The sequence below is a fragment of the Vibrio sp. nBUS_14 genome (assembly GCF_051201655.1).
GTDB lineage: Bacteria > Pseudomonadota > Gammaproteobacteria > Enterobacterales > Vibrionaceae > Vibrio.
In genome coordinates, this window is record NZ_CP179209.1 from 1 (window position 1) to 57,671 (window position 57,671).

A 57,671-nucleotide genomic window follows, 5' to 3' on the forward strand; every position below is an offset into this window, starting at 1 on the left:
GATTATGACATGAAAAAGACAACCCCAACCCCACACGATGCGCTCTTTAAGCAGTTTATGACTCACCCAGAAACCGCTAAAGATTTACTGGATATTCATCTACCCGTTGAGCTGCGCGAAATCTGTGATTTAACGACACTCAAGCTCGAGTCTGGCAGTTTTATCGAAGAAAACTTACGTCCTTACTATTCGGATGTGCTCTATTCTCTCAAAACCTCTCAGGGGAAAGGGTACGTATTCGCGTTAATCGAACACCAAAGCCGACCAGATAAAAATATGGCCTTTCGCTTGATGAGATATGCTATCGCCGCTATGCAGCAGCATATCGATGCTGGCCACGAACATTTACCTTTGGTAATACCACTGCAGTTTTACCATGGCAAAGTCTCACCTTATCCCTATGAAATGAATTGGTTGAAAGGTTTTACTAACCCTGACCAGGCTAAAGCACTTTATACTCAGGATTTTCCTTTGGTCGATGTTACCGTTATGCCTGACGATGAGATAATGCAGCATCGTCGTATTGCCTTGCTTGAGCTCGTACAAAAGCACGCTCGGCATCGAGATATCATGGATTTCATTCAGCCTCTGGTCACATTGCTATTAACCGATTACACTACAGAGAAGCAAGTACAGTCATTGATGAGTTATCTACTTCAAGTAGGTGAAACAGACGATATAGAGGCGTTAATCACGTCACTGGCCTCATCAGTACCGAAACACGAGGACACACTTATGACGATTGCAGAGCAATTACGCCAACAGGGCGAACAAAGAGGCATTCAACGTGGACGCCAAGAAGGACGTCAAGAAGGCATCCAATTAGGCGAAAAAAAAGGACGTCAAGAAGCCCTAAAAGAGATGGCTCGAAAAATGATGCTCAATGGAATGGATCAACAATCCGTTGCAGAAGTCACAGGACTGAGTAAAGACGAAATAGCACAACTTTCTCACTAGACTGCCGAATAAACAAAGCAGCCTTGCCAGCTCGACGGCGAGGCTAACTTTCGCTTCGCTCTGCCCTCATTCTTTTAACTACACGAACAACCGTTCGTGGTGACACTCCCAGAAACTTAGCTGTCTCATGAATACTCATTTCTTTCAACACCCTAAGTTTATAAATTTGTTCGTGTAACTCTAAATTGGGCCTTCTACCTAGATACTTGCCCATCTCCTTAGCTTTCTCAATACCTTCCTTTTGACGTCGACGTCTATCTTCATAATCTTTGCGAGAAATCGCCGCTAGCATATCCATCATCATGTTATTGATGGCCTTAATCATCGAGCTCGTAAACTCATCCGATATTTCTGGGGCTAGTGCGATGTGACTGGTCGGAAGATCTAAACTAATGACTTTCAATTCTTTCTCGTACAGCATTTCTTTCAATTGAGACCAACTTGCTTCATTTAAACGAGAAAGCCTATCTATCTGCTCAATAAGGATCACATCACCTTTTCTAGCATCACTGAGTAATTGCAGTAATTTAGGTCTTTGCAATGATGCACCTGATTGCTGCTCAACGTACCACGCAGCAACTCGAAGCCCTCTTTGCCCTACAAAGTTTGATAAAGTTTTTTTTGCTCTTTCTGCATCCTGTTCGACAGTTGATGCTCTTAGGTAGCCAAATATGTACATAATGATGATTTAAGACTTTTAGGTTATGATCTAAGTAGGTGTGACATTAATATTATGCCATTACTAAGTTGATGGCAATTTAATGCCTATGCTTTTCACCTATACCTTTATGACACAGCTAATTATCATAACTAGAATCTTATTCATTGCAGCAATGGATAAAGATGGTATCCTCTAATCATTGCTACAATGATTAGAGGAAGAGTGATGGCGGAAGTCAGAATGAGCCAAATTCAGAAAGCTGTGTTGAGTTGTTTGGCCAAAGCGTTCACAAAAGGTGTGAAAGAAGGTAAATCAACGGTCATCAACCAGGCCGTGAATCATTTACTTCAAAAAGATATCCACCCGAACAATTTTCGAGTCTCATGCAAAACACTAGAGGAGCGCGGGCTAATCATGCGTAAGAAAGTGGATTTGGATTGGTATATCAACATAACGCCCGAGGGATTTGAGATGGCGCTGTCTTGGCTAGACTGAAAAAGGTAGAGCTTTACTGTGCTGATTACGGGTTTTTAGGGCTTGAAAAGTCGGAAAATTTGAATTGAATTTCATTGGAATTATCGTACAAATCAGATAAAGGGCTACTATTCCAAAAAAAACCGACATATAATCACACCGTTGCACATTAGTAGGTTATGTTTTGAAGCGGTTAGATGCAAGTTCCTTAGTGTATGTTTTCAATGAAAACCAGTTAGAAAAGATGTTGTCTTCAGAATCAACTTCTGTGACACACATATATTGCACCCTTAAACACGAAGACTTAAAGCCGTTATTAATCAATAAATTATTGTGCAGCACACTGACATCTATTAGCTTTAGCGATGCTTATACCCTCTATCCTAACAACGGGGTTTAATAACTGATTTCTATCGGTGCAAATCCCCTCCCTCACGCAAAACAATCGAAACATCACAAGTTAACTAACTTGCCGACTAAATAATTTTTGGTTTTCGAGCTAGAAAATGCCACGGGTAAAAATTCAACCTGTGAAGGTTTTGGACAAAAATCATTTTCGGAAAATCGAACATTAGCAATTCATGAATAACTTAAGGTATGGCAAATCTACTTGTGAAGAGCTAGTGCGATGAGTAGCATCGCACTAGCAAAAGTATTGTTTTAGGTACGTATTAAGTGTGATTACGTTAAATTCAAGCAAAAGCTACACACGTCTAAATCTCGGTACAGTTTATGTCTGCTTATGTTCAATAGTGCAATCCTGCCAATTCAGTGCAATCTATTGTATTTAAAGGTCTAATCTGCGAGGGTTGGGGTGAGGGAAATCCAACCCCGCCAGAGTGTAAAGGCTAATGCGAATGGCCACAGGTAGGGAATTAAGTAAGAATGAAGACTGGAAACAATTTAAAATGTTGTACTGCGGCTCTTTTTATTGGGGTACACCGCCTAAATAAATTGCGGTGCACCTCTTTTGCAAACTGTGGAATATCGTATTAACAAAGGTTAGCTACATCATTCTCATGAAGTAAGGAATAATCAGGGCGTTCGCTAAATCAATGAAGAAAGCGCATACCAATGGAACGATGATGAAGGCTTGTGTTGAATGTCCATATTTCTGGCTTACTGCCGACATGTTCGCCATGGCTGTCGGTGTGGAACCTAACGAAATCCCTCCAAACCCAGCACATACAACGGCTGCATCATAGGTCTTACCCATTGATGGGAACACGATGAAGATATTGATTATCACCGCCAGTAGCAGCTGCATTGCCAATACCGCGAAGATAGGACCTGCCAAATCAATGAGCGTCCAAAGCTGCATGCTCATTAGTGACATCGCCAAAAATGTACCTAGGGAGATTTCAGCAATTAAGTCGATAGCGGGCGAGCGTGTCGGCCATTTAGCGCCTGAAATTCTTGGGTAGGAGTCTGGCATTACGTTGGTGATCACGATACCCGCAAATAAACACGATACGAACAATGGAAGCTGTAATCCTGTCTGACTGAGCAATTCATTAAGCAACGCGCCAACAATGATGCAAATATGAATCGCTAACACGGCGTCTAAAAATTGAAATGATGTGAGGGCTTGTTGTTGCTTTTTGACATTTGAATCGATTGAGCCTGATTGTCCGTCGGCTGGTTTGAGGTTGTGACGCTTGATGAGAAACTTCGCAATAGGACCACCCATTAGGCTGGCTAAAATCAGCCCGAATGTTGCACTGGCAATACCAATTTCCATCGCGCTTTCTAGGCCGAACTCTTCTACAACCTTGGGGGCCCAAGCAATCGCGGTACCATGTCCGCCAATCAGCGAAATACTTCCACTGAGTAGACCAAAGACAGGTTCTAAACCGAACATTGATGCAACAGAAATACCGACAATGTTCTGCATGATCATGAAGAAGATAGTGATTGCTAGCAAAATGACCAAGGGCTTTCCGCCTTTGAACAGGTCTTTTAAACTTGAGTTAATACCAATTGTGGTAAAGAAGTAGACTAATAATACATCGCGAGCAAACAGATCGAACTGCACTTCAATTGAGGTCGTCGCGTAAAGAGCCGCAAACAGGAGCGATGCTAAAATCCCGCCAGAGACAGGTTCAGGAATACTGAACTCTTTCAAAAAACCGATGACCTGATTGAGCCTCCGACCGATAAATAGAACCACGATCCCCATGGTCACTGCAAAGAATGACCCGAGATGTAAGATGTTGTTTTCAAATTCCATAGTGATCCTTGTAAAGGTAAAATAATGACGTGATTTTTGATTGCCAGATTGCGCTTTAATAAGCAACTATATTGGTATTTTTTGTTATATTCAAATAAGCCATTGATACAATGTATTTCTAGCTCGAAAATGCCACGTGTAAAAATTCAACCTGTGAAGGTTTTGGACATTTATCTGCCAGCGCTTTTGCTAAATTAGCAAACTACGAATAACCACAAGTATGGCAAAGTATGTTTCCAGCAGTAAGTCTGAAACAAAGATCACACTGAAAGGAAGCTAGGGTAAAGTGCAGACCAAGAAGATTTACGTTAAACTCGGTTTACTCAACAACCAATGCTAATCTTGCCAGTGCCTAATCTAACAAATATGAATGACCACCTATCTCCTATCAATAAGAACCAAATCCAAAAGCTTATCCGAGAAGAATTAGCACCGACGTGGTTTGATAGTAAATCAGCGACACCAGATATGTCTTGGGTAACACCAACGGTACTTGATGTATTATTTTCTGAGTTGATAACGCACACACGCGGTAACCAATCAAAGGCGGCAAGAATTTTGGGTGTCAACAGAGGCAACTTCAGTAAAAAATTAAACCAGATTATAAGCCGAGAATTTGATAGTCATGAGGCAAAGTAAATATCACGCCTATTGGTACTCTGCGGATGGTGCCGAGCTTGAGAAGCCGCCACTTGCCTTGAAGAGGTCCATGACGGCCTCCTTAGTTCTCGCTTCGAGAATCACTGGCGGTAATATAATTAAATTGCAGAGGAGTCACCATTGGGCTCTTTTAGAAGTCGACGAATATACCCGACTATTAGTCGCTCGATAGGTTTTAATACTGATGCCTTTCGCTTCTGCATCTGCTTAGATTTGTACGACAGAATCGCTCGATCATCACAGTGCCAGAACTGGTTGGCCTGACACGATCTTGGACACAAAAGAGCTAGCATTGTCTCTGGACTAAGTGTTTAGGAGGAAAACTACAAACGTCTTAACAAGTCGTAAACATCACACTTCCATACTAGCACAGTAACAACCCTAGATTTACATTGAACAAAAGATTACATTGGCCACATTTATTACTTGATTAGGAGTGCGAAACTAATGCTAATGAAAATGCTGAGGTTACTAAAGCAATCTATTGTTCTATTTTGGGTTATGTTGATACTAAGTTTTGTAGTTGACCATTCAGGTATTCAAAACGAAATGGCATTTACAATTTTAGGCGTATCTATTTTCATTTCAGCTGTCACAGCTTGGTTTCTACCGCTCATAATCGTACTAGTTAACAAAGAAGTTCAGAGTAAAGGAATGATACTATTCCTCTCATTAGGCCTCCCAGTATTCGGTGGAGTAATTAGTTATATGATTTTAACTAAACAAATAAGAATGATGACAACGTAAAGTCGAATTTTAAGGCGATACTAAACAAACGTGCCACTTTTCATACTTAATAAACGATTTAGTTATATGGAAAAGTAAGTGTAGTGGGCAGCTAAATCAGCCAACATTTGACATTAGATTTTGTTGGGGAAACACGCGTCCTTTAAGTTTGAACATGTTTTTTCTAAATCATATTGGGGCAAAAACTTGCCAGCGCTTTTGCTAAATTAGAAAACCAACAATAACTACATGTATTGCAAGTTTACTTGTGAAGAGCTAGTGCGATGAGTAGCATCGCACTAGTAATAAAAAGTATTGGTTTGGTTCGCACTAAGTGACGTGACGTTACGTTAAATCCGGCATAGAAAACCTTATTTGATTAAGCTATCAATAAGCACGAGGTTTCCTCCAAGTTTTCTCCGTGCTAAAAAAACGGCTCCCAATTGGGAGCCGTTCTTGTGTCTAAATCTGGGTTCGCACTAAGTGACGTTATGGTAAAAAGAAAATACAAAGCAATAGCATTTTAGCTAGACCGTTTAAATTTAACATCATAAGCATGAATAGGAGCCTTCCCGTTTCTTATATTTCGGAAGATCTGCTTACCAACAAGCTCCTGCTCATGAGCTTGTAATAACATTGAACCAAAAGACAAGGATTTATCGGAAGAAGGTGTGAAAGTTAAAGATATAAAACCATCTCGAATCTCCCCCTCAAAGGACATCTTACTTGTGTGTTTTTGGTCATTTTCTCTTCGTGTGATTGCTTCATAATCTCCATTTAATACTCGTCCTTTTTGTATTATTGACAACGATAATTCCCATTGTCTATTACCTTTTAATGCCTCGCCTTGCCACTGACCTGAGATATAAATACCTCTGTAACTCCAAGCTTCAAAAGTTTGCCGAGCTTTTAAAAGAAGGGTTTTAGACATGTATAATAAAAAACTTACCATCAACCCCGTAAAGACACCAAAAACCATAGGTTGGAACTCATTCATAAATAACCGTATACAGTAAAAAAACATTATTGTAATGTTTAAAAATACAAAAATCAGGTGAGTGTTCTTCACCCGTAAAACTGAAGATCTGTCTAAGAGAAAAATGCTATCAAACCTCTAAAAAATCGGTGTTCATTATTCATATTATGTTCAATCGAGTGACTTCGTAACGAAGAACGGCTCCCAATCGGGAGCCGTTCTTGCGTCTAAGTCTAGGTTCGCACTAAGTGACGTTATGGTAAATCATATCAATTTTAAGGTAATAACCGAACTGTCTTCCCACCATTAGACACCTCAATATCGCTAACTCCAATCCTTTTGACTAGAGATAAGTACTTGTCTTCAGTCTTTTTACCATAATCTTTATCGTAACACTCTCCCTTCACTCTAGAAGGCCATTCAGGCTTCTCAACCTTATGATCATGCGCTTTAAGGATCTCATAATAGACCTCGGCATTCTCCATACAACCGGCACCTGTTTCCATCTCTGAGATGTACTCAATCTTAAAAGAGCTTTCATTTTTGATGTAAGAGATAATCATAACCAACTTCCTTCATAATTTTTCGAGCTAGTCTATATGCATAAGAAACAGAATCAACCGTTACATGGAAGCTGTTATTGTGTCTGAATCTGGGGTCGCACTAAGTGCTGTCACGTTAAGTTCAATCCCCCTGAATAACAGAGATATTTCCATATTGGTCGTAGGATATAGAGCTATTAGGACTTATTTCACTTAATTTCCCATTAAGCCAACCTGTCACTTTATTTCTAAGGTTTGGCAGCGATTCCTCAAGAAGAGTCAGTGGAAAACTAAAATCATAGTCTTGGCTAGAAAAGACGAAACGGGTTGGGTTATCTACCACCTTAAATTCACAACCAAAGGTCTCAGTAAGTAACTCAAGAATGCTATCTTCTACTAAGTTAATATCCATTAAAAATCCCACAATAAATTAAATACAAGTTGCATATTGTATCATGAGTAACAGCATACAAATGTAGCTTATCCTTACAGCTAAGAACGCCCCCCAATCGGGAGCCGTTCTTAGTCTAAATCTGAGTACGCACTAAGTGACGTTAAATTCAATTCCACACATTAAGCTACATGTTGCCGTCTAACATTCAAAAATCGGTTTAAGCCTTTGATTTTATATTGATCATGAAAGATAAAAAATGCATAAATCACCTTTAGAAAGCGTTATGATTACTATTGAGGTGTGTATGCATGAGACAAAATGGCGAGAGATAATATGTGATTGGATGAGATCGGCATGGTCCGAAGATATATACATTGAAGAAGCGTATACACCTTATGGCACTGATGTCATTCATAACAAGTTAGCCAGACCAGATATCCTCAGAATATCTCCTGAGGGCGGTATAAGCATAATAGAAGTCAAAAAGTGGGGAAGCTCTGAGTTCAATAAATGGGCTGTTTTGGGGCAACTTCAGTTATATACATTTTTGACCGAGACGCAGTATTTTCAAGACAATGAAAACTACTTTTGGATGCAAAACTTAATAAAGAAAGGTCTTTTAAACCAGTCAGTTATCGACAATATAGAGAGTAGATTTGAAGAATTGGACTACATCGTTGATGAATGGTGTGTAGTAATTGTTGGCGGTGATAAAGAAGAGATTGAGCAATCAGAAATTCTTTGGCACATGTATGATTTTGTAAATCTAAACCTGGAAAGTAACTCCAACTTTCGACCGTTAACTCTGTTACATGCCACAGAGCAAAACGGAGAATATCGTTGTGATAATCTAGAGTGTTGGTTTAGAAAAAATTGATCTGCACCAGTCAAACTGGACATCAACCAAAGAGAGAATTGCTCTCAAACCTCTCAAAAAAATCGGTGTTTATTATTCCTATTATGGTAAATCCGCGTGACTCTGTAACGAAGAACGGCTCCCAATCGGGAGCCGTTCTTACGTCTAAATCACAATGACCTAATAACTTGAAATTATTCTTTCCTGCGTTTTTTATCACCTTCTTTTTGAGATGGAGTCCTGTCATTCCCAGAATTCCCTCTATGATCAATACTTCCATCTTTTTTGTTCTTATCGCTGACCAACCCAGCATTTGTATTTTTACTTGAAGATCCACCAAAAAATTTTCCAAACATCTTATGCGTACCCTTTATTACTCATTCTGTAATGAATCGGAATCATACTATGATTAACTACGAAATCATTATAAAAGCCGGTGTTCATTATTCCTATTATGGTAAATGTGTGAGTTTGCTATCAGAAACAGCCCTCAGACCGCCTTAAACGCTCTTAGCGAAGATTTTACACTCTTGAACAAAGCGGTATGTTTCTATAACGCTTTGTAAGTTTATGACGTTTTAAGAGCGGTTTGAAGAGCAAAAGTCATCGAGTTTCTTTGAACTAAGAATTGCACTCCGATAACTATTTTTCGTACTTTATGAGTTTTGGGTTTCAGATTAGTTATGTTTGGTCAAAACCCATCCGACCGAGAGCGTGGATTTTTTGGCGAAACTAACAATGGGGCATTTTCGCAGCTAGAAAATGCCACGAGTAACAAAATGCCACGAGTAACATGGAGGTTAATGCGTTTTTGATTTAAGAGCGCTTCTACAATGGTGAACTTCAGTTCTGGTAGTAATTGTCTGAGATCGGGCGCGGCGTAATTTTTCTCTACAATTCCTGCCAATTCAAGCTCATGTTTAACACATTCAATCACCTCGCCTCGTGTGATCAAGATTGTCATATTGATTGTTTCTCTTAGCTTCTTCTTTGTTCGATGTATAGCCATGAGCGACTAAGCACCCTTTATTTGCTTTGTAAGGTAAGCCTGCGATACCAATATTGATTCTTTTACGCCAAACTAAAAGGTCTTCTAGTGAGCTTGCTCTACTTATTTGTCGTTGTATTTTTTCGAAGTATTCGTTAAAAGTCATAAAAAGCTGTTTGTATTGTATTAACTTAGCGATTCTAGGATTGCTCCCATATGATGGCCCCTATACTGCAAGTAACGAATCACCTTAGCTTTTTCTTTTTCATCTTTCGGCTTATTCGAGCCAAACTTTTTCACTCTAGCGGTTAGACAAAGCTCAAACCAATCAACATCGAGATCTTCAAGGGATTGTGCGATTAACAACGCATCAAGCCCTTTTTTTCTTAATTCGTGCTTAATACGCGTTTCGCCATGGAGCTTTGTGAGCTGCTTTTGAATCTCTCGCTCGATAAGCCGTGTGTCATCTACATAGTGGTGAGATAGCAACCTTTCCATAACCGCATCAACCTGGTGCTCATCGGATAAGCGCGATAGTTGGTATTTCAAATCTCCAGATGAGTAATCACGTTTTGATAGTAAAGTAACCGCATACTCGTAAAGCTCTTGCTCTGTCATATAGCCTCCTTGGTGAACAGAAAAAATTCATTATGAACTTAATTAAATCGAGCATAAATGCAATCCCGGTTGCTCTTTGTGTATGGTTGGATAAATCTTCATACTCGCAAGGACAGAGTGGGCTAAAAAGATAGCAACAAAACAGTGAAGATGAAGCGTGTGAAAATGCCACGGTAAAAATTCAATCTAAGAAGTTTTTGGACAGAATCCTGCTGTGACAACCCCCATTGTTTTACTTGAAATAATCGACCAAACCCTTGTTATATATAGTCTTAAGCATCACTGTGATAAAAGGTTGTTTTTATTCATCACCAGATAAAACACGTTTGATGTATGCATCAATCTTGTTCATCTTTTCAGAGCCAATGCGAGAAAATTCGAATTTCACCATGTTTCTATCAGCACTGCGACTTACTTTAGCGTAAGCATTTTTGTCGTCAAATTCAGCCAGTTTATCTGTCTCCCATGTGGCTTTTTTTGGCTTGCCGGTAGTATTCTCTGCAATGAACAATTCTAGTAAATCTAAGGTTTTTCTTTGGCTTTCAGAAACGTCATTGCTCAAACCAGTTAGGTTCTTTTTGAACTCTGCCATTGATTTGTCAATTTCTTTACCCGCTTTAACTAGCGCTCTCTGGTGTTTAGCAAGCTTGCTGTAGAAACTATTTGGTATACCCTCAAAATCCACAAATACTTTGCGTATTGAAGGCTCAACGTTATTCGCTTCGAGTCGCTTACGTAGTGACTCCCTACCGATTGAAAGTGCTGCTGCTAAGTCTTCGACCTTAGTGTTTTCAACATCGATGCCTTGACGTTCCGCTATGGTTAAAAGATACCTTGCATGTTCAGGATATGACCAACGCTTAACCTCTTGGCTATCATTGATGATTCCAAGTATTTGATCGTCTCTAACATCTCCCTGTATCTCCCACAGTGGTAAATCAACACCACCATTGATACACGAAAAACGACGGCGACTTGCATCTAAAAGCAATAGCTTGCTAGTAGTAGGGCACCTAACAGCAACACCCTCTTGGTTAACACCGTTTTCACAGATTGACGGGAAAATGTCTCTGACAGCGTCTAACGTAAGTGCTTCCTGGTTACGTGGGTTGAGTGGGTGAATATCTGTTTTAGACTCAACTTCAGATGCAGGGATGACAATACGCTTAGCCGTTACTAGTCCTTTTAAATATGTTCGAGTCTGAGCGCTGGTTAGGCTACTAGTGCGTGACTTGGCGCTGCCAGTCAACAAGCTCTTGCCTTTTTTCATAATAGATCTACCTACTTATTGTTTTTACTTGTTAACGCTTTCAAATCAGAGATAAACGTATTGTATACCTCGTTCACAGAATTGATTGCATCGTAGTATTGAATGTCAGTACATGTACTTTCAGAACGAATGATGTCATAGATAGTACGATTCTTGTCAGCTGCTTCATGGAAGAACGGACTATGCTTAATGGCTTTAGTGATCATATCGCTCCCCACCGTTCTTAGAAGTCGATCGTAAGTCTTACGCTCTTGCTTATTCGACTCGTTATAGTTTACTGGCAAGATTTTGAACCACTTCACGTTGTCACCTTGAGAAGGTAAATCCTCCAATTGCTCAGACATAGTTAGAAGGTAAGACATTGTACTAACATAGTCGTAAGTTCTAGGCGTTACTGGAGAAAGGATCATATCAGCAGCTTCTATAGCTGACCAAGTAATAGGGCTATTTTGAGGTGGCAGGTCTAAATAAATGATGTCGTATTGTGATTTCAGAATGGGTACAACTTTGTTGGCAAACGCTGTCAGCAATTCAACACGCTTTTCTTTGTCCAGTGACCAGTATAGCTTTGTAAATTGTTCGTCCGTTGGGAAAGCTGTCATAACATCGAGGTTTGGTAAATGAGTCGAGAATGGTGCCGCTAGAACCACATCTTCAAAACTATGTCCTGTTTCTTGGAATTCAGTGGCTTCATTTGCAAACTCATGAGAATCAAACTCTTTAAATAGTGAGCGAAGCAAGTCAGATAGTGTGATGAAAACTTCTTCACTCTCATCTTCTACGTTAATGATACCTCGTGCACTGCCTTGTGGATCGAGGTCAATAATAAGAACACGAGCGTTCAGGTTGAGGTCTAGCGCGGTTTTAACAGCAAGTGAAGTGTTCGTCGTGGTTTTACCCGTGCCGCCTTTATAGTTACTGACTAACACAACTGTTGAATCATGATTATCAGAGAACTTTTCAAAACCAAAGTGGTTCATTACGGCATGGACATGCTCTAGTGTAAACATGTGGCTTCTATTGTAGAGGTAGGGTTCATCAATAACACCTTCTTCGATCAATTGTGCGATTCGTTTGATATACGTGTTTTTCGATAGACCAAGAATGTCGACACCTAGTTTAGTTTTGTTGACAGCATGGTTGTGAACTAGGCGCGTTACACCATTTTCCAAAAGGTCATCTTTAAAACGAATCGCTGACTGTTCTAACAGCTCTTCCTTAAGCGATACGTTTTCATGAAACATCCTGGTTCCCAGGTCGGTAGCTTTTTCTTTGAAGTTCATTCGTTATAAGTCCTGTTGAATATATCCTTTAAGTTAAAAATAGATTACATGCAATTTGAACCATTAACAAGTTCATTTTATGTTTTTTGGTTCAGGTTGTGGGTCGAACTATATACAATAAGTTGTTTTGTTATTTGGCCGTTTGAGGCTCACCTAATCGTGCGTAATAACATTCGCTTTGGATAATGAGTGAGCCTTGCTCTGAGCGTTACCCTTCGGGCAAGGCTTTTCGCTCGTATCTTTCAGTTATGGCCTAAGAGTGGCATCACCCTGGTGAGTCACTGCGTGCCGCCCCAGGATGTGCCTCTCTACAGCCCCTATCTCAAAGGATATCGCTTCAATCCTGAACGCACTTCTCTCACTGCGTTCGTTGCGCCTCGTCATTCTTCCTCGTTACTGTTCGTCGTGCCTCCTCACTCTTTTCACTGACATTGGTTAAGTTCGAGTAAGGGCGTGTTGTCTTATGTGCCGATTTCCCTTTCGACTCGCATCATTTTATGGGGCTCGCAGGCTGTTAACCCTCCTCAATCAGAACCTTATCTGCAAGGGTAAATGAACGCTGCGCGCCCCTGCAGAGAAGAACCCTGTTTGAGGTAGGGACAGCCAAGCGGCTCCATAAAAGTGATACTCAAACAAAAAGGGAACTCCTCATGGCACAACGACACTCAAGCCCAACTCTCTCTAAACCCATACTCAGCGACCAGCGTTTCGCCGCTGGGCACGAAAGCTCACCAAAAAATGATGTCTCTAGTCCGATCGTTGAACGTGCTGTGCGCTCGACCGTTTCAGCGACTATTTCAAAAAGACTTATCTGGGTAAATTCCACTGACTTTAATTCGACGGTTCGAGCGGTCAAAGTGCATGAGATTTTACTTAAGGAGTTTGGCTATACCGACTCTTTGGTCTTGGAAGAAAGCCTAAAAGGAAAAGGGGTGAGCATTAGCGTATGTGACCGAGTGACGACGGTAAAACAGATGCGGGAAGATTACGCCTACGCGAAAAAAGAAGAGAAAAACGTTGAAACGACCGCTAAGCATCAAGCCATAGCGACAGATTTTTTAACTAGCTTGTATGGCTAATAACACCAACTGACGCCACCCATCACGACTTTAAAGGTAAGGAATCTCAATGTTTCCTGACCTGAACAATCGCGGCATAACTCACGTCAGAATGAGTCCCGGACAGACCTAACTTCTGCTCTACAATCTAAACACGGATGTTTGTTGAACACTTTCATGCTGTTTTCGCTATTTCAGATACACCCATCCTGTGAAACGCCTAAATTGACCTGATTTGGGCTTGAACCAGAGCATGGTGGACCAGCTCTGACAGCGGCTCCCCAGCCCTAAAGCGAAGAAACGTTAAACGGTGCCCACAAAGAATGCACTCAAACGGATCAACCTTCACATACCCTTTCAGCATAGCTGCGTAACCGGGCATTTCAGGTGCGTCTTTAGGAGCGACACCCAAGGCACCGTAGACCTTAGGGAGCATCTCACCACGACGTCGGTTTGATAGAAAACCGAAGTATCGAATCATTTTGAAGTGCTTATCTGGAATATGCTCAATCATGCGTTCTATCAGAGCTTCTGGACTCAAAATGAGGGATTCCGTTCGACCATTCCTATGGTTGAGGTAATCAAACGTCACCAAGCCTCCCTGGAAGTTATGTCGTAAACGCGACGCCGATATCGGTGGCCGTTTTAGGTATCGACCCAGGTAAGTCATGGTTGGCGTCACGTTGGCTGTTTTCTTTGCAAAGTGCAGCTTCCATCGACGGCAATATTGGCTGGTTAAAAATCGGGACCAATCTTGCTCATTACGAATGAAAGGGCAGTCCTCTCCACTCAAGTCTAACTCTGAGTAATTGGAGCTGAGAAGTTGAGTGATGGCACCGCGCCAACACTTCTCAGTGGTCTTAGCTTTAAAGAAAATCGGCTTCCATAGACCAGTCTTCTTACATAAACCCCCACGGGTGACAGACAAATGGATGTGCACATTCCAATTCAGCTTTCTGCCGTAGGTATGAAGTGCACAGAACACGCCAATATCGATATCGAGTTGCTTTGCCCATCCTAAGAAGATTTTGGCTGCGCAGCTAAAGAGATGATTGAGAAGAAAACGATTATCCCGAAAGATGGGCCACAGCGTGTGAGGTAGCGTCAACGTAACGTGTTGATACTCACACTCAGGAAAGACATGTTGTTGCTTTCGTATCCACCGCTCTGTGGCTTTTATGCCACAACTGCTGCAAAAGCGAGATTTACACGTCTGGTGAATGTATTTGTGATGGGTGCAGTCAGCATGAGTGCATCGATACTCTTTAGAGCCAAAAGCAGCGGTACTGCAAGCGAGCATCTTGGTGACGTTTTCAATGACGACGGTTCGGAGGGTTTCTCGGTACTTATTGAGGTAGTTCAGCCAAGTATCGTTGGCATTGAAGAGTTGTTTGATGGGCTTATTCGGATGCATGACCTATAGGATAAACGATCCATGTAAAGCACCCTAGTCGGTTGAGTCTCTTTGTTTTCGGCCGTAGGCCGCTCAGGCGACACCGTCGCCGGTTCAGGTAAGGAATCTCAATGTTTCCTGACCTGAACAATCGCGGCATAACTCACGTCAGAATGAGTCAAGGGCACGAATGTACTTTGTTAATTTGATGTAAACAAAACCGAAGCTCTGTAATCTTTGTCCCATACCGCTTTATTCATCTTCCTGGGTACTGACAAGTTCCCTTCGGATTTTCTAAACAAGTTCTGAACAAAACGTCTGCAACAAGCCATATTTAGTGCTGAATCTCCAGCATAAATACATTGTTCATCTTCTTTGAAAATAACGTCCAACGCCCAGTGCTGCTGGTTCTCGATGTGCCAGTGTTTTCTGGTCGCTTGTAAGGCTAACTCTAACGACAAGTGATCTGTGCAAATATAATACGATGTTTCATAACTTCCTTTCCCTTTGACACTTCTATCTCTCACCACTGCAACAACACTTTTAACGACAGACCACTTTTCTCTGAGTGCTTCACTGAAGGCTGCTGGGAGAACGTAAACCTCACGAACCTCTTTTCTGCCATGCCCTTTATCTTCGGTGATGTATGACTCTTGTTTATCTTCAGGCAAAGACCAATAGTCTTGGAATTGTGCATCCACTTCTGCAAGCAAACTGGGCTGATTCAGTTTGACTTGCACTAAGAAATCGCCACCTTTATCAACCACTTTATTCAGAGTTTCAACCTGACAATGCAGGGCATCAGCCGTTAATAGACATCCTTTTATATCTAAAGTATCTAACAGGTTTCTTATCGCTGTTAGCTCCGTCCCTTTGCCTTTACAGGGTTGATGTGTGAGGGTCAAACCTTCATCAACATCGAATGCCGAGACCATATAAAGGGGGTTATCTTGTTTGTTTGCTTTAGCACCTTTTAGTACCTTCCCGTCAACACTGATGATAGGTTGAGCATGCCTCTCTCTATGCAAATTAACCCAGCCCACCATAGCTTCTAAGAGTGTTTCAGGAACAATAGTCCTCATAATTGCTGCAATATTATGACGAGTAGGAAGGCCATTTTCGTAGGGGAAATACTCACGTAACCAGTCGATATTTCCTTCACCAAAATCCTTGATATCCGTCCACTTGTTTTGACCACAAAGCATGGCTGTTATGACAACAAAAGCGACTTCTATAACAGGGTAGACTTGGTTGATGTGCGAACGGGTATCTTTCACTTTTTTTAGCTGTTCAATGATAATCATGCGAGTTTCTCATATTTTTTATTTCATGATCTGATCGTGACTATCAGGAAAAGTTCCAATTGAAAATAAAGTTATTTATTTTCAATAACTAAAGTTCGATCCCGCCCTTAGAATGAGTCCCGGACAGACCTAACTTCTGCTCTACAATCTAAACACGGATGTTTGTTGAACACTTTCATGCTGTTTTCGCTATTTCAGATACACCCATCCTGTGAAACGCCTAAATTGACCTGATTTGGGCTTGAACCAGAGCATGGTGGACCAGCTCTGACAGCGGCTCCCCAGCCCTAAAGCGAAGAAACGTTAAACGGTGCCCACAAAGAATGCACTCAAACGGATCAACCTTCACATACCCTTTCAGCATAGCTGCGTAACCGGGCATTTCAGGTGCGTCTTTAGGTGCGACACCCAAGGCACCGTAGACCTTAGGGAGCATCTCACCACGACGTCGGTTTGATAGAAAACCGAAGTATCGAATCATTTTGAAGTGCTTATCTGGAATATGCTCAATCATGCGTTCTATCAGAGCTTCTGGACTCAAAATGAGGGATTCCGTTCGACCATTCCTATGGTTGAGGTAATCAAACGTCACCAAGCCTCCCTGGAAGTTATGTCGTAAACGCGACGCCGATATCGGTGGCCGTTTTAGGTATCGACCCAGGTAAGTCATGGTTGGCGTCACGTTGGCTGTTTTCTTTGCAAAGTGCAGCTTCCATCGACGGCAATATTGGCTGGTTAAAAATCGGGACCAATCTTGCTCATTACGAATGAAAGGGCAGTCCTCTCCACTCAAGTCTAACTCTGAGTAATTGGAGCTGAGAAGTTGAGTGATGGCACCGCGCCAACACTTCTCAGTGGTCTTAGCTTTAAAGAAAATCGGCTTCCATAGACCAGTCTTCTTACATAAACCCCCACGGGTGACAGACAAATGGATGTGCACATTCCAATTCAGCTTTCTGCCGTAGGTATGAAGTGCACAGAACACGCCAATATCGATATCGAGTTGCTTTGCCCATCCTAAGAAGATTTTGGCTGCGCAGCTAAAGAGATGATTGAGAAGAAAACGATTATCCCGAAAGATGGGCCACAACGTGTGTGGTAGCGTCAACGTAACGTGTTGATACTCACACTCAGGAAAGACATGTTGTTGCTTTCGTATCCACCGCTCTGTGGCTTTTATGCCACAACTGCTGCAAAAGCGAGATTTACACGTCTGGTGAATGTATTTGTGATGGGTGCAGTCAGCATGAGTGCATCGATACTCTTTAGAGCCAAAAGCAGCGGTACTGCAAGCGAGCATCTTGGTGACGTTTTCAATGACGACGGTTCGGAGGGTTTCTCGGTACTTATTGAGGTAGTTCAGCCAAGTATCGTTGGCATTGAAGAGTTGTTTGATGGGCTTATTCGGATGCATGACCTATAGGATAAACGATCCATGTAAAGCACCCTAGTCGGTTGAGTCTCTTTGTTTTCGGCCGTAGGCCGCTCAGGCGACACCGTCGCCGGTTCAATATTAAAAGGGATCTATTATGTCTGTACTTGCTAACTACTCGAATCACAGCCTCTTCTCAGTCGAAGAAAAAGATATCTTGAACCATGCCGCGAGCATTTTAAAATCTAAGTTGTTTGTGTCAGAGCAGACGCCCCTCAATTCCCCTGAATTGGTGAAGTCATTTTGTCAGACTTCACTCGCTTCCAATGAAAGCGAAGTGTTTGGGGTGATATTTCTTGATAGTCAGCATCGAGTTTTACGCACAAAAGAGATGTTTAACGGCACCATTGACGCCGCATCCGTTTACCCGCGTGAAGTGGTCAAAGAGTCACTGGCCACAAATGCAAGCGCGGTCATTTTTTATCATAACCATCCCAGCGGTGATGCCACACCCAGCCAAGCCGATCGACGTATTACTCGACGACTGACCGACGCGTTAGCCTTGGTTGATATTCGAGTACTCGATCACTTCGTGGTGTCTTTTGAAGATGTGGTGTCGTTTGCGGAGCGCGGTTGGATATAACTAAAAGTGAAATATCTCTTGTTCACGCCTATCCAGGCGTGAATGACTTCCACATCATAATGCTATAAACTGTAATCAATTAAATAAGGTTTCTACTATGTCTGAATCAAGCAAAGTCACATTAAGCGTTGAAGAGCTGATCAATCTTACCGCGCATGCTGCCACTCAAGAGCAGTTAAATGATACGCGTAAAGAACTCGATCACAAGATCGAAGCCGTTCGTCATGAGCTTTCAGATAAAATCGACACGGTTCGCAATGAACTTTCAGATAAAATCGATACGGTTCGTAATGAAGTGAGTTCCCTTAAAAACCTCATTATTGCAACAGCCTTCGCGATGATTGCGACTGTAGCCGGTGCCGCGTTTTGGGTTGGTAGTCATATCAACGTTTAATGTTCAAATATGTTTTCTGAAATGCCTCTTATCCTAGAGGCATTTTTTTTGTCCTCGTTATGTCCTTCGATCGCTTCAACGCTCGCGCTAAAAGACGTTGAGCCAAAGGCTCGACCGCAAGCGGTCGTCAAACTGGCTCTCAGGAGGACGATCGGCCCATTAAATTGATGTTTGATTGTATTACAGTGTATTGATGTCAATTTGTGGTTACGTAGTTGATAGAGCTTAATTGGCGAGTTTTTTATGAGGATCGTTTAAAGCAGATCTCAAGCACAGCGTCATGGTAAAGGGTTGGATTGGGCGTTACCCTTCGGGCAAGGCTTTTCGCTTGTATCTTTCATCTATGGCCTAAGAGTGGCATCACCCTGGTGAGTCACTGCGTGCCGCCCCAAAATGTGCCTCTCTACAGCCCCTATCTCAAAGGATATCGCTGCAATCCTGAACGCCTGCGCCTCGTCATTCTTCCTCGTTGCCGCTCGTCGTGCCTCCTCACTCCTTTCACTGACTGAACGAAAGGATCTGTAAGATGGATTTTGTTTTTCGCCTGTCTTTTTTCCTTTGATTTCTCATTACCGTGTCGCGGTCTTCCTGCTTAACGTCCCAAATCAGAACCCCAAAAACAAGGGTATATGAACGCTTCGCGCCCTTGTTTTGATGAACCGTGATTTTGGGTCGAGCAGTCAGGCGACAACGGGAATGAAAAATTAATCAAAGGAAAAACGTATGACAGACTCAATCCTCAATCCATCAACAGCTCCTAACGTTCAATCAGCGACAAACGTATCCCCGTTTGAGCCGTCAGGCTCATCCAAGAATGAATTTTTGAAAAGCTTTTCAGGTCATAAATTGCGTAAAAACGCGAAGGCTAAAATTGCGAAGCTGTTGGAATATGCCGACTCGTTGATCTTAAAAACTCAGTCAATGGGGATGGATGATTGCTTTAGAAGTAATGAGCCTGTCACGATGGATAAATCCGAGTTTTGGGATTGGTACGAAAAGAACTACAGCGACATGGTTATTTTATTGACCATCCGAGAAGGCGCTCTAGTGAAAGTGCAGGTCTGTGATTGTATCTATCATTTTTCTAATGATGTGGTGATGACGTTCTCTTTGGATGGAGAGGAGGCGCAAAGCACGATGATTGAGGGGGAATGCTCAGAAGTGGAGGGCACCGAAGAGGTGAAAGAGCCGGTAAAGCTTGCCCCGTTCGACCAGTACGAAAACCTGGAAAAGACCGCCGTTGTGAAGCAAGTGATTATTGATTGGAGTGAATCCAATTTATTCTCTGATGGCGATGCGTACACCCTTGATGATTACAATAAAAAAGCAAGCCAAGAAGCGATGGAAGTGGGCCGCAATAACGGTTACAGCAAGACGATGATGTATATCGAGTTTGATAATGGTGACTTGGAGCGATTTAGACATGATATCGATGCGAACTATCCCACGCTTTGCCACTACTACGCGGCGGTGACTGAGACAAAATTGTTGGGATTGTCTAAAGTGCGCTTTACGTTTGAGCAAGTGACAAAGGCATTGATTGACGGTTATCTTTCCCCGCTTAACAGTGACGAGAAGAAGCCAACCCCGCCACCACAAGATAAAGCTCGAAAAGTGGTAGCGCTGGGAGACTATCAAGAGCGACAAGAAGCGAAGCGTGAACGATTAGAAGAGCGCGCCGCTAAAGCGGCGGCGGTCTCTAATGAGCGATTCAATACCGCGAGTACATTAGGGAAAATGTTGCCTTTCGGTCAGCCAATCCTGGTTGGCCACCACTCAGAAGCGAAGCACCGTAAACACGCGGAGAGCATCAATACCAACATGCGAAAAAGCGTAGAGGCTCAGGATAAAGCGGACTATCTGAGCCGTCGCGCTGATAGTGTCGGCTCTGCCGGTATCGCGTCAGATGACCCAGAAGCGGTTGAGAAATTGAAGAAAAAGCTCGAGGGTTTGATTAAAAGTCATGAACTCATGAAAGCCGTTAATAAGATCGTTCGCTCTAGTCATATGACCGAGGAAGACAAGATCGAATACTTGGTTAATACACACGGGCAGACAGAAGAAAGAGCAAAGAAATTATTACGCCCGTGTGAGTTTTTTGGAAAGTTTGGCTTTGATGCATACGCACTACAGAATAGTAATGCCAATATCCGAACAACGAGAAAGCGTTTAGAGCACTTGGAAGCGTTGCATAATGAAGCGCCGCTACAGGGTAATGGCGAGGCCATGGGGACGGCTTGGGAGCTGTACGAAGAAGAGGGCCGCATTAAGTTTTCATTTGACGGTATTCCAGCCGAAGAGGTGCGCAAAAAATTAAAAAGTAACGGCTTTAAATGGTCCCGATACTCAAAAGCGTGGGTGCGTAAACTGACGCCCAACGCGGTCTTTGTGACAAAAAGACTCATGACTTTATTAGATTAAAACCGAATGAGATGCCTCTTATCCTGGAGGCATCATTTTCCTTTGTGATTTCCGTGAACGCTGTGGTCGCGCTAAAAGACGTTGAGCCAAAGGCTCGACCGCAAGCGGTCGCCAAGCTGGCTCTGAGGAGGACTGTAGACCCATTAAATTGATGTTTGATTGTATTGCAGTGTATGGATGTCAATTAGTGGTTGCGTGGCTGATAGAGCTTAATTGACGAGTTTTTTATGATGATCGTTTAAAGCGGATTTGATGCACAGTGTCATGGTAAGGGCTTCGATTGGGCGTTACCCTTCGGGCAAGGCTCTCCGCTTGTATCTTTCATCTATGGCCTAAGAGTGGCATCACCCTGGCGAGTCACTGCGTGCCGCTCCAGAATGTGCCTCTCTACAGCCCCTATCTAAAAGGATATCGCTGCAATCCTGAACGCACTTCTCTCACTGCGTTCGTTGCGCCTCGTCGTGCCTCCTCGTTGCTCTCCCTGGCTTTGAATAAGTTCGAGTAAGGCTTGTTTTCTTATGCGCCGATTTCCTTTCACTCGCATCATTTGCGGGCTCGCAGGCTGTTCACCGTCTCTCCCCACAACCTGATTTGCAAGGGTAAATGAACGCTGCGCGCCCTTGCAAAGCAGAACGATGGTGAGAGAGCGGACAGCCAAGCGGCTCCGAAAAGTGATACTCAAACAAAAGGAAAATCCTCATGGCGCAACAAAATTCAAACCTAACTCTCTCTAATTCAAATTCAGTGACCAGCGTTTCGCCGCTGGAGCACGAAAGCTCACCAAAAAATGATATCTCTAAGCGCGTGCAACCAGTCGAGCCAAGTCGTGATGTGGCCCTATCAGGATCAACATCTGTGGGAAATATTGTCGTGATGTGGCCCTATCAGGATCAACATCTGTGGGAAATATTGTCGTGATTGGCGCTCATGTAAAAGCAAGAGCCAGGCATTCCAGTGTTTGGCTAGAGCTGACGGTTTTATTCCCAGAAACAGAACTCAATAAGCCGTACTGGGGGCAAGGCATCGCGAGAGGTCATGTGATTACTGAAACAAATAAGGTAGGGCTGAATAGTCGTGCTGTCGTCATGGGATGGGTGACAGATAGCCATCAATACATCGAAGCATAAATGGAGACTTAAATAATGAAATATCTCTCACACTATATTCAAGACAAACAAACTCAGGCTTTTAATGATGCTGGGGCGTTCTTTGCTTTTTCTAATCAGCAGCTCGATGAGGCAAAAAAAGAGGGCGTGAAATACGCGTCACTAGGTATGGGGTTAATTTGCCCCGTTGATAATGCCAAGCAATTAATGACCCGTTTAGATTCCATCGCTCAAGAAGGGATCGCCGAAGATATCAAAGAGAACGGGAAAAAGGCGATCATTCGCCGTGAGCTATTTAATCACGAATGTTTCTATACCAATGATATTTGTGATTGTGTGGAAAAGCTCGAAGGGTATGGCATTTCATACGATGAGATTTATGAAGTGTTTAATCACATTCGTAAAACGGAAGACGTTTATTAAACCTGAAATTAAAGCGCCTTGATATTTGTTCCATCAAATATCAAGGCATGTTCAGTTCAACTACATTGGAGTTTCATTAAATGAACGTTTTAAATACTACACAAAACAGTGAAGAAACAAAAGCAAAATGTTACGTCTGTACGGCCGTGCCGTTTTTGTTGGGGAAGGTGGTCTATACACAAGGCGTCGATTATCTATTGAATAACCATATCGGTGTGAATTTGTCGATATATTTGCAGCGTCATCAAAGTGGCGATTGGGGAGATGTTTGTATTGAAGATAAAATCAGCAATGATGAGGCAACGAAAACCGGTGAGCGAGTGATATCGAGTTATACCATTTGTGATCAATCGGTTTGGGTAATAACGGAACGTGATCGCAGTGTCACTACAATTTTATTACCTTGTGAATATTGATATCTCTATAGGGTGGCATAAAATGAGAGTCCTATTATTAGGGCTCTTTTTTATGAGAAAACCATTACTTTATCTTTCGTTGTTATCGCCGTGTTTCAGTTGGGCTTTTTGCTTTGATGAGGCAGGGCGATATTATAATGTCGAACCACTGCTTTTAAAATCCATCGCCATGGTAGAAAGTAGCCTAAACCCGAACGCGTACAATGAAAATAAAAATAAATCCGGTCAAGTCGTCAGTCGTGATTTTGGCTTGATGCAAATTAATTCTCATTGGTTTGATAAGTTATCCGATTTTAATATCAACGAAACAAACATTTATGAACCCTGCTTTAATGTTCATTTGGGCGCGTGGGTATTAAGTTCAAACTTTGCCAGTCATGGCTATAATTGGAACAGTGTCGGTGCGTATAATGCGGGGTTTTCAAAGCGCACCAAGAACGCCAGAAAAATATACATCCAAAAAGTCCAATCGGTTTATTATCAGCGAAATCTTAAATAAAGGACATCGCACCATAACGGTGCAATGTCCTTTGTCGTTATGGCTTGTCCACTTTGTCCATTGCATCCTTTTTCATCTCACTATCTCTACCGATTCAATCGCCACCTGGTCGGCTTTTGCCTTTCGCTTTTCTCCAGATCCCACTGATTAGATTCTTTTGCTCGATAGAAAGCGTCCGAGAAGTCGGAGGCTTTTGAAAGTCACCACACCCTACGCTAAATCGAAATTCGATTTAAATAGTTGTCTGTAAAAATATAAAATCCATTAAAACAACAACTTATAGGTGTGACTATGGCGTAAAAGTCGCTTTGAAAAATTTTTAAAATTTCAACTAATTAGCCGTTAATTTTCCAATGAAAAAATATGTACATCCAATGAATATTCATTGAGCCTATATTTGTAAAGGGCTGGGAAGTGTTTCAATGACTTTTAAATGGAATTTAATTGAATGTCCATTGGTTCCTTTGTTTTATTGGCTTTGATAGGTTTTTTGATAAAGCTTCTCAATAGTATCTCAATGAAGTATCATTGATTTTCAATGAAGGAGAAAGGGGTTAATTTTGAAGAAAGGTTACTCGTTACAAAGCACAATTAGGGATCAGTTGGAGCTGGACTTTATCAAGTATAGGGATCGAGAAGGACTAAGCGACGCCGAAGCCACTCGACAACTTTTGGCTTTAGCATTGCGCATCAAGCTGAACGAGAGTGATGATGATAGACCATCCAATCGTGAGCTGATGGAAGAGATGTACCGTCGCATTCGACAGGTGCAAGGGACGGGGAATTTAAATTTTGCGCATAGCTTTGATGGTGAGCGATATTATAAAAATAAAGCCGATTCCATCGAGCAAAGAAGAGCCAATAGCGCGCTGGTTGATAAAGCCGTGGATGAGTTTCTGTCAGGCGAAAAAAAAGGGTAGCCATGGGCTACCCTTTTTATTACTGATTATCGCTCCAGTTCTTTTTCTATTTCTCGGTCTTCATGAGAGTTGTCTCTATCCTTTTCGAACGAGATGGATTCTTTTTGTTGGCTTAGGTTACTATTGTCGAAATAGTCCAATGCTTGACTGTCTTGCGCTTTTCTTTCCTTTAATTCATCGATTTCTAATCGCTGCGAGTGTTCGTCTTTGAGAATATCGGTCACCTCTTCTTCTTTGATGCTAGATACGTTATCGAGTTTATGTAGACACGATTGAATATCGCGATGCAAATCGTCTTCTGCTATAAAGGTAATGTCTCTCCCACTAAAGTTCTCCATAATTTTTTCAATGTTGTTGGGGTTCAAATCTTGATTACCTTGACTCAAGACAATCATCACATTTTGTCTTAATTCGTCAGTGGATAGATTTTGGATGTCATTTTTATGATTGACGTGAATAATGTCGATATTCCCTTGGGTTTCTTCCCGAATTAAAAAAGATTGCTCAATAGACGTGCTGATGATTGTCGCGTTTAAATGCTCACCCTGGTGAAACTGCGTAAATTGCTTCGATTTCGTTCCCAATATTCTCGGGTTAATGTCGAGGGTGTTGTCTTTATTTCCGCTTGAATCTAAATAGGTAATTTCAACAGCTCTCGTTTCTCCATGTTTATCGTGAATGTTCGTGAGCATCGCGGGGTGGAGGGCTTTATCTTCAGAAGAGTACACGGAGGGGTGGTATTTTACATGCTCATTCTCAATATTATTGACACCCAACTTATTCAGGTACGTTTGTACTAATGAATCGTTAATCGGTTGACTCTGCTTGATATACGCCTTGGCCCTCTCTTCAAATTGCGCAATTTTTCTTGGTGTGGTGTTCAGTAATTTATCGTGATTCGGGTTTTCAGACAGTTGATGTTTACCTGGAGCATTGATCATACTGTTCGCCATATTCATCGCCTCCTTATAGCCGATGTCTTTGTGACTCATCATGAGGTTAACAAGTGAGCCTTTTTCACCTGTGGTGTAGTCTTTGAAATAACCACGGTGGGAGCCGGTTAAACTCACTTTAATCGCGGATTGCCCAATCCCAAACGTCAAATAATCTCGATCGGATTTACTCCTGTTTGGCGCGCCTAATAATGCTTCTGCGAGGCTCTCTGTATATTTAGGGAGCGTCTCATTAATGTGTGTTTTGAATTTTTGATAATCAAAATCACCACTGGCATTTTGAAAACGCGTGTCCTCATGGGGCAGCGCATTGCGGTTAAAATACACGGTGTTGGTGGGCGGCGTCTGCTCGATGGTTTCCAACGCGCTCGATTTGTGGCTTTCTTTGGATAGCCAGGTTTTGACCAGGTGCTCGGTGTTATCGGTATAGAGACGTATGTGCTGACTGGCACGGGTGACATCGATACCGGCGCGTCGAAGATTGGTCAATGCGCCTTTGCTCTTAATCGCGGTGATGACGTGTGGGTAGGTTGCCCCTTGAGCCATATCCGCCGTGCGGCTATAGGCGTAATCCCAATGCCCATCTTGCAGGGTAGAGGGGTTGATGGTCAGTGATTGTCCCGTCGATGATTGCGCCAAGATGGCCTCGGGGGTCGCGTGAGTAATGCGGTATTCAACGTTCGCTTTGATGTCACGCGCTTTATCGGTAAAGCGCGTCACGATCTTATCACCGGTTGAGAGTGGCTTTTCAGACACCGAAAACAGGGTGGTGAACGTGTGGTCACGGTTTCGAGGCAAAAAAGTCGCCGTTTTACCCGTTCTCTCTCTTTGAAGTGTCACGATGCCATGCTCAGAGTCGACGCCGGTAATGGTCGCGTATTCCCCAGGCTTAGTACTTAATATTAAGCCTTTTTGATAAGGCATCATGGTGGAGAGCTCCTCGCCTGTTGCGCCCACGGAGCGAAGGCGTGTCGCCACGATGCTCTCTTTACCTAGCTCCCCGTTTTTGATGAGGCCACTGCGAATGTGCTCGGTAATGTCATCACGCTCGGCGTTGGTGTAGGCGATGATGAGAGTATGCTCTCGCGTCTCTGGTGTGCGCTCTAAGTAATCTTTGGCCACAACATAAGGAAGTTTAGCGGTGGCCTCCAATTGCGCCTGGCGTTTATTTTGGGTGTGCTCATTGAGCGTTGAGATAACATTCTGGGTTTTCCCTTGCGTGTCGGGGGCCTGTTTTTGGAGTTTATCGAGCGCACTGTCTGGTTGCTTATCAATGGTGTTTTGCGCTGCATTAAGTAGCGTGTCGTTTTGCTGACGGACGATGTCGGTCATATCCGCGCTATCGATGCGGCCTTGACTCATCGCCAGCTCAAACGGCTTACCGGCACTGAGTGACAACAACTGCTCTTTGTCCCCTAAAAGAACGGCTTTGGAGCCGCTGGCTAAAATGAGATCGGTAAATTCTTTGGCTTGTTTGTTGCTGACCATCGAGCTTTCATCCAAAAAGAAGAGGCTGTCCTGGTAATCGCTCGGTTGACGGTTTCCTTGGCGCAGTTCGGTTAATAAACTTTCTAAGGTCTGAGCATTGACGCCCTTACTTTCGAGCTCTGAGACGGCCGCGTGGGTAGGGGCTAGGCCAATGACGGTTTGCGCTTTCTCCTGGTTAACGGCTTTCACCGATTGAATGAGTTCAATATTGGATTCAAGCATGGTGGATTTACCCGTGCCGGCTAACCCCTGAATGGCTACAACACTGTCTTTGGTGGTTGAAATGAGCGTGACGCTGCCTTTTTGACCCTCTGTGAGTCTGGGTCTGTCGGCCAGATACTGCGCCACCTGTTTTGCTGAGGCAAACGACGGGTGCTGATTTTTCCCTTGATCAATGTTCCGTAAGATATGCTTTTCGGTGTCTAGCGCGGCCTGTGTGGTCCATCGCGTGCCGTCACTGTACTGCGCGGATAACGTGTCGCTGCGCTTGGCCAGCTCCGTCTCAATGTGCGACTTGGTGATCGAGGTGCCGGCTTCTTCAAACGCATAACGAACCGCTTCAATGACGAGCGATTTTTGACTAAAGGCGGCTTCTCGATCTGAGAGGTGGTTCAGTGCAAAGCTCACGGCTTTTTCTATGATAGGGGCGTTTTGCTCGCGAGAGAGGGCGGACAGGGCCGCGTTGACGTCTTGTTTTAGCTCATTCGACGTACGATCACTGAGGTAGCGGTCGTTGACTGGGGTCGGTGCCATGATGCGTTCGATGGCTGACGGGGTGGCTTGCGTTTTACCGAGGGCATGATGCGCTTTGTCCATATTGTCGGTAAAGACATCGATGCGCGCGCTTTTTTCTGTCAGCTCTGTGAGCAGTGGTTTAGACAAAGTAAACGCCTTGGCTGATAGCAGAGTATGCGATTTTGATTGGATATGACTGGCCGTATGGACGTAGTCATAGTTCAGGGGCGTATCTTTGAGTGCGTTAAGCGGCAGGCTCTTGGTTTGGCCTTGATTCTCTAGTGTGATGGTGTCTTTATCGAGCGCTGTGATGCGATAGCTTTGATGCGCGATTAAACCGGCGGCTTTATGGTGGCTGACGGCCTTAATGCGTTCACCGACAGCCACATTCAGGCTGTCAGGTTTGGTGAGCTGCATGCGTCTGTTTTTAAAGTCAGAGCTGGATGGGTCAAAGCGAACGCTCTGGCCATCTTGCTGGCGAAATGCGGTCATGGTATTGCTCTCTTTATCGATGCTGGCGATGACAAAGCGATGGGGCTGCTTGCTTTCCCACTGAGTGAGTATCATGCCGGGTTTGTAGTGTTGAACGAGGGGCTGTTGCGTTTTAGAGAGGAAGTGAGGAACTTGAGTAAATAGGGTGCTCTCGATGCGAGACAGGGCGTGGGTGTTTTTTAATTGTGTTCTTATCGCTTCGGTCAGTCGCCGTTGTTCAACGCCAGAGGTGGCCAACACTTGGGTTTGGTCTTTATCGGGCAGGTCGGCATAGACACGGGCGAGTCGTTGTGTGTCACTCTGATGAAGCGTCACTTGGCTGTCTTGGCTTTTCCCATTGACCCAAGTGTGGCTCTCAACATGGCCCTTACGGTAGAGCTCGATGGCATTGTGGGCTTTAAAGCCTTGACGGTTCGTGACGCGATTGAGCATCACCACTTTGCTGTTCGATTGCTTGGCCTTTTCAGTCAGCCCCAGCAATTCATTGGCACTCAGTGTATTGGCTTCATCGATGAGTAAGACGTCTTTGTTGGTCAGAGGTAAGTCACCGTTCAACAAACTGTGTGTGGTATGACGATGCTCTGAGCTGAACAGCTGGCTTGCCCAGGCGCTCAAAGTGTGGCTTTGTCGTTGAATGCTGTCCATGCTGTCTTGTTTCTCCCTGGCATTGGGTGAAACCAAGTGAACCCGTTTGTGGCTGTGGTGACCGACATTCAGTAGCTGCTGAGTCATCGGTTTTGAGTCGCCATGAACGTTCACGATGTGGAACTGTTTGGTTGACTGGTACACCTCCGTGAGAATTTGTTGCTGCTTGTGAGAGGCGTTGAGCTGATTAAGAACGCCTGGATTAACGTGGGTTCTCATGTGGTGCGCTCGGCCTTGAGTCACGTCCATGAGCGCGCGTTCGTTATCGAGGAGAGCTTTGGATGTATATTGTCCTTTTTCCTGAAGCGCAATCAACTGACCGCTTTTGATGAGTTCATCGGTGGCTTGCTTTAAATCTAGAGCATTTAATTGCGTTTTACCGAAAGTGAAATCAGCAGCCGCGATTTCGATGATTTTTTCAATGTGCAAGGTGGTTTTATATTGTCCCAAATGTTCAACGGCGCGATGGATGGCAGCCTTAGCTTCTTGTGGTGAGGGGGCGACGCGTTCAGTGGAAGTATGCTGTGCTTGGACTACGAGTTGAGTTGGCTCATGCCCGTGCTCTTGGATCTTGGCTTGCCATTGGTGATTGAGTGTTTCATGGCTGTGATAGGTTTTAGCTTTGCGTGTATCGAGGGCGGCCGTATCTCTGGCGGTTTGGGTATTACCGAAACCCAACGCTTGTTGGTCTATTTGTTTTTTTCTTGTGGAAAAAGCATCAATAAGAGATTCTGGTACGCCAGTCACTTCAAACTGGCCATTTCCGACCCCCCGCATACAAAAGCCAAGGTTTTCAGCGCTTTTGGCAAGGTGGCTTTGGTACAGTGAGGTGTAATATTTTTGAAAATAATAGATGCGTTCACCCGCTCCGTTAATCACCCCTCCTTTTTGCTTGAGGCACGTTGATAACGCGCGTAATTCTCCTGCTTGATCCCGCGTCATATTGGCGGCGAGGGCGTGAGAGTGGAGCTGCATGTCATTCTCACGACTGGTTTTATGGCGGATCACTGCAAACATCATGGCGTCGGTGTCTTCGTACTCCTGGACGCCTTTTTCATGCGTTACTTTGACTTGTGCGACGTCTTTCTCTAGCTCTGCGAGCGCAAACTTAACCGCACTGTTGTGAGCGTCGATTAACCGTGTCTCACCCCCCGCTAAAGCTAAGATACTGATGGACTTCGGGGCTGAGAACGTCAGGTCGAAGCCTGATTTATGATTGGCTCGCTTGCCTTTAATGGTTTCTTGGCCAAGATGGCCAGAAAGGACAGACTCTAAGGTCTCTTTCTCGACTGGCTTTCCCGTTAAATTGACGTCTTCTGCCAATTTCCCGTGCCAAAAAGTGGTTTCAGGTTGGTCGGCTTCTTTTAGGTAATAATTATCACCGTCTCCTTTCTCAAGGGTGATGTCGGGGAGGTCTTTCGGGTTTTCTTCACCAAGGTAGTATTTGGCCGCGCCAGAGGCGGATTTGAGGGGGCTAATCGAAAGCATGGCATTTTCCTTGTGCAATGCCAACGACCGCTGGCAGCAATGCTGAGCGGTCATTGGGGTAAATGGGGTTTTAAATACCTTGGATAGCAAGGTTTCAATGAGTCGTTAATGTACTTCTAGTGCACTATAACTAAATTGTTTGTTGTTAATGAGACGGAAACAACGCGCTTTTGGAGAGCAGTAAACCGCAATACAAGAAGAGCAATCCAATAAAGTGGAGTACCCCGAATAGTGAATGCTCCATCGTGTTGCACAGTAGTAATATTACCCCCACCGAAGTCAGCGCAAGGTAGTGAGGGGGAGTTGGGACGGCTTTTTAAACATACAGCCGCGATGCGCTTAAATCCATAAAGGGATAATGACCCTATGGCTGCGATGAAAAAGTGCGTCCATTGAAATGGGAGTTCGGTGATCTGCATTAAGCACAGTGCGGAAAATAAGAGCGAGACTACGAGGGCCTCAAAAATGAGCTGAGATAGGTGAGAGGTCATTTAATATCACCTTAATTTAGAATGTGCCATCCTAGTGATGACACATCGTTGGTGTGAGATAAGGACTCGGTTAGGGGGAGAAGCTTGAATGTGATGGAGTGTCTACGTTGACGTTATTCCACCATGCCTCCAGGCTCCATCTCAACGGGAGGTGAGATGGCTTGCTCTTCAATGATACGTTGCGCCTGCTCCTGGTACGCGTGATTCGTTTCGGGCTCTGACGTCACCATTTGTTGCACCGTATCGCTTTGCATGGCTTCTTTCATTTGTCTTGTTTCTGTCACCATTTCTTCTTTGCTTTCAAACTGACCGTGTTGACGGTTGAGAAGAGGTTGCTGATCTTCTTTTGAAAGGTGAAGGCCCGGCGCGACCGTTTCGTAGTAGACGGCTTGCGAATAGGCTTCTTGCATGCCTTGTGACAATGTCACTTCCCTTTTATGGAACGAAGGGCAGATGTCTTTCATGACATCGAACTCTAAGTCCAATTTCGTAATGAGATCGACACCTGGCGTGCGCAAGTAACATTGTAAATCGTCCAGAGCTTGTATTTCACTTGGAGAAACCACCGGTCTGGTCACCGTCTGATGCCCTAGAGATACGCCATCACGCAAGGTATTCGCGCCATACGACACGTTTTCCTTGGAAATGTCGACCTCTTGCTCCCCTAAATCCTTGGAGGAGATTTGCGCCATTTGGGCTGAGGGCGCTCGAAAGAAAAAGCGCGTGTTTAATAAATCAAACATCTCATCGGCGGCGTTCTTACCGTAGGTTTTCACCAACTGGGCGTAAGATTGAATACCAATGAGGTAGCAGCCCCCAAACTTTCTCACTTCGGCAATGATGGAGCCCAGCTCTGGCAGTTTATGTAAGCTCGGCATTTCGTCCATTAACACCCAAATACGTCGATCTTCATCGGGCTCCAACCCTAAAATGGCATTGGATGCTATTGCGAGCCACATCGAGATCAGTGGTCTCAGTGACGCATGTTGCTGCGCGTTGCTCGATAGGAACAAAAACCCACTTTGCTCATCGTCTTGTACCCAATCAGTGATGGAGAATTTCTTTTGCAGAGCGTCACTGCGTTTGCTGTCGTCCAACCCATCCAAGAAGCGCAAGCTTTTCATGTAGGTCGCCAGTACGGATTTTATGGAAATTGCCGTTTTTTTGATGTCTTTTGAGGCGAGAGACGCCGCTTCGGTGCCTTCTAGAAAGTTACCGAGCGCTTCGAGCTCACTCGTGAGGATCAGGCTGAGTAAGCGGGCGGTGGTCGCCGGTTTACTGTCTTGGCCCATACGGTACGCCGTCGATGAGAAAATGGTGCGGGCCGACTCAACCCAGAACGGATCGCCATCGCCGTGTTGCGGGATGAGGGCCGCCGCCATATTTTCAAAATCGGGCGCGTCTTTGGCATCGCACCAGACGTCCCAGTTGGCGCATCGGGCATCAAACGGGTTTAAGATGACATCCGTTTCGGGGCGATAGAACTTACTGGTGAACACACAACCTTTATCGTAAATGATGGCTTTATCGCCTCGCTCGCGTATCCAGCGCACCAACTTTCGGATCATGACCGATTTACCCGCGCCCGTGGTGCCATCAATGAGCAAGTGTTGGACCTCAAATGACTGCTTAAGCAGAGCATGACCATCAATCTTGAACGGTGAAATGGAGCCGTCGCCATAACCGCGTTTACGGTTCACTTTGGCGCGCTTGATTTGTGTCTTGGTCAGGACGTCAGGAGCCACCAAACGAAAACCACGCACATGGAAGTCTTCACTCTGTTTCTCCCCTTGCGCTTTGAAAAAGCGTTGCAAGAGATAGAAAATGAAAAAGCCGATGGCCATAGAGAGCAAATAGTAAACTTGAACGTTGTGCCACAGTTGATCGTGGATATCGAGCAGCACAGAGTTCTCAAGTTGAGTCGCGAGCGCAGACTGATAGCGCTCCCCCTCCCAAACGGTGGTCACCATGCTGTCGAGGGGTTTTCCTAATTTGGCGTAAATGATATTGCGCCAGTAGTAGAACTCGCCCCACAGCGCATTGGGTGGCGCTTGCCAAAATGTCAGCCCCAACGTTGAGATGAGCATCCCTATACCGATGAACTTGATGAGCGCGTTATTGACTTGAAAGAACATTCGTATGGAGTGAAAGGTGACTTGGCCACCACGAGTAAAGTGGTTACTTTTTTTACGGGTACGCATCTGCGCTCCTTATTCAGAGTGAACATAAAGATAAAATGAAGGTAGGCGGGCGAAAGCCGCGCTCAAAGTCCGCAGGGCCATGATTTTTAAGGAGACTTAGGTCTATAATGCGCGCAATATTTCACACACGGATACGAACATGAGTCACAACCTCAAACACTACCAAGCTCTGGATGAGCTGGTGACCCATTCGTTATTGACGCAATCTGAAATTGAAGAAGGATTTGATGAGGCCAACCGAAAAATCAAACCCTTGGCCATGACCGTGAAAACCACCCGACTTAAAACGCTGATTGAAGCGATGCAAGCCAAAGGCGTCTATCGTGTGGAAATCGACCATGTGGATGAGCAGGAAGTGATTCATCTGCTTTTACACCGAACGACTCCTTAAACATCATGGGTAACCTATGACTGAAATGATAAAAACATTGTTGAACATTCGCGCGCTTCGTACGTACTCACGCGAATTAACGTTAGAGCAACTGGAAGAAGTACTCGATAAACTCACGACCGTGTGTCTTGAGCGTGTTGAAATTGAAGAAGCAGCCGAACAAGCGCGCGCAGAGAAAGAAGAAAAGGTGGCTCAACTTGCCAAACAAATCGCACAAGAAGGCATTGAGGTTGAAGCGTTAATTGCCGCGCTGTCGGGACACTCGGCAAAGAAAACGAAAGGGAAGCGCACTAAAATACCTAACTAAATTTTAAAATGTGTATTTGCGTATGCCTGCTAGGCTTGGTGCAATTAAAATCGTTATAAAAGAACTGAGCCGCCAAAGGGGCGACTCATGAAACTGATGTGTTAGTAGTATCGGTACGGGGTCACTGCATCGACCTTGTAGAGAGTCTTTTCAACGTTGGTATCAGCAATTCGGTATTTCACCGCGGTTCCAAGCTCGATAGGATGTTTCAACAAAGTTTGATCTACATTGTGAAGTGTGCGGCGACGTTCTGAATCTGGGAATCGATTCAGACCAACAATAGTACTAATCGCTTGCGGAGGCACTTCAACATTTAAGTTAGTACGTGTTTCAATATCATTATCTACATACATTGAGACGGAATCGATTTTCAGATATTTTCCGGTTTTATTGTGAATCTTCAATCTACCATTTTCCGCTTTCACTACCACAACCTTATCAGTCATGCTTGGAAAATATGGTACATAAAACTCTTTCTTCGAAATTACCGTTAGACTAATTTGTTCCAACGACTTGTCGTTTAGGTCTGCTGTAAAGTCACAACCAGAAATAGAATAGTTCCAACCACTAAACAGGCTAATGTTACAGTATGTCTTAAATTTAACGTCAGATCTGATTTGAGCGTCTATTTTATCTAGCTCGATATATAGGTCTTCTACCTTATTGAAAGCTTTCGTTCTAACCGATTCGAATCTAGATTCGCTTGATTTAATGCCGATACTAACAATATCCTTTGGTAGCTCACCAAATAGCTTACTTTTATCAATAAAGTTGACCTTAATCGACTTATCTAAAAGTGCGCGTTTAGATTCTATCTCAGTGTTAAGTATTTTTTTTCGTTGAACTAGCTCTGCATCAAACTTATTCAAGGCAACAAGAACAGGTTGTATGTCGAAGTTAGCCTTGGCTTCCTTGAGAGCGTCAATGTATGCCTCTTCGTTAAATTCTACTGTGTAGTAACCTTTAACTGCTGTACCAAGCGTATACACTGTTGCAAAAGTATTTAATAAAGTATTTGCTAGAACGTCACCCGTAGTAATTGAGGAATCATAAAATAGGTTTTCTCGCGTTTTTATATCAGAACAGACTTGATCGTTTTGAGATTCGACACCGAACATCGTCTCAGTAGAGCAATCTGAACCTAAAGTAGAAAATATCGGATTTAGCTGATTGAGGTCTACCCACGCCGAAGTTGTCTTGGAGTTAGGTCGAGCAGTCGTAAAGCGTGTAAATTCATAATGACCCGATTCACCCTTAGACAACATTGCATATAGCTCTTGGCCTTTGAGTTGAGAACCATAGCCTTGTCCGTAAGGTTCGCTATCTATATTTGCAACACTGGAGCATGCAGTTATTAAGAGCGCGACTGATGTAGTAGACAGTTTTTTTATTGTTGATTTCATAAGTTTATCCCTCTGAGCAGTAAGTTCCCTTCTTTTAAGGGCTACAGTCTGAATAAAAACATAAATGCAATCAATTACACATGTAGGGCTTGTATATTTTATGATGAATATATGTGATACATGTGCGATTTTCGGAGCTTTATTGAATTAGTATTTTTTCTGGGCTTCATGAAGTAGTGCTAGAAAGCTTTCGACTCGGATCCGTAATCCAAAACTAGCAAAGCATATTGCTGATGCTTCATGGGGCGAGTTCGTCAATTGAAGTATAAAGCTGAATGGGCCATGCACACTATCTCTGAGATAGATCGCTTCTTTCCTAGCTCAAAGCGTTGTAATGGTTGTGGGTTCGTATATGAATCAATGCCGTTGAATATCAGTGACTGGACATGCCCTAGACTGCAAGACGTACCAAGACCGCGATATTAACGACATTTTCTCCAGGCGTAAAAAAGGCAAGCTAGGCTTACCTTTTTTCTATCATGCTTATCATTGCTCAGTCTAAAACCGATGTGTTCAGGGCTGCGCCTCTCGATACAAGAGGTAGCCGCGATGTGACGTTCGCTTTAACAATCGCAAGGCTTGAGCGTAAGTTGTGCGAATGTAGCGCCAGTCGTTTCCTTCCAGCATTTCTAAAATCATGCGATCGTTAGGGTTATATTTCATGCTGTTGTTTTTCCCTTGAAGGCTAGGTTTGCTTAGTAGTTAAAACCAACTAGACGGTGCGCCTGTGGCACTTGGTCGTAGCAAGGGTATTTAGTCTGTAGACCGTATTCAATAAGGGCTGTTGAGGACATGAAAGATGCTGCACCATTGTAGGAATCAAAGCGACCTGGCTTATACTGCAAATCCCGCTCTAACCCAAACCAAATGATGCTCTCGATGAACTCGGTTGGATTTTTCGCGTTGTAGCTGACCGTTTTTAAGCTGCCTCCTGGCGGACAAAACCACGGCACCACATTAGTCTGAATTTGTTGGTTGATGCTGCCAATGTGCGCCGACTGCATCCCCCACAAAAACGCCTTGAGCTGCGCGTGCTCCGGCGTACCCGGCTTATCAAGGTAACGAATGAAGTAAGAAAGGTTGTCGACTTCCTCCATTTGTCTGCGTCTAAAATCAGACAAATCATCCGACTCGTACTTCGCGTTGAGCTTGGTGATCAGCGCCTCCAATTCAGGGCTTTTATGCCATGGCTGCGCCATCGCAGGCAAGCACACTAACACGCTCAGTAATCCCGTTATCATCCACTTCATGCTTCATTCCTACCTTGAATCCGTGCCGCCATATTAACACAGTTTACTATGTGTTTAAATATACAGCGCTGTTTTTTTAACCACTGCTTTGGGGCGGTTGATAAAGAGGGTAGCTCGTATTGGTCGGACTGCCCACCCGCGTCGGTTTGACTGGCTCCACCTCTGGTTCTACGACGGTTTCTACTGAACCCGTTTTAACCGGAGGAGACGACAACGTTGACTCTACTTGATTCTGCATGTGACCCGCGTACAACAAAGCATTACCTTTCACGTTGTCGTAAGTGCTATCAACAAACAATTGCCCACTTTCATTGAGCTGAAACATCTCCGCCGAGATTTCATCGGTCTGAGCGCGCGCCTTGCTGGCTCCCGAGCTAATAAACGAACTCTGCTCAGGCTTAAGCGTCAGCAACGTGCTTAAATCTTGCGGCTCATAGCGATCTTTAAGCGCCTCAAGAGAGGCTTTTGAGGTGTCGACCCCGTAGTGCTTTTGAAAATCGTCACTGTGAGCGTGTTCATTGAATAACTCTCGAACACGCTGCACATCCTCCGGCTTGTAGGCATTCATCAGGCGAGCCACTTCTTTAGGATTACTATCCTCCAAATACTGCTGAAAACCCGTGATGGCGCTGGCACTGAAGTTCACCGTGTCGTTTTTCAATCTTGACTGCATGTGACTGAGGGTGTCGACGTCCGCATTGGACGCGTTGACCGCCGCGGCCGTTTGTTGAGTGCGTTGGAAGTTGAGCGCAAAGTCGTGCGCGTACTGCTCTGCTTCACTGCGGTTGTCCTTCGCATCGAGCGTGCGGCCCGCGCGCTGCATCTCTGTGGCCCCTTCGGTGTATTGCTCTGTGGCTTGAGACAGCGCTTGTTTCTGCTCCGCGCTCATATGACTGAACGATTCTCGGTCATCTTGACTCCAGCTGACGCCCGCTTTTGCGCTCGCTCCAAAGAAGGATGGGGTGCCCACTTCAATACCGGCATTTTTTGCCGTCACGTACGCTTTCGCTTGGTCGTGGCTCCAGCCGGTGGTCTCCGACACACTCTGAATGGCCGATTCCATTTTCGAATGCGACTGACTGATTTGGCCTTCCGTCGACATGGATTGACCGTCCCCATAACTGCGATTGTGACTCCAGTTGTCATTCCAACGGTCGCTTTGCGAAAAGCCCTTTGAAAAGCTGTCATTGAAACTGTTCATGTGCTGCGTTTGAGCGGTTTTCGCGTCTGTGTATTGATCATTGATGCTGTTTTGCAGCATGGATGAGGCTTGCGCTTGCCACAACGGTTTGGATTCGGCTTCTTGGGCGTTGTACGTCCTACGGCCGCCGTCGTTTTGAAAGCGCGTCACACTGGTGCCATCCGCTTGCTGCGCGGTGCTCATCCCAGTTCGCATCAGGAGATTGTCGTCAAACTTATTGGCCGAGGTGTTATTGAAGCTGTGGTTTTGCATCTGCAAGTTACCAAAGTCCAAGTTGCCGGTCGAAGAGGCCGCCGACACGCGCGCATTGGTGCTGTTAATCATGCTGGCCAATTGATAGTTCATGGCCTGAGCGGCAGCCACCCCACCTTGCAGGATTTTGCCCGCTAAGACCGGGATCGACATCATTAAAAAGCCCGCCATGTAACCGTAACGCATGTGCAGCTCATCGAGCGCATTACCGTTAGACAGCGACAGTCCTTTCATTGGATTGGCCGTCGCGCTTGAATGCGATTCGAGCGTCCACGTCATGATGGCATTGAGGAGCGCAAACAAAGCGGGCCACGTCGCCAAATACGCAAACGTCTTAATGTAGTTGCCCAGCACCATCTTGGTGAACGCGGGGATCAGCGCCACCGCCGCGACCATGAACCCAAGACAGCTGAACAAGGTAAAGAGCATGGTGTGCATCATGGGGATGAACTCACGCGCTTGCATCCCCAAGGTGGCCCACATCGAGGTTTGCTGCATCTTGTTCGAGGTGTACGCGTAGTTCATGGCCGAGGCCGATGGGTCGAGGGTATTGATACTGTGACGAATGGCATTCATCGCCATGTTTTGATTGAGCACATTGACGGCGTTATTACTTATCCCAATGTATTTTTGGTAACTGTTCGACATGGCATTTTGCACGTGCGCTTTGTAGGTGCTCGCTTTACTGCCATTAAGGTAGGTCGAAATCAAATCCAGCTCTTCGGCGGACTCGCCCAAGAATTGTGTCTTGATGTCAGGGTAGACCTCCTCACACGTTTGAAAGGTCTGGTTGATATCGTTCAATATCACCCCGCGTAGCGGGCTCATCCTCTGCCCATCGAGAAAAGTAAAAATGTCCGGCGCGTTTAAGAGCGAGTCCCAGGAGTATTTCTTGTTGATTTGGATGTCGCCAACAATGCAGTTTTTGAAAAAGTCATCCCATAACCGGCGCAGCTCGGTGTCTTTTAAGTCAGCTTGGCGTGACAATTGATAAAGCTCGGAGCCAAACATCATGCCTGTGCGGCCATAACGTTCATCGTCCACCGTCGTAAAGATAGACTCGATCGCATCGGCGCTGCCCGCCATTAAGGTGGAAAAGAACCAGGTTGGCAGGGCCACGATGTAGGGTACGTTGCCCACGGTATACGCCGAGCTCGGCTCGGTCTTATCGATGATCTGCATGGTCACCGTTTGCTTGATCAACATCGAGGGCACCAAGGTAAACACCAATGCCCACATGTAAATGTGCTTTGGGTTACGTGACGCCACAAAGTGCGCGTAAGTCAGGGCCGCTCCAATCATAAGACTGATGGACATCATCGAGGCGAACGATTGGCTGGCAAAAAACATGGCAATGGCATTGAGCGCTTTTTGTATCGCCGCGCCTTGGGTGTAGGTGTAGTATTCGAGTGTCACGTTACCCTCCAAAAGACAGGTTTTGTAGAAGTTGCTTATTGACCTTACTCATGGCGTCTCGATCCGTTTCTTTATACGCCTGAGTCAGTTGCTCCTGCGTTAAAATCAGTCGTTTGGCTTTGTCGGCGAGGCCGTCTGTAAAGCGGCGAGCGCGGTCGACGTCGCTCATAATGAGATCGATGTCTTTGCTATCGACTTGCGTTTGATTGAGGGACGTGGACACCACCGTCAACATGTTGTTGAGGTAGCGCGTCAACAGCTCAATCGCAATGATGCGTGAATACGCTGCAAAGTTCGGGTACTGATTGCTTCTGACCGAGCTCACGAACACAGCAAGGACGGGCGTTTCGGTGTATTCCAAAAAGCTTTTTTGACTCTTGGTGAGTTTAGTGTCGTTGGCGACGCTCATGTAAAGCGCTTCGAGCGTTTTACGTATGCGCGATTCCAGCCCTTTGTCTTGCGCTAACGTCAGTTCTTTCTTCTTCGGTGACAGACAGGCTTTTGGGCCTTGTTTGTCACACTTGTAGTACTCCACCTTCCCGCCTTTGAGTAGCGCTTGCACCAAGTTGTTATTATCGGCCAGCAGTGACGCGTAATAGTTGGGTTTTCCGTTGGCATCGTAGACGTAGGTGCCCGATAAACTCATCAAAAACTCCGCCAAGGCTTTGTCTTTGGCTAACCATTGGTTTTTGACCGCCGCTGACCAAACAATGTTGTGGCTGGTCTTGGTGATGTCATCGAGCCCCGAGGTATCATCCGCGCGCGCTTTGGCCAATTGCGCTTTGGCTTGACCACCGACGCCGCATTCCGTTTGAGAGGAGACCCAGTCGTCAAACACATTGTCCTTCGTCCCCAGTGTTTTGCAGACGTGTTTTTTGGCATCCGGTCCCCCAAACTTTGCGGCTAACCCTCTAACCCCCGCTTGCGCGGCCTCACACGAGTTGATGGATTGGTTGAGAAACTCATCGGCGATGGATTGCATGTTGTCGCGGATTTGTTTGACTTGTGGTGCCCAGATTTGCAGTGCCAAATCGACCGCAAAAGGGGCCGCATTTTGCACCACCGCTTTACCAAACTGCACCAGGGCATCGGAGCTAATGTGAGAAAAGGCGCCCATATGAAGGTCGATGCCGCCACACCCGGCCGACAGGTCGGGCAGTGTTACATCCATTAACTGAACGCTCATGATGGGGGAGCGAAGCGAAAGCGAGCCCGCGTTGTAATAACTGGCCGCTTGGCCTTTGTAGGCGTTCGGGTGCGTCACATTCGTGTTGTAACCCAAACCGTTAAAAAAGCTGTCCAGAGAGCCATTGACGCCGCCCGCCTGCACGTTGCTTATCATGAGTCCACTTAGCCCCACTACGAGGGCGAAGGGACGCCATCTTGGTCGTCGTTTTGTTGGATTCATTGCAACGCCTCCAGAGTCTTCGGATCGCCTAAAATGCGCGTGACACTTTGGTTGAGTACATCGGCGGCCACATCGCCAATCGATAAGCGCACAAACTTTCTGGAATGGACATTGATCAAAAAGGTGGCCGGGACGGTCACGCTGCGCGGATTATCAAAAAACATCGCCCCTATCTCTGGCGTGGCCGGGATAGGCACGGGGTAGTGGGGAATGGATTGACCATCAAGTGAAAACGCGTAGGTTTGCAGTTGATGACGCTCGGTGACGTGTTTCAGTTTCGGTGCAAAGCGGTGACAGTAAGGGCAATCACTACGAAAGAAAAACACCATCGCATAATCGTCATTTTGGGCGGCCTGCGCCGTCGATAGGGGGAGCCAAGCGAAAAGGCATACTAGTAGGGTTCGGATTAACATACATAGACTCTTTGGGTCGCGGCAAGCGTTCGCTGCCTTAAAAATCGGGGGTTTGATAGTCGTTGGCCACGTTATAAAAACGGCCTAACAGCGCAGTTTGAGAGATAAAGCCGTACGCCAAGGGTTTCATCTCGCCCGTACTCGGGTTCACTAAAATCAGGGCGGGGGCATAAGGCACGGCCACCTTGTTGTCGTTGGCTCGGTTTTCCCGAATGCCGGACACAAAGGTGCGGTCGCGGGATAAGCCCAAAATCTCAATCCCGTGCGTATCGGCAAAGCTTTGCATCGAGGGGGCCAGCTTCTGGCTGAGGGCGTCTTGGCCGTCATAGACAAAGAAAAAGCCCCATCCTTCGTCTCGCATTTGTGCCACCGCCGCGATTTTCTTGTCTCGCTCTAATTGGTGATAGGTGCCACGCGCCGCAAACTCGGCTGGGCGGTCTTTTAGATAAGAAAGCGCTGGGTTGGCGTGTAACACTTTTTTAAAGGTCATGCCCGTTTCACTGGTCCGTTCGCCAATGAACTGATGAAGTTGCATCACCGTTTTGAGCTTGTCTTCGTCTTTCGAATTAATCGTGGCGTCGTTAAGCGCTTCCTTGTAGGTCTGATGAAACCAGTCCATTTGCTCGGTCGCGCTCATCACTCGCGTGGTTTGGTTGGGGGGAATGGGCTTAGGGGGCGTTTTCTTAGGGTCCGGTTTGGCCGCCGGCTCGTTGTACCACTTCCAGCCCTGGGGGGACTGGTTAGCCTGCACGCTGCCCCCATAAAGCAGGGTCAGCGCAAGCAGGGCGCGTGCAATGTGCGTCATTGTTTATCCTCCCATGGCACTGGAAATACGGTCTTGGATTTCATTGGATGAGGGCAGATTAGTATTGCTGTTCATCTCAGCAAAAAAGTCTGAAAAATCGATGTCTTCAAAATTGATTTGCTGCATTTGCTCTGGGGTGATGGCCCCACACACCGGCGCTCTGGGCGTTCCGAGACTAAGGCCCAATTGCCCTTGAACGCCTTGCTGCTGAACAATGCGCGCCAATAAGCTGTCAAACAGGCAGTACGCCTGCTTTTTACGAATGCACTTACCGAGTACCTTTTCGGCGCAATAACTGCCTAAATAAATGGTCAATTTGTCCTCCTTGGCTTTGCCAAGCGCCTTTTCTTGCTCACTGCAACGGGCGAGACCGATATCAGTACCCCAGCCTCCGTCTTTACAGCAGTTGGCAATGCCCGCGATTTTCTTACTACAGGTTTGGCCTTGGCCAGTGAAAATTTTGGGTGGATCGCCCAGCCCTTCGGCGGCCTTAGCCAAGGCCGCGAGCGCGGCGGCGGATTCATTAAAGTCGTCGGACGGGGTCGGCATTTCGCCATAGCAGTCGCCATCGAGACAAAAGCTCTCTTCGCCGCACATGAGATTGGTGCTGCTACACCGCTTTTCAGGGCAAGATTTTTTCAGCTCCTGCTCAATGCACACGCCTTTTTGTTGTGCGCTGCAATGGGTGGCAGTGGTGGTGCAATCGGCAGGCAGCGCAAGACACGTGTTCGGTCGAGTGCATCGATGATTGACTTGATATTTCCAGCAATTGAGTGTGGTGGGTATGCCATTGATGCGACGTGTCGCTCTGCCTTCAACACAACGCTGAGAGGTCACCTTGCACTCTTTGAGTAGCGAGCAATGAGACGTCCATCGAACGATGTTTTTTATGCAGTTACCGCCGGATAAGGTGTAGCCGGTAGGGCACTGCGTTTCATGCCTGCAAATTTCATACTGGTCAGGCCCTAAACCAAAGCCAGACATACGGAATTTACCTCTAGTATAAAAGATATTGGGACTGTCTTCATTTGAAACGATTCCTTTCCATTGCAGCCATGGCGGAGACGAATCTGACCACGCATAATTATACAAGTCCCAGCGGCAAACTTTAGATACTGTTCCGCTTGTCGTTGTCACCGAAAATTGAGGCACTTTTGTGCAGGGTACGTTGTTGTTGGTCGGTTGGCGGCAGACTTTGGGGAGGTAATCTATGGTGCATTGGGTGGCGTTATCGCAATCGACGTATTGATTGGAAATGCCATGACTGATTTCATAGGCGTTGTCTTGGGCAACGAGCGCAAACTCATACGCGGGGTTGTTTTTCACCGTTGGGCGACCTTGATCGAAGCTGCTTTTTACGGCTTGCGCCTCGGCGTTGCTGTGCATCGCCGACTGCTTTTTCGATGTCATATTGCCGTCGGTCAGGCTCGCTTCCTCGGGTCTCGCGATTTTACGCTCACATCCAGGCTCTGCGCAGTAGTCGCCGGCATTTAACTGGCCTTGAGCTCTGGCAGGGACCGCTTGCTGGGCATGTTTCACCCAATCGACGTTATCGTAATATTTATCGCCCTGCGCATCGGCCTGGACGGACAACGGCAAACCTATCAGGAGCAATAGCGCCGCCACACTGAAAAAGAACGTCTTATTCATCACCTTTCCTCAATAGCGAACGAACCACCTCGGGGTTATCCCCTTCGGCCAATAAGTGGAGCGCGTCAGGCAGCGAAACGTTCCCCGTCAAACGGTCAAAGTCACTGGCCTCGCAAGGCTGCTTAGGGAGGCATCGCCCTGGCTTAACCGCGACGAAGGTCGGCACTTCGGTCACCTCAAAGGTGCGAAACCATTCCGGGTTAATGGCAAACCCGCTCTGAATGGGCGCATCAAGCGTTTGGGTTTTCAGTAACGACTGAATGCGTCTCGCCGTTGCTGGAAAGCCGTCAGGTAGCACGCCCCGTATCACCAAGGGCACTTGCCACTGCTCACTTTGCTTGAGTAGGGCTCGCAGCGTGGCGTCCGGCATCGTCAAAGACACAAACACCATCACCCCCGTTGGGGCCGCATTGGGGTTTTGTTTCGGCTCTGGAATATCGATGACCCGCTCAAGGTGTTGGGGCTTTAATTTTTCCTGCCAAAACCGGGCCATCTCTTGCGCCTTGGCGGCATGCGCATCACTGGCTTGATATTGAGCGTCGATGGTGCGTGCCGTCTCGTTTGAAACCGGATTGGTCAGCATCGAGGCTTCAAGCTCACTGAACGCTTGAAGCTCTTCTGGGGTGTACGCGTGACACAAGGTCGACACAAGCAGGGCAGCCATGGCAACCCAAGAGAAGAAAGGAGACATAAAGACCTCAACGAAATAAAAGCTCCACGCAAGCGTGGTACTCCTTTTGACAGGGCAGGCAAGCCTACCCCGCCAAAAGCGAGCTCAAGTTAAAAGGTGGGTTAACTCAGAAGCCAATAAAAAGGTGGATAAAGCGAACAACGATGAGGATGGCTTACTTTCTTCTTTGATTGGCTCGTTGATTAAAGACGTGTTGATATTGCGTTTTGATGGCTTCTAATGATTGGTAGGTATAGGGGGGCCCTCCGCCTAGTGAGTTCCATCGCTTTCGAGGTAAATGATCATTTATCGCCTCATCATCAATACCGCATTGCCGGTAATATTCAATCAGCGCGATATCTAAACACTCACCTCGGCCATGGCACTGACTGCACCACCCTTGATCGGCCACTAGGTAACCATAATGCTGAAACACGCCAGGCGCACAGGCATCACACACCTGACTAGGCAATGGAGGCTGCGTCTCATTTTCGATGGCCTGATGTACATCACTCGGGCTCAAGGTATAAGTAAACAAAGGCATGAGCGCCTCATTAATGAGCGCTTTTTTCTCATGCCTTCTCAGCTTGAGCGGCGCGACTAGGGCGGATAATTCACTCTGTCGATAACGGTGATTCTCCGCACCGTGAGAGAAAATCAGTCGAATACCGCTTTGCTGACACTTCGCCAAAAAAGCCGCAAGCGACGCTATGTTAGGGGGCGAGTTAGTTGATAATAATGACAAGTTATACTCCTAGATGAGCGAAATCATGGCGATTGAACGTGATAGCTATGCTGGTTTGTCTTGCCCATCACATTGAACTAGGCTGTGATAAAACTCTGGATGACGTATGACCGAGAGGAATGATTGAAAACAGCCTTTACGCAAAAAGACGTGACTAAACTGCATTTTTCACACCGAGTGCTCTACCAAGGGCCTTCAAACGTCAAAAAGAGATCGATTAACGCCAGTGGCCCACATTGGCATGTAACAACGGTTCGATTATCCGATGTAGTGGGGAGCCTAGAACCCCGATACGCCGGGAAATCGTGGCTGGAACTGTTTCCATCTATTGATGCCCCTAGTGGATTGAAGCGTGGTCATCGATTCGCAAGACAACTTCAAGAATCTCCTTTGTATTACCTTCCTGAGCATGAGAAGCCAAATATCTCTTTTCGAAATATTGATGGCGAGCTTTATATCGATGATGGTCACCACCGAACCATCATTGGTCGTGTGTTCTTAGAAGCAAATGGCTTTGAACCCATCTTTCACAATGTGGTGGTGGGGTATTACACTGGTGGATTCAAACATCGATTACACATTTTACCGCGACGACTTAAACGCCAAGGGATAAGCCTGCTCAATCGATGCTACCGACTGATAAGACGGCGCCTCACCTCTTAACCCCCATCGCGCTTTGGGGAGCTGGCGCTCGATGGTGGCTTCCTCAATGCCGCATTGTCGATAATGCTCAATTAACGCGGCATCAATGCACGGCCCATTTTGATGACACTGACTGCACCAACAGCGTTGTGACAAAGGCTCGCCATAGTGAACAAACAACCCGGGCGCACAGCGTTGGCACAATTGGCAAGGAAAGTCAGGGGGCTCAGCGCTGTGGATGGCCGCCGAACAGGCGCTGACGCCGATATCAAACACCGACATAGGCCGAAGGTACGTTTCGAGAAATCGCGCTCTTTCCTCATCCGATAGCGTCAATGGTTCGAGCCATCGCGCAAGCGCGTTTTCTCGCGCCTGTTGTGATGCAAAACGGGAAGGAAATTGAAACTGCACGCCTCTTAAATGAGCGAGCAATAAAAACGCGTTAAGCGCATCATCTGGCAGGCAACGCCTCAATTGGTATGTGTCCAGGGCCCTGCGCGCTTTGAATACAAGCGACATTCGTTTCTCCTTATGGTCTGATTACAGAAAGACACAATTACGTTTACGCCACTGCACGAAACCAAAGTTATCGCCGGTGGTGGGGTTATCGTGGCCCATCTCCCAAATCGTGGTCGTCGTGGTGTAAGGGTGACACCAGGCTGCGTCCGTAATGGGGGCGCTCATTTGATAGCGGTATCGAGACTTGGGTAAGATCGGGGTTGGGTGCTGGTAACACACCGCGCCATCTTCACCGCGCGTTTCCCACACCATGCCTTGCCGATGCAGCTTGTAATTCAGCCGCTCCATAATAAGCGTGCCCGCTTGGATGGGAGTATCTCGATAGTTGGTGTTGCCCGTTAACGGATAAGCGCTGCCTTGCGAGCCCAAACACCAAAACAGAAAATCAAAGGGCAGGGCGAGGTTAGTAGTGGTCGCGATGGACTCAGGGATGCAGGCCAATTGGGCGATGGGGTTACCAAATAAGATGGCTTCGGGGTTTAAAATGAACGCCAGCTCATCGTCATTCCACAGGGGATCGACTTCGGTCAAATACGCCACATCAAAATTATCCGTGGCCATGCACGCCGCCGATTGCATCAATTGCAGCCAATATATCAGCGGGTATTTGTACCAGTGCGCGTGATAAAACCCGCCATCGCTCGACGTCGATTCGCGAGAAGTGGTTCGCCCGCCTATTTTTTGCTGATTGGCCCCCGCCAATTGCATCCCCATGTTGACCATGCAGTACGGCACCCTTGTCACGTCAGTCAGGGCGTATGGCTCCCAATAGCCAATATTGAGTCCAATTTGCATGAAAATGGGCGGGGGTTTAGGGCAAAAAGAGATCGGCATACTGGGGTTATGGGTATCCGGGTAAGCCGAGGGAATGAGGGGCACCGAGCCGAGCGTCATGGGGAACAAGCAACGCCAACACACATCGGTGATGGGGTTGATGAAACGACTCACGCACGCCGCGCCACCGGCGTTGGCGCTCGGTGGGCCAAGTAGTACCAGGCACAGCACCAGCGCGCGCCAAAAACGAAAAGGGATCATGGTCACTCCTCAAAAGGGCGCAAATGCTGAACATCAAACTCTTGCACCCGCCACGCCTTGCCCGATTGCTCAACCAGACTCGGCACGGCTTGGATACGCAGCTTCTCGCTCAGCGTCCCTTGTTGATCAAAGTAAATGCGTTGGCCAAGTTGCTTCGCGACGCGATTGGGGCTGCCCCGGTCAACACGAACAACAGCGGTTTGTCGTGCTTAAGCGCCAAAGCAAACGTCAATTGCCGCGGGTCCCGCGCATCCAAAAACACCAAGGCTTTGCGGTACTCAAACTGGGGTAAACGGGCTTCACTGGGCCACGTCGCCGTATCAAAAGGGTTCACTCGCGTGCCCGCTTTGGCAAACACGCGGCCTTGCGCGTCCGTTAAGTCCTTGGGCACGACAATGCTGGGGTCAACGAGATACGTCTTAGGCTCCGTGGTGGTACGAAGCGCCAGCGGCGGGGGCGTTTGCACACTTTTTTTCACTTGTTCCGAAAATTCGTGCTGCATTTGGGCCAATTTCCCATTTTGCTCAAACTGCTTCAGACGCGCTTGTATCCAGCTCAGCATGTCGATTTCCCCAATGGGGAAGGTGGGCCCCACGCGGCCAAGGTCTTTGGCCATCAAGGGGGCGGCCAGCAGCGCCGTGAGCAGCCCAAGGTAAGAGAGGGGTCGCATCGCGCCTCCTACGGTTGATAACGCTCAACGATGGCGCGTTGAATGTGATTGGTGATGTCCGGCGTGCCATCGACCACCGCGGCGCTGACGAGCACCACTTGACCGTGCGCCTTGGCGTAACCCGCCACTTCTTCGTTCATCACCTTGGCAAACGCCGCCAATTTGTCGGCTTGCTCTGGGACGGTCAAAGACGAGTCCAGTAACGTTTTGTGGTACTGGTCGAGGGTGCTTTTAACATCAAAGCTAACCAGAGGAGGCGGCGTGTCCAGCGCCCAAGTGGTGGCCACCGAAGCGGCCACACTCAGACACAAGACGCTAAACAGGCGGTGTAACTCATGCCTCATGAAGGGCTCCTTGCGCTTGTTGAGAAAGGGCGCGTTGGTAGTCGGTAATTTCTTGGCCATAGAAGTGCTGCGCCGTGACTTCAATGGCGTCTAGGGTGTCCATCCCTTGCTGAACAAGCTGCTCACAATATTCAAACTCGTGGGCTTCGGTGCTGTAACACGCGCGCGTAAATGGGTCTGAAAACACGCGGTGATAGGTGGTGTGACCGCCCGCTTTAATGCGCACGCAGCTGTAGCCGGCGTCCGAGGCGCGCGGGAAGCTTTTGATGATCCCTTGCTCCAACTCATTGAAGGTTTTCGGGTTATCTTGCAAAAACTTCTCAAACCCTTCGCCTTGTCGCAGCGTAATATGAATGTCCGAGTTGTCGTAGGAGGCCCGCGCCTCTTCATTGACGAAGAAGTCACCGATCCCTTGGGTAACCGTACAAAATGAGCCCCCAAACTTACGGGCGGTGCGATAACCGGTATTGATGAAGGTGCGGGTTTGCGCATTGGTGCCCGACATCAAGCTCCACGCCTCTTCGATGATGCACATCTTGGGCGTTGAGCGAGAGCCCGATAGGTACATTTGCTGGTTGATCGATACGATCAGGGCAAACACCACCGGACGCAACACGTCTTCGGGAAACCCTTCCAGCTCCAATGTGGTGATGTCGACATTGGGATCGAGCATCGACGGTCGATTGAACGTGTCGCCATACACGCCATCGGCGCAATATTTATTGAGCTGCACGGCAATATCACGAATGCGTCGGTCATTACCGTGCTCTTTGGCCAGCGCAAACAACTGCGTTTGCACATCGTCGACTTGCGTGGCCGTGCCGTGCTGCTCCCAGGCTCTTAAGATCCCATCACCCAGCACGGCGGTCTGATACCCTTCTAGCTCGGCATGGGGCGAGGCGATGGTCGAAAACAGCGCGGTGATGTTACTGAGCGCTTCTTTCATCGGATCAACCCGCTCGCCGTCGTCCCACTCTGCAGGGGCATGGCGCTGAAGTTGGTCTAAGTGCGTGAACGGGTTTAAGAAGATGTTGCTGTGATTGAGGTACGAGCCTCCCAGCATCAAGGTCAGCTTCTTGTAGCTGTCGCCTTTGTCTAAGATCCAACACTTGCCCCCTTTGGCGTACACGCTGCGCACCAAGCCTTGTGTAAAAAAGCTTTTTCCCGCGCCTGAGCCGCCGGTCAGCGCGATGTTTTTGTTGTCACTGCCACAATGAAACGGGTCGAAAAACGACACCTGTCCACGCATGGTGGGCAGCAGCATGCCACTGACTAACCGTTTGAAGTCGAGCACCATAGGAAAAAAATTGACCACATTGGCGCTTTTCATGGTCCGAACCCGCCCCGCGCGGCCGCAGTCTTCCCACAGTCCTTCGCTCATCAGAAACGGTAAGGCGCTGAGCAGGCTTTGACTTTGCATCATAATCTGCTCTTTGATGTCGAGCCCCGTCGCTGAAAACGCCTCTTTGGCCGCTTGCACGTCACGGCGTTGCTGCGCCTTGGTGGTGAACAAGGTTAAATTCAACACCATTGAGCAGACGGTGGTCGCCTTATCAGCCAAGCCTTTTTGCAGGGCGGTGCGCTCTTCGAGCTCATCGCCAGCCGTTGGGGAGAGGATGGCCATCGGTGACTTCAAGGTTTTGGTCAGGTCGCTGATTTTTTTGTTGTTCTGATGCTCAAAATTGCCCGTGACGTTGTGACGAAAACTCAAGGTCAACACATGAGGGCACGTCAACATCTTGGCCACGTTACGCAGTGAAGCGAACGCTTCGGGCATGGCATACAGCCGAAAATCGGTCGGCGCGCGCGCCAGCCCTAAACACACGGTTCGACCGTGGGTCTCTTGGCCTTTCGAGTTGGTGAAGCGCGTGGCAATGTGATCGCGTTTCATGAGTATTTCGGTGTCCGGGGAGAGCACCTGGCGGTTGATGGGATCAAAGGGATTGTAGGCTCGCGTTTGGGGGCGGTCTTGCGTGGCATCGAAGTTTAAGAGATCGCCCGCAAAGGTCACCAAGGTTGCCGGCGTCACTCGCTCGGTCTCCACGCCCAGTTGCAGCAGTACGGTTTCCATCGCGGCGCGCACATCATCGAGCTTGTCGTCTTTTTTCTCTTTCGTCGACACAAAGAAATACGCCTCGTAATCGCGCAAATCAAATCGGTGCCGCTGTCGGTGGAAAAACCCGTGCGTGGCAGAAAAGCCGGCGTATCGCACCTCTTCCTCGGCCAAGCGGCGGCAGATCCCGCCACGCTGAGCCATCGCCTCACCGTTCGCCGCCAAATAATGCGCCACGCGATGATGGCCAAACATGGATAACTGGTAATCCCACTTGTCCCCTTGAGGAAAGTCCATCACCATCTTATTGAGTGAGGCCACCAATTCGTCGTTAGCCCCGCCCAACACCGACAGTTTGAGCGCAAACCCGCGTGAATGACGATTGTGAAAAATCTGACGCTCTCCATCAAACTCGCGATAAGGCAGCTCATGGTGCAGGTGGTTTTGATGGCGGTTGGCGTCTTTGACCAGCGCATCAAGCCCCAATGACGCGGCCCCCTTGAAACGTTTTCTTAGCATGATTAATCCTTCCAAATGGCTTTGGGCGGTCGCCCGGTCCAGCGGCTCTCATCGAGAATCACGTAGATGTCGGTGGTGTCGACGTAATGCCCGAGCGGATCAACAAACGGAAACACCGTGACTTTTTTCACCACATCGTCGGTGCGCGCCGGCGCGCCTAGTCGATCCCGCCTTGGCAAGGTCAAAAACACATTGCCTGGGGCCGGGGCGGCCGCTTTCGCCGTTGTGCCAAGGGGCTGACGACGTATCTCATCCATGGTGGTGCATCCCGCTGCGCCACCGACCTGAGTACAACTGAAATCTTCACCAAGACCGGCGGCGCAGCCGTTTAAAAGTAAGGGCAATAACACCCAGAATACGCGCATAGCGCCTCCTTATTGATGGCCAAACGGCGACGGCGGCACTTGAATGCCTTGCGCGCTGATTTGGTTGGCTAATGGGTTTTCGGTGACACTGCTGATCACCTCCATGATTTGATTGGATTGAGACTGATGGGTCTCCGCTTGAGCTTGTTCGTACTCAGCGGCCGCAATCGGATCGAGGGGGAAGCCTTCTAAAAACACGATGTTCACGATGGCCCCAGGGTTAATCTCGACAATCGGGTGGTACATCTCCGCGAGCCCAATGTAATAGTCGGCCAATTTCGCGCCAACGGACGCGGTCGCATTGCCCAGTAAGTTGAGCCCAATGTCTTCACCAGACACGCTGGACGTGGCGCCTAACGCCGACGTTGAGGTCGTCTCTGACAGACCTTTCCCCGCTTCGCCAAGCCCCGTTAAAATCCCCGACAAACCGGCCATTTGCACCACTTTCCCGTTTTTCAAAATGGTGGTACCGCGGATGCCATTGCGCCCAAAGTTGAACACGGTGCCTTTGACCGCCACATCCAATATCTCATCGTTGTCGAAGATACAGCTCATGCGGTTGGTGCGAACGATGCCGCGCGACGAAGAGATCTCCCCATAGGTCGCCCCGGTGACCGTACAATCCTTCAACTTGGATTTTTTTCCATTCGGTAAAATGCCTTCGTTGAGCGTTTGCAGCACCACTGGGGTCGTGTCCCCTTGACCCAGAACCCCCGCATTGGCGTCGGCCCCGCCGGTGACTACCGCGGTCACAAACGTGCCCGTGGGGACGTAGTTATCGATAGTGCGCTTTGCCGGGCTCACTTCCTCAGCCCAGGAAAAATCGGTACTGTCGAACTGAGACGGCGCGAACGCGTGTTGCTGGCGATCAGAATAGGCCATGCGGTCCATGTCGGGGTTATTCTGGGAGGTCGGGATAGGACGCGGCGGCAGCTTCGCTTGCCCAAAAGTTTCCGGCTCGCCTAGCCACTCATCACCGGTGATAGGGGCTTCATGCCTATTCTCACCCGGCGCGAGCGGCGCGCTGGCTTGCAGCTCGGTGATTTTGGCTTGCAGCGCATCGACCGTCCCTTGCATCTCACGGCGCACGCGCTCTTCGACCAGAGACGCGGTATCTTCTTTCGCACTGTCGATGCGGTGCTCGGTGTCTTTCTCAAGGCGAACCATGGTGTCTTTGAGCGAGCGCATCTCTTTGTTGAGCGTTGCGATCAACTGCTGCTGCAAAGACAAGGCCGATTGGTTGTCCTTATCGGTGAAGTCTTTATCGACAATGGCACCAAAGGTCACGGCTTGCTCTGGCGCGGCGGTGACGGCTTTCGGGCGGGTATACTGATACACCCCAAGGACGATAACCACCAACGTGCTCATCACCACCGTTGTCAGATGTTTATTACGCTGGGTCGTCTCGGCATTGATGTCGCCGCCGCGCTCAAAATCGCCGTCTTTATCATCAAAAAGCCGCGCTTTGATTTTATCGAACATCGCTGACTCCTCCGCCCGTCACTAAATACAGATGAGTATGCTCGCCAGGCGCGAGCGTCAGCGTATCGAGCGCCGCACTGTGCGCCGCGTAACTGTAGAACTGCGCCGTGGTGAGCGTGACCGCGTCACTTGAGCGATTGTGGACGTCGTAAATGATGCCCGAGTAGTCTTGCCCCACAAACACCACTTGAGGGGTTAACGGTAAGTCGCCGGACTTAGTCTCTAACGTGCTTGGGTCGACCGGATGCACAGAGAAACCGTCAATCGGCGTGGCGTCTCGCTGCCAGAGCATCATTTTTTTGGTGAACTGCGCGAGCGCCGTCGGATAATCAAACTCACGTTCAAAAACCGAAGGGCGAAGCCTATCGGCATCACTAGGCGCAAACTCGGTCACCCCCGACGGCGTCTTTTTTGGGCTCACAAACAATGAAAAAACGCGCCCTTTTTGGGTCGTTACATGCACGTTAAACGGCAATTGAATGTTGATTTTGAGCGACACCGAGCCCGTTTTGTCTTTTTGGTTGGCAGTGGTCGTACAAAACCCGCTCGGACAAGTGAGGTTAACGATTTTATCGCCTTTGACCATTAAGCGGTTTATGTTGAGCGATGAGAGCGAGACGGGAATGGTGTCCCCATCGGTGAAATCAATCACGCGCTTGGCGACATTGTCCGCCAGCACGGCAGGGCTCAACAGCGCCGCCAGTAACGGCACCATAATGAAAAAACGTGTCACAATGGGACTCCTTCTTTTTTGATACCCACAAGCTCAAGCACCCCATTGGGGTAGGCCATCTGAACCACGACCGTCACCAGCTCGGGCGCTAAGTCTCGATCCCCCACACTTTTGTACAGGGTGCCCGATTGCTTAAATTGCATCGATTCGAGTGCCACTAAGGTGCCATCGTTGTCTGGGACAAACCGGCTCGATATGTTGCTTTTGATGATGTGCTCGGCGTCCGACACCAACGAAGGCTGAATATCGGCCCAGTAAGGAGCGGGCACATAATCGAGCAGTAACCCGTATTGACGTGAAACGCTGGCGGGGGTGAGGTCGTATTTCAGGTGCAGAAAATAGCTGCCCATCAACGACAAATACGCCTCATCGACATCGCCATCGGAGACCGAAAACGCGCGCGAGAGCGTGGGCGGCACCAACGTTCGACTCTCTTTAAACGACAGGTAGGCAAGCGCGCCGCCTAACCCTACGCTAGTCAGGCTGGCGAGCAGAAACCCGACCGCCAAAAACACATTGAGCAACTTGCTCATCGCCAACAGGTCTTTTTTGTTTGAAATCTCCATCGCTTTTCCTTAAGACAACCAATAACGCTGAATCGAAGGCGGCGTATGCTGAAACACCATGCGACTTATCGAAGCGCTGCCCCACCAATAAAGGGCGTACGCGACGATGTGCTCACCGTATTGGGTTTTGATGTACCGAAGTCCCATAAACCAGGCGGCCGCTAACACAAAGCCAATGGCATAGTGTTTGGCAAAAAAGCCGAGTACGAAGATACACAGCGCCGGAAGCAGCTCCTCACGAGGTAAGCCACACATCCGCTTGCCCGAATTGAGGTACTTGGGTATTGAGTAATACTGCGCATTGAGATTCATGGCTACGCCGCCTCCGTATTAGGCCAACCCGACGAGCGGTTTCACCGTTTCCCAGAACATCATGCCGCCAGCGAAACCGCCGACCGCCCCAAACCAGTTACGCGAAGTGATGCCCACCACGGCCGCACTGAGCGCGGAAAAGCCGAGCATCGCGGTTTCGATCCCCGAGTCGTCCCCGGCGTTTTTCTTGACCATCTCTTTGCCAGTGGCGAATAAGTCCGTGGCCGCTGCCATGGCTGGCTCAGTGGCTAAGACACACAGCGTTGCCATGCCGAGCAGAAGTAAAACACGCCCACGGGCGTGAGGAGTTGTGATTTGCATGTGCAAAGTTCCTTGTTTTTATCGATAAGTAAGCCCTTAAGGGCAGATGCAGCCAAAGTCGGCCGATACCAATGCACTCAACTCACGGCTGTGGGTTAAGGCAAAAGAGAGATAAATGGAATGAATGTGAGGCGGGTTACGAATGTAACGGCGCGTGGTAAGCGTTAAAGACGTGCTTACGTTTAAAAAATTGGGTCCACGAGTGTTCAGACAAGGTGCGCTTTTGTTCAGCGCGAAGGTAGCGCTTCATTGCGCGTTTTGATTTCTGAGATTGACCAATATTAGAGACGGGCCTCTTCAAGGCACGTGCTCTTAGTGTCGGTGTGTGGATCGTTAATAACTGAAATTCTTGGGGTGGAATCGATGTGATCGGATCAGGAGACTCGACCAGTGCAGCAAAGAGGATTTGGCCATCGACGTGACCACAAGGTTTGATTCGCTTAATACACAGATGTTGATTGATGGGTCCAGCAAACGAATTAAGGTCATGATTTTGCGAGGCCGCAAAGATAATCGCCAACATAGTGCGCTCCTTTTGATGGGTTTCCTTTGCCTTCTGTACAAAAAGGCAAAGGAAAGCGCACTGAAACAGTGCGCTCCCTCGCAATCTAGGCTTATTAGTCCCAGCGAAAGGGCTAAAACTGGACACATTCCCGACCCTGACAGTATCGGCCTACGCTTGTCCGTTCCATTTTTCAGGTTAGCGTACACATGCTCTAATTTATTTGGGTTAAATTAAGGTCTATCCCAGGCCGCGAAGCCGCGTCCTTTGACCATAGTGTTACTTTAGGCTCTCGCAGGAGCGGCAGCCTAACCGCTCCAACGAAACCAGATCTTTCATGCCGCTCAAACCCTGAAATAGGATCATGAGAAGCAAAAAAATCAGTTCTTATCTTGGCTAACAGGCAGCTCCCATTGAGCACCGTAACGCTCTAAATGATCAGCCAAACGCTTGGCCGCCTCCTGACGCTTACTTCTGCCACTCAACTTTTTAGAGTTATTGAGTATCGCATTGTGCTTATCACCAAGTTTTACGTTTACTGAAATACCGGTTTCTTTTGTCATCATCGACCTTCGATTCCTTCATTCATGACTCACTCCTCACAAGATAGCTAAAGAGCATACATGTATGTTTGAACAGCTATTTATGCAAATAATAAAGCAACCACTTGCGCATGTAAAGTTTTAACCTCAAAATCATCATTGTTAAAAAGTTTTTCTTTCAAGTTTTGTTCTAAATTATCTACATGAAAAGTTTAAGTTCGAAATTAAAAAGCAAAAGAATGGCTTTGGGGCTTAGTCAACGTGAGCTTGCAAAGAAAGTAGGAGTAACTGGGACATCTATCTCCCAATGGGAGAGAGAAGAAAACATTCCTAAAGGGGCGAGTTTATTCAAATTAGCTGAAGTATTAGAGGTATCTATAGAGTGGCTTACCAATGGAAAACTCGAACTAAAGCATCCCCCAGAGTACAATATACCAGTAGACTATTATCCTAATGTGAAAGCATCTGGTGGGGGTGGAGCTTTTATTGAAAACGAAATTGCACAAACAATTTTTATTCCTAGAAATGCCATTAAGAGCTCATCAAAAGAAAATATAAAATGTATCCATGTATCTGGTGACAGCATGGAGCCCTCAATTCTAGAGGGGGCCATAATTGCAATTGATGTACAATTGACCGATTTAATTGATGGGCATTTTTATGTTTTTGACCAAGAGGGGCATTTACGGGTTAAAGAACTACGTAATGGTATAAATCAGATAATAATTCATAGCGCCAATCCCAACTATAGTGATGAAACAGCAAAACATGAACAAATAAGGATCATTGGTGAAGTCAAATGGGTGTCAAATTTCCTTTAACTTTGTAAAGTTTTTCTTTCTTGATTTCACAAACATATTAATCGATAATATCCATAGGCTTTAAAGTAAAAGTGCATTACATAGCACGCTACTACATAGTTTACTATGTAGTGTATTTTTTAAAGTTAGAATGTGTTGGACCGCGAATCTGACATCATAGCATTCGTAAAAAAACCGCCTCTCCGTAAGTAGGCGGTTTTTTTATACCTAAAAATCAATAATTTGATCTTTTTGATCAAGTAATATACATTATTACTGTACATGTTTCGGATTCGCACCCGGAACACCCCAAACCTTACGGAATCAAACATGAAAAAATTAGCCAATAGTTGCTCTCCGCAACTTATAAAAAATAGACACATCTATCATTCACACTCAACCAGTGTTAAAGCACTTTTATGGTCTGGTGTAGAAGGTATGTGTCATGACAACACCTAATCGAACCTTAACGCCTCTAGAACATCACAACCAGTTGACTGATGTAATTGCTTGCGACGAGAGCATTCCGGCCGATGAGAAAGCTTTACTCATTGCTATATCTACCTTTTACAACCTTTCAAATCAATGTGCATTCCCAAACCGAAAACAGATCGCTGCAAGAATGGGTCGTTGCGTTAATTACGTTACAGAGTTAATTAGCAAGGCCAAAAAGTCAGGTCGTCTAATATCAACCGCTCAGTTCATTCAAGTAGAGGGCGAAGCTGCACCACGACAAATTGCTAACAAGTACGAATTTGTCCTTGAGAAATTTGGGCTGTTCTACAGCAAAGCCAAAGCCATACTCAACCGTAACTTGAGAAAAAAGAAAAAAGAAAAACAAGTTCGACAAGCTGCTGCCAACTCTAGAGTCGCACATGTAGATCGTACGCTTAATGAAACACATAAAGCGACATCACAAGATTCTTATCAACCCGAATGGGAAGATTATACACCTCCTGAATAACTCCATTAAGCTTCATTCATGCCGTTAGCTCGGTAGGCTCCACCACACCTAGACAAATACCAGTGTGATCTTCTTATCAAAACAGTGTTAAACGCCATCTTAGCAGAGCAAAAATCCTTCTGAATTTTCTATCAAAACAATAAGAAACTTACCTTTTACTCACCCCCTAAAGATTTTAAGTTATGGATTCCTAAAGAATTATGTAAAGGGAACCCTCAAGATATCAAGGTAACTAAAACAAAAGAATTAATAGACATAAGAATTAATTAACAGTGGTGATCGCACCAGATTTGTGTGTGGGTAACTTTCGTGAG

54 protein-coding genes and 2 pseudogenes are annotated in these 57,671 nt (G+C 46.7%); 20 read left to right on the plus strand and 36 right to left on the minus strand.

What is annotated here, in order from left to right:
- The first annotated feature begins 9 nt into the window (after positions 1–9).
- Positions 10–957 carry an Rpn family recombination-promoting nuclease/putative transposase gene (locus ACMAZD_RS26145; RefSeq protein WP_435250658.1) on the plus strand — a complete coding sequence of 316 codons (948 nt, stop codon included), beginning with the start codon at positions 10–12 and terminating at the stop codon, positions 955–957.
- A gap of 43 nt (positions 958–1,000) precedes the next feature.
- On the opposite strand, the gene ACMAZD_RS26150 is transcribed toward ACMAZD_RS26145, so the two are convergent.
- Positions 1,001–1,636, minus strand: coding sequence for a recombinase family protein (locus tag ACMAZD_RS26150; RefSeq protein ID WP_435250659.1), 636 nt, complete (start codon positions 1,634–1,636; stop codon positions 1,001–1,003).
- A 207-nt stretch (positions 1,637–1,843) separates the two neighbouring features.
- Between ACMAZD_RS26150 and ACMAZD_RS26155 the strand changes: the two genes are divergently transcribed.
- Positions 1,844–2,113, plus strand: a complete 270-nt coding sequence (locus tag ACMAZD_RS26155; RefSeq protein WP_435250660.1) for a hypothetical protein — start codon at positions 1,844–1,846, stop codon at positions 2,111–2,113.
- Between the two features lie 985 nt (positions 2,114–3,098).
- On the opposite strand, the gene gltS is transcribed toward ACMAZD_RS26155, so the two are convergent.
- A complete protein-coding gene (gene gltS, locus ACMAZD_RS26160; protein WP_435250661.1) occupies positions 3,099–4,322 on the minus strand; it encodes a sodium/glutamate symporter in 1,224 nt (407 codons plus the stop codon).
- A 366-nt stretch (positions 4,323–4,688) separates the two neighbouring features.
- On the opposite strand from gltS, the gene ACMAZD_RS26165 reads away from it, so the two are divergent.
- Positions 4,689–4,961 carry a helix-turn-helix domain-containing protein gene (locus tag ACMAZD_RS26165; protein WP_150895868.1) on the plus strand — a complete coding sequence of 91 codons (273 nt, stop codon included), beginning with the start codon at positions 4,689–4,691 and terminating at the stop codon, positions 4,959–4,961.
- Positions 4,962–6,231: 1,270 nt separating this feature from the next.
- Here the strand turns inward: ACMAZD_RS26165 and ACMAZD_RS26170 are convergent.
- From ACMAZD_RS26170 to ACMAZD_RS26180, 3 genes are all read right to left on the minus strand, one after another.
- On the minus strand, positions 6,232–6,705 hold the full coding sequence (locus ACMAZD_RS26170) for a hypothetical protein (protein WP_435250662.1): 474 nt from the start codon (positions 6,703–6,705) through the stop codon (positions 6,232–6,234).
- Between the two features lie 254 nt (positions 6,706–6,959).
- A complete protein-coding gene (locus ACMAZD_RS26175) occupies positions 6,960–7,247 on the minus strand; it encodes a hypothetical protein (RefSeq protein ID WP_435250663.1) in 288 nt (95 codons plus the stop codon).
- A 121-nt stretch (positions 7,248–7,368) separates the two neighbouring features.
- The gene (locus ACMAZD_RS26180) at positions 7,369–7,638 is read right to left on the minus strand and encodes a hypothetical protein (RefSeq protein ID WP_435250664.1); all 270 of its coding nucleotides are present in this window, start codon (positions 7,636–7,638) and stop codon (positions 7,369–7,371) included.
- Positions 7,639–7,876: 238 nt separating this feature from the next.
- Here ACMAZD_RS26180 and ACMAZD_RS26185 point away from each other — a divergent pair, with 238 nt between their 5' ends.
- On the plus strand, positions 7,877–8,497 hold the full coding sequence (locus ACMAZD_RS26185; protein WP_435250665.1) for a hypothetical protein: 621 nt from the start codon (positions 7,877–7,879) through the stop codon (positions 8,495–8,497).
- Positions 8,498–8,670: 173 nt separating this feature from the next.
- Here ACMAZD_RS26185 and ACMAZD_RS26190 read toward each other — a convergent pair whose 3' ends face one another.
- The 5 genes from ACMAZD_RS26190 to ACMAZD_RS26210 form a co-directional block, all read right to left on the minus strand.
- Positions 8,671–8,832: a hypothetical protein gene (locus ACMAZD_RS26190; RefSeq protein WP_435250666.1), complete on the minus strand. Its 162-nt coding sequence runs from the start codon at positions 8,830–8,832 to the stop codon at positions 8,671–8,673.
- 573 nt (positions 8,833–9,405) lie between these two features.
- Positions 9,406–9,630 (minus strand): hypothetical protein, encoded by a 225-nt coding sequence (locus ACMAZD_RS26195; RefSeq protein WP_435250667.1) that lies wholly within the window; start codon positions 9,628–9,630, stop codon positions 9,406–9,408.
- A 20-nt stretch (positions 9,631–9,650) separates the two neighbouring features.
- Entirely contained in the window at positions 9,651–10,082 is a 432-nt protein-coding gene (locus ACMAZD_RS26200) for a regulatory protein RecX (RefSeq protein ID WP_435250668.1), read from the minus strand.
- 301 nt (positions 10,083–10,383) lie between these two features.
- A complete protein-coding gene (locus tag ACMAZD_RS26205; RefSeq protein ID WP_435250669.1) occupies positions 10,384–11,352 on the minus strand; it encodes a ParB family protein in 969 nt (322 codons plus the stop codon).
- 11 nt (positions 11,353–11,363) lie between these two features.
- Complete coding sequence (locus ACMAZD_RS26210) at positions 11,364–12,596, minus strand: ParA family protein (protein WP_435250670.1); 1,233 nt, start codon at positions 12,594–12,596, stop codon at positions 11,364–11,366.
- A 689-nt stretch (positions 12,597–13,285) separates the two neighbouring features.
- Here ACMAZD_RS26210 and ACMAZD_RS26215 point away from each other — a divergent pair.
- On the plus strand, positions 13,286–13,714 hold the full coding sequence (locus tag ACMAZD_RS26215) for a hypothetical protein (RefSeq protein WP_435250600.1): 429 nt from the start codon (positions 13,286–13,288) through the stop codon (positions 13,712–13,714).
- 199 nt (positions 13,715–13,913) lie between these two features.
- On the opposite strand, the gene ACMAZD_RS26220 is transcribed toward ACMAZD_RS26215, so the two are convergent.
- The 3 genes from ACMAZD_RS26220 to ACMAZD_RS26230 form a co-directional block, all read right to left on the minus strand.
- Entirely contained in the window at positions 13,914–15,107 is a 1,194-nt protein-coding gene (locus ACMAZD_RS26220; protein ID WP_435247018.1) for an IS91 family transposase, read from the minus strand.
- Positions 15,108–15,286: 179 nt separating this feature from the next.
- Positions 15,287–16,390 carry an ISAs1 family transposase gene (locus tag ACMAZD_RS26225; RefSeq protein ID WP_435247125.1) on the minus strand — a complete coding sequence of 368 codons (1,104 nt, stop codon included), beginning with the start codon at positions 16,388–16,390 and terminating at the stop codon, positions 15,287–15,289.
- Positions 16,391–16,610: 220 nt separating this feature from the next.
- Positions 16,611–17,804, minus strand: a complete 1,194-nt coding sequence (locus tag ACMAZD_RS26230; protein ID WP_435247018.1) for an IS91 family transposase — start codon at positions 17,802–17,804, stop codon at positions 16,611–16,613.
- Between the two features lie 115 nt (positions 17,805–17,919).
- On the opposite strand from ACMAZD_RS26230, the gene radC reads away from it, so the two are divergent.
- The 9 genes from radC (at position 17,920) to ACMAZD_RS26275 (ending at position 24,584) form a co-directional block, all read left to right on the plus strand.
- Entirely contained in the window at positions 17,920–18,405 is a 486-nt protein-coding gene (radC, locus tag ACMAZD_RS26235; RefSeq protein ID WP_016799664.1) for a RadC family protein, read from the plus strand.
- A gap of 97 nt (positions 18,406–18,502) precedes the next feature.
- A complete protein-coding gene (locus ACMAZD_RS26240; RefSeq protein WP_435250671.1) occupies positions 18,503–18,799 on the plus strand; it encodes a DUF1640 domain-containing protein in 297 nt (98 codons plus the stop codon).
- A 723-nt stretch (positions 18,800–19,522) separates the two neighbouring features.
- A complete protein-coding gene (locus ACMAZD_RS26245; protein WP_435250672.1) occupies positions 19,523–21,220 on the plus strand; it encodes a DUF3560 domain-containing protein in 1,698 nt (565 codons plus the stop codon).
- A gap of 699 nt (positions 21,221–21,919) precedes the next feature.
- Complete coding sequence (locus tag ACMAZD_RS26250) at positions 21,920–22,138, plus strand: hypothetical protein (RefSeq protein WP_435250673.1); 219 nt, start codon at positions 21,920–21,922, stop codon at positions 22,136–22,138.
- Complete coding sequence (locus tag ACMAZD_RS26255; RefSeq protein ID WP_435250674.1) at positions 22,120–22,347, plus strand: hypothetical protein; 228 nt, start codon at positions 22,120–22,122, stop codon at positions 22,345–22,347. The genes ACMAZD_RS26250 and ACMAZD_RS26255 overlap by 19 nt, the downstream gene beginning before the upstream one ends.
- Before the next feature lie 15 nt (positions 22,348–22,362).
- Entirely contained in the window at positions 22,363–22,749 is a 387-nt protein-coding gene (locus ACMAZD_RS26260) for a DUF7659 family protein (protein ID WP_435250675.1), read from the plus strand.
- Positions 22,750–22,829: 80 nt separating this feature from the next.
- Positions 22,830–23,165: a type I restriction endonuclease subunit M gene (locus ACMAZD_RS26265; RefSeq protein WP_435250676.1), complete on the plus strand. Its 336-nt coding sequence runs from the start codon at positions 22,830–22,832 to the stop codon at positions 23,163–23,165.
- A gap of 52 nt (positions 23,166–23,217) precedes the next feature.
- Positions 23,218–23,664 (plus strand): lytic transglycosylase domain-containing protein, encoded by a 447-nt coding sequence (locus ACMAZD_RS26270; RefSeq protein ID WP_435250677.1) that lies wholly within the window; start codon positions 23,218–23,220, stop codon positions 23,662–23,664.
- 560 nt (positions 23,665–24,224) lie between these two features.
- Positions 24,225–24,584 carry a hypothetical protein gene (locus ACMAZD_RS26275; RefSeq protein WP_435250678.1) on the plus strand — a complete coding sequence of 120 codons (360 nt, stop codon included), beginning with the start codon at positions 24,225–24,227 and terminating at the stop codon, positions 24,582–24,584.
- A 26-nt stretch (positions 24,585–24,610) separates the two neighbouring features.
- Here the strand turns inward: ACMAZD_RS26275 and traI are convergent, their stop codons facing one another.
- Together traI and traD are read right to left on the minus strand one after the other, a co-directional pair.
- Positions 24,611–30,385 (minus strand): conjugative transfer relaxase/helicase TraI, encoded by a 5,775-nt coding sequence (gene traI, locus ACMAZD_RS26280; protein WP_435250679.1) that lies wholly within the window; start codon positions 30,383–30,385, stop codon positions 24,611–24,613.
- Between the two features lie 604 nt (positions 30,386–30,989).
- Positions 30,990–33,077, minus strand: coding sequence for a type IV conjugative transfer system coupling protein TraD (traD, locus tag ACMAZD_RS26285; RefSeq protein WP_435250680.1), 2,088 nt, complete (start codon positions 33,075–33,077; stop codon positions 30,990–30,992).
- Between the two features lie 211 nt (positions 33,078–33,288).
- On the opposite strand from traD, the pseudogene ACMAZD_RS26290 reads away from it, so the two are divergent.
- Both ACMAZD_RS26290 and ACMAZD_RS26295 read left to right on the plus strand, forming a co-directional pair.
- A pseudogene (locus ACMAZD_RS26290) lies at positions 33,289–33,468 on the plus strand (DUF2913 family protein); the annotation flags it as partial.
- Positions 33,469–33,484: 16 nt separating this feature from the next.
- Positions 33,485–33,769 (plus strand): annotated as a pseudogene (locus ACMAZD_RS26295) (H-NS family histone-like protein); the annotation flags it as partial.
- A gap of 107 nt (positions 33,770–33,876) precedes the next feature.
- On the opposite strand, the gene ACMAZD_RS26300 reads toward ACMAZD_RS26295, so the two are convergent.
- Complete coding sequence (locus tag ACMAZD_RS26300; protein ID WP_435250681.1) at positions 33,877–35,178, minus strand: hypothetical protein; 1,302 nt, start codon at positions 35,176–35,178, stop codon at positions 33,877–33,879.
- Positions 35,179–35,460: 282 nt separating this feature from the next.
- On the opposite strand from ACMAZD_RS26300, the gene ACMAZD_RS26305 reads away from it, so the two are divergent.
- Complete coding sequence (locus ACMAZD_RS26305; RefSeq protein ID WP_435250683.1) at positions 35,461–35,604, plus strand: hypothetical protein; 144 nt, start codon at positions 35,461–35,463, stop codon at positions 35,602–35,604.
- 269 nt (positions 35,605–35,873) lie between these two features.
- On the opposite strand, the gene ACMAZD_RS26310 is transcribed toward ACMAZD_RS26305, so the two are convergent.
- From ACMAZD_RS26310 to ACMAZD_RS26345, 8 genes are all read right to left on the minus strand, one after another.
- Positions 35,874–36,428 carry a hypothetical protein gene (locus ACMAZD_RS26310; protein ID WP_435250682.1) on the minus strand — a complete coding sequence of 185 codons (555 nt, stop codon included), beginning with the start codon at positions 36,426–36,428 and terminating at the stop codon, positions 35,874–35,876.
- Positions 36,429–36,504: 76 nt separating this feature from the next.
- On the minus strand, positions 36,505–39,297 hold the full coding sequence (locus ACMAZD_RS26315; RefSeq protein ID WP_435250629.1) for a conjugal transfer protein TraG N-terminal domain-containing protein: 2,793 nt from the start codon (positions 39,295–39,297) through the stop codon (positions 36,505–36,507).
- A gap of 1 nt (position 39,298) precedes the next feature.
- Complete coding sequence (locus tag ACMAZD_RS26320; RefSeq protein ID WP_435250630.1) at positions 39,299–40,705, minus strand: conjugal transfer protein TraH; 1,407 nt, start codon at positions 40,703–40,705, stop codon at positions 39,299–39,301.
- The gene (gene trbB / locus ACMAZD_RS26325; protein ID WP_435250631.1) at positions 40,702–41,118 is read right to left on the minus strand and encodes a type-F conjugative transfer system pilin assembly thiol-disulfide isomerase TrbB; all 417 of its coding nucleotides are present in this window, start codon (positions 41,116–41,118) and stop codon (positions 40,702–40,704) included. Before trbB ends, ACMAZD_RS26320 begins: the two co-directional genes overlap by 4 nt.
- 37 nt (positions 41,119–41,155) lie before the next feature.
- Positions 41,156–41,923, minus strand: coding sequence for a type-F conjugative transfer system pilin assembly protein TraF (gene traF / locus ACMAZD_RS26330; protein WP_435250632.1), 768 nt, complete (start codon positions 41,921–41,923; stop codon positions 41,156–41,158).
- 3 nt (positions 41,924–41,926) lie between these two features.
- Positions 41,927–43,573, minus strand: a complete 1,647-nt coding sequence (traN, locus tag ACMAZD_RS26335; RefSeq protein WP_435250633.1) for a type-F conjugative transfer system mating-pair stabilization protein TraN — start codon at positions 43,571–43,573, stop codon at positions 41,927–41,929.
- Positions 43,566–44,264 carry a type-F conjugative transfer system pilin assembly protein TrbC gene (gene trbC / locus ACMAZD_RS26340; RefSeq protein ID WP_435250634.1) on the minus strand — a complete coding sequence of 233 codons (699 nt, stop codon included), beginning with the start codon at positions 44,262–44,264 and terminating at the stop codon, positions 43,566–43,568. Before trbC ends, traN begins: the two co-directional genes overlap by 8 nt.
- A gap of 154 nt (positions 44,265–44,418) precedes the next feature.
- Positions 44,419–44,988, minus strand: a complete 570-nt coding sequence (locus ACMAZD_RS26345; protein ID WP_435250635.1) for a hypothetical protein — start codon at positions 44,986–44,988, stop codon at positions 44,419–44,421.
- Positions 44,989–45,111: 123 nt separating this feature from the next.
- Here ACMAZD_RS26345 and ACMAZD_RS26350 point away from each other — a divergent pair, with 123 nt between their 5' ends.
- Positions 45,112–45,651, plus strand: coding sequence for a hypothetical protein (locus ACMAZD_RS26350; protein WP_435250636.1), 540 nt, complete (start codon positions 45,112–45,114; stop codon positions 45,649–45,651).
- 519 nt (positions 45,652–46,170) lie between these two features.
- Here ACMAZD_RS26350 and traU read toward each other — a convergent pair.
- From traU to ACMAZD_RS26410, 12 genes are all read right to left on the minus strand, one after another.
- Positions 46,171–47,184: a conjugal transfer pilus assembly protein TraU gene (traU, locus tag ACMAZD_RS26355; RefSeq protein WP_435250637.1), complete on the minus strand. Its 1,014-nt coding sequence runs from the start codon at positions 47,182–47,184 to the stop codon at positions 46,171–46,173.
- A gap of 109 nt (positions 47,185–47,293) precedes the next feature.
- Positions 47,294–47,854 (minus strand): type-F conjugative transfer system protein TraW, encoded by a 561-nt coding sequence (locus tag ACMAZD_RS26360; RefSeq protein ID WP_435250638.1) that lies wholly within the window; start codon positions 47,852–47,854, stop codon positions 47,294–47,296.
- Positions 47,855–47,862: 8 nt separating this feature from the next.
- Positions 47,863–48,198 (minus strand): TrbI F-type domain-containing protein, encoded by a 336-nt coding sequence (locus ACMAZD_RS26365; protein WP_435250639.1) that lies wholly within the window; start codon positions 48,196–48,198, stop codon positions 47,863–47,865.
- On the minus strand, positions 48,188–50,770 hold the full coding sequence (gene traC, locus ACMAZD_RS26370) for a type IV secretion system protein TraC (RefSeq protein WP_435250640.1): 2,583 nt from the start codon (positions 50,768–50,770) through the stop codon (positions 48,188–48,190). The genes ACMAZD_RS26365 and traC overlap by 11 nt, the downstream gene beginning before the upstream one ends.
- 2 nt (positions 50,771–50,772) lie before the next feature.
- Complete coding sequence (traV, locus tag ACMAZD_RS26375) at positions 50,773–51,135, minus strand: type IV conjugative transfer system lipoprotein TraV (RefSeq protein WP_435250641.1); 363 nt, start codon at positions 51,133–51,135, stop codon at positions 50,773–50,775.
- 9 nt (positions 51,136–51,144) lie between these two features.
- The gene (locus ACMAZD_RS26380; RefSeq protein WP_435250642.1) at positions 51,145–52,617 is read right to left on the minus strand and encodes a TrbI/VirB10 family protein; all 1,473 of its coding nucleotides are present in this window, start codon (positions 52,615–52,617) and stop codon (positions 51,145–51,147) included.
- Positions 52,607–53,332 (minus strand): type-F conjugative transfer system secretin TraK, encoded by a 726-nt coding sequence (traK, locus tag ACMAZD_RS26385; protein ID WP_435250684.1) that lies wholly within the window; start codon positions 53,330–53,332, stop codon positions 52,607–52,609. Before traK ends, ACMAZD_RS26380 begins: the two co-directional genes overlap by 11 nt.
- A 14-nt stretch (positions 53,333–53,346) precedes the next feature.
- Positions 53,347–53,916, minus strand: a complete 570-nt coding sequence (traE, locus tag ACMAZD_RS26390) for a type IV conjugative transfer system protein TraE (protein ID WP_435250643.1) — start codon at positions 53,914–53,916, stop codon at positions 53,347–53,349.
- Between the two features lie 9 nt (positions 53,917–53,925).
- Positions 53,926–54,228 (minus strand): type IV conjugative transfer system protein TraL, encoded by a 303-nt coding sequence (traL, locus tag ACMAZD_RS26395; RefSeq protein ID WP_435250644.1) that lies wholly within the window; start codon positions 54,226–54,228, stop codon positions 53,926–53,928.
- Positions 54,229–54,246: 18 nt separating this feature from the next.
- Positions 54,247–54,498, minus strand: a complete 252-nt coding sequence (traA, locus tag ACMAZD_RS26400; RefSeq protein ID WP_435250685.1) for a type IV conjugative transfer system pilin TraA — start codon at positions 54,496–54,498, stop codon at positions 54,247–54,249.
- 187 nt (positions 54,499–54,685) lie between these two features.
- Positions 54,686–55,072, minus strand: a complete 387-nt coding sequence (locus ACMAZD_RS26405) for a hypothetical protein (RefSeq protein WP_435250645.1) — start codon at positions 55,070–55,072, stop codon at positions 54,686–54,688.
- A 359-nt stretch (positions 55,073–55,431) separates the two neighbouring features.
- Complete coding sequence (locus tag ACMAZD_RS26410; RefSeq protein WP_435250646.1) at positions 55,432–55,617, minus strand: TraY domain-containing protein; 186 nt, start codon at positions 55,615–55,617, stop codon at positions 55,432–55,434.
- A gap of 179 nt (positions 55,618–55,796) precedes the next feature.
- Between ACMAZD_RS26410 and ACMAZD_RS26415 the strand changes: the two genes are divergently transcribed.
- Both ACMAZD_RS26415 and ACMAZD_RS26420 read left to right on the plus strand, forming a co-directional pair.
- Positions 55,797–56,414: a S24 family peptidase gene (locus ACMAZD_RS26415; RefSeq protein ID WP_435250647.1), complete on the plus strand. Its 618-nt coding sequence runs from the start codon at positions 55,797–55,799 to the stop codon at positions 56,412–56,414.
- Positions 56,415–56,838: 424 nt separating this feature from the next.
- Positions 56,839–57,357 (plus strand): hypothetical protein, encoded by a 519-nt coding sequence (locus tag ACMAZD_RS26420; RefSeq protein WP_435250648.1) that lies wholly within the window; start codon positions 56,839–56,841, stop codon positions 57,355–57,357.
- Positions 57,358–57,671 lie beyond the last annotated feature (314 nt).

Excerpts from the sequence above, each read along its gene's own strand:
- ACMAZD_RS26145 (WP_435250658.1), top strand. The coding sequence starts at position 10 with ATGAAAAAGACAACCCCAACCCCACACGATGCGCTCTTTAAGCAGTTT.
- ACMAZD_RS26150 (WP_435250659.1), bottom strand. The coding sequence starts at position 1,636 with ATGTACATATTTGGCTACCTAAGAGCATCAACTGTCGAACAGGATGCA.
- ACMAZD_RS26155 (WP_435250660.1), top strand. The coding sequence starts at position 1,844 with ATGGCGGAAGTCAGAATGAGCCAAATTCAGAAAGCTGTGTTGAGTTGT.
- gltS (WP_435250661.1), bottom strand. The coding sequence starts at position 4,322 with ATGGAATTTGAAAACAACATCTTACATCTCGGGTCATTCTTTGCAGTG.
- ACMAZD_RS26165 (WP_150895868.1), top strand. The coding sequence starts at position 4,689 with ATGAATGACCACCTATCTCCTATCAATAAGAACCAAATCCAAAAGCTT.
- ACMAZD_RS26170 (WP_435250662.1), bottom strand. The coding sequence starts at position 6,705 with ATGAATGAGTTCCAACCTATGGTTTTTGGTGTCTTTACGGGGTTGATG.
- ACMAZD_RS26175 (WP_435250663.1), bottom strand. The coding sequence starts at position 7,247 with ATGATTATCTCTTACATCAAAAATGAAAGCTCTTTTAAGATTGAGTAC.
- ACMAZD_RS26180 (WP_435250664.1), bottom strand. The coding sequence starts at position 7,638 with ATGGATATTAACTTAGTAGAAGATAGCATTCTTGAGTTACTTACTGAG.
- ACMAZD_RS26185 (WP_435250665.1), top strand. The coding sequence starts at position 7,877 with ATGCATAAATCACCTTTAGAAAGCGTTATGATTACTATTGAGGTGTGT.
- ACMAZD_RS26190 (WP_435250666.1), bottom strand. The coding sequence starts at position 8,832 with ATGTTTGGAAAATTTTTTGGTGGATCTTCAAGTAAAAATACAAATGCT.
- ACMAZD_RS26195 (WP_435250667.1), bottom strand. The coding sequence starts at position 9,630 with ATGACTTTTAACGAATACTTCGAAAAAATACAACGACAAATAAGTAGA.
- ACMAZD_RS26200 (WP_435250668.1), bottom strand. The coding sequence starts at position 10,082 with ATGACAGAGCAAGAGCTTTACGAGTATGCGGTTACTTTACTATCAAAA.
- ACMAZD_RS26205 (WP_435250669.1), bottom strand. The coding sequence starts at position 11,352 with ATGAAAAAAGGCAAGAGCTTGTTGACTGGCAGCGCCAAGTCACGCACT.
- ACMAZD_RS26210 (WP_435250670.1), bottom strand. The coding sequence starts at position 12,596 with ATGTTTCATGAAAACGTATCGCTTAAGGAAGAGCTGTTAGAACAGTCA.
- ACMAZD_RS26215 (WP_435250600.1), top strand. The coding sequence starts at position 13,286 with ATGGCACAACGACACTCAAGCCCAACTCTCTCTAAACCCATACTCAGC.
- ACMAZD_RS26220 (WP_435247018.1), bottom strand. The coding sequence starts at position 15,107 with ATGCATCCGAATAAGCCCATCAAACAACTCTTCAATGCCAACGATACT.
- ACMAZD_RS26225 (WP_435247125.1), bottom strand. The coding sequence starts at position 16,390 with ATGATTATCATTGAACAGCTAAAAAAAGTGAAAGATACCCGTTCGCAC.
- ACMAZD_RS26230 (WP_435247018.1), bottom strand. The coding sequence starts at position 17,804 with ATGCATCCGAATAAGCCCATCAAACAACTCTTCAATGCCAACGATACT.
- radC (WP_016799664.1), top strand. The coding sequence starts at position 17,920 with ATGTCTGTACTTGCTAACTACTCGAATCACAGCCTCTTCTCAGTCGAA.
- ACMAZD_RS26240 (WP_435250671.1), top strand. The coding sequence starts at position 18,503 with ATGTCTGAATCAAGCAAAGTCACATTAAGCGTTGAAGAGCTGATCAAT.
- ACMAZD_RS26245 (WP_435250672.1), top strand. The coding sequence starts at position 19,523 with ATGACAGACTCAATCCTCAATCCATCAACAGCTCCTAACGTTCAATCA.
- ACMAZD_RS26250 (WP_435250673.1), top strand. The coding sequence starts at position 21,920 with ATGGCGCAACAAAATTCAAACCTAACTCTCTCTAATTCAAATTCAGTG.
- ACMAZD_RS26260 (WP_435250675.1), top strand. The coding sequence starts at position 22,363 with ATGAAATATCTCTCACACTATATTCAAGACAAACAAACTCAGGCTTTT.
- ACMAZD_RS26265 (WP_435250676.1), top strand. The coding sequence starts at position 22,830 with ATGAACGTTTTAAATACTACACAAAACAGTGAAGAAACAAAAGCAAAA.
- ACMAZD_RS26270 (WP_435250677.1), top strand. The coding sequence starts at position 23,218 with ATGAGAAAACCATTACTTTATCTTTCGTTGTTATCGCCGTGTTTCAGT.
- traI (WP_435250679.1), bottom strand. The coding sequence starts at position 30,385 with ATGCTTTCGATTAGCCCCCTCAAATCCGCCTCTGGCGCGGCCAAATAC.
- traD (WP_435250680.1), bottom strand. The coding sequence starts at position 33,077 with ATGCGTACCCGTAAAAAAAGTAACCACTTTACTCGTGGTGGCCAAGTC.
- ACMAZD_RS26300 (WP_435250681.1), bottom strand. The coding sequence starts at position 35,178 with ATGAAATCAACAATAAAAAAACTGTCTACTACATCAGTCGCGCTCTTA.
- ACMAZD_RS26305 (WP_435250683.1), top strand. The coding sequence starts at position 35,461 with ATGCACACTATCTCTGAGATAGATCGCTTCTTTCCTAGCTCAAAGCGT.
- ACMAZD_RS26310 (WP_435250682.1), bottom strand. The coding sequence starts at position 36,428 with ATGAAGTGGATGATAACGGGATTACTGAGCGTGTTAGTGTGCTTGCCT.
- ACMAZD_RS26320 (WP_435250630.1), bottom strand. The coding sequence starts at position 40,705 with ATGAATCCAACAAAACGACGACCAAGATGGCGTCCCTTCGCCCTCGTA.
- trbB (WP_435250631.1), bottom strand. The coding sequence starts at position 41,118 with ATGTTAATCCGAACCCTACTAGTATGCCTTTTCGCTTGGCTCCCCCTA.
- traF (WP_435250632.1), bottom strand. The coding sequence starts at position 41,923 with ATGACGCACATTGCACGCGCCCTGCTTGCGCTGACCCTGCTTTATGGG.
- traN (WP_435250633.1), bottom strand. The coding sequence starts at position 43,573 with ATGAATAAGACGTTCTTTTTCAGTGTGGCGGCGCTATTGCTCCTGATA.
- trbC (WP_435250634.1), bottom strand. The coding sequence starts at position 44,264 with ATGTCTCCTTTCTTCTCTTGGGTTGCCATGGCTGCCCTGCTTGTGTCG.
- traU (WP_435250637.1), bottom strand. The coding sequence starts at position 47,184 with ATGATCCCTTTTCGTTTTTGGCGCGCGCTGGTGCTGTGCCTGGTACTA.
- ACMAZD_RS26360 (WP_435250638.1), bottom strand. The coding sequence starts at position 47,854 with ATGCGACCCCTCTCTTACCTTGGGCTGCTCACGGCGCTGCTGGCCGCC.
- ACMAZD_RS26365 (WP_435250639.1), bottom strand. The coding sequence starts at position 48,198 with ATGAGGCATGAGTTACACCGCCTGTTTAGCGTCTTGTGTCTGAGTGTG.
- traC (WP_435250640.1), bottom strand. The coding sequence starts at position 50,770 with ATGCTAAGAAAACGTTTCAAGGGGGCCGCGTCATTGGGGCTTGATGCG.
- traV (WP_435250641.1), bottom strand. The coding sequence starts at position 51,135 with ATGCGCGTATTCTGGGTGTTATTGCCCTTACTTTTAAACGGCTGCGCC.
- ACMAZD_RS26380 (WP_435250642.1), bottom strand. The coding sequence starts at position 52,617 with ATGTTCGATAAAATCAAAGCGCGGCTTTTTGATGATAAAGACGGCGAT.
- traK (WP_435250684.1), bottom strand. The coding sequence starts at position 53,332 with ATGGTGCCGTTACTGGCGGCGCTGTTGAGCCCTGCCGTGCTGGCGGAC.
- traE (WP_435250643.1), bottom strand. The coding sequence starts at position 53,916 with ATGGAGATTTCAAACAAAAAAGACCTGTTGGCGATGAGCAAGTTGCTC.
- traL (WP_435250644.1), bottom strand. The coding sequence starts at position 54,228 with ATGAATCTCAATGCGCAGTATTACTCAATACCCAAGTACCTCAATTCG.
- traA (WP_435250685.1), bottom strand. The coding sequence starts at position 54,498 with ATGGCAACGCTGTGTGTCTTAGCCACTGAGCCAGCCATGGCAGCGGCC.
- ACMAZD_RS26405 (WP_435250645.1), bottom strand. The coding sequence starts at position 55,072 with ATGTTGGCGATTATCTTTGCGGCCTCGCAAAATCATGACCTTAATTCG.
- ACMAZD_RS26410 (WP_435250646.1), bottom strand. The coding sequence starts at position 55,617 with ATGATGACAAAAGAAACCGGTATTTCAGTAAACGTAAAACTTGGTGAT.
- ACMAZD_RS26415 (WP_435250647.1), top strand. The coding sequence starts at position 55,797 with ATGAAAAGTTTAAGTTCGAAATTAAAAAGCAAAAGAATGGCTTTGGGG.
- ACMAZD_RS26420 (WP_435250648.1), top strand. The coding sequence starts at position 56,839 with ATGACAACACCTAATCGAACCTTAACGCCTCTAGAACATCACAACCAG.